The 56,537-nt window shown below is 70.8% G+C and carries 49 protein-coding genes and 5 pseudogenes (1 of these 54 only partly in view); 33 read left to right on the forward strand and 21 right to left on the reverse strand.

The window, feature by feature from the left end; translation table 11 throughout:
- The first annotated feature begins 35 nt into the window (after positions 1 to 35).
- The 3 genes from P3T39_RS00260 to P3T39_RS00270 are packed head-to-tail and all read left to right on the forward strand — an operon-like array spanning position 36 to position 1,857.
- On the forward strand, positions 36 to 1,004 hold the full coding sequence (locus P3T39_RS00260; RefSeq protein ID WP_280695149.1) for an NADP-dependent oxidoreductase: 969 nt from the start codon (positions 36 to 38) through the stop codon (positions 1,002 to 1,004).
- A gap of 38 nt (positions 1,005 to 1,042) precedes the next feature.
- The gene (locus P3T39_RS00265; RefSeq protein ID WP_280695150.1) at positions 1,043 to 1,363 is read left to right on the forward strand and encodes an NIPSNAP family protein; all 321 of its coding nucleotides are present in this window, start codon (positions 1,043 to 1,045) and stop codon (positions 1,361 to 1,363) included.
- Between the two features lie 50 nt (positions 1,364 to 1,413).
- A complete protein-coding gene (locus P3T39_RS00270; protein ID WP_280695151.1) occupies positions 1,414 to 1,857 on the forward strand; it encodes a heme-binding protein in 444 nt (147 codons plus the stop codon).
- Positions 1,858 to 2,405: 548 nt separating this feature from the next.
- On the opposite strand, the gene P3T39_RS00275 is transcribed toward P3T39_RS00270, so the two are convergent.
- Positions 2,406 to 3,434 (reverse strand): NAD-dependent epimerase/dehydratase family protein, encoded by a 1,029-nt coding sequence (locus P3T39_RS00275; RefSeq protein ID WP_280695152.1) that lies wholly within the window; start codon positions 3,432 to 3,434, stop codon positions 2,406 to 2,408.
- A 56-nt stretch (positions 3,435 to 3,490) separates the two neighbouring features.
- On the opposite strand from P3T39_RS00275, the gene P3T39_RS00280 reads away from it, so the two are divergent.
- From P3T39_RS00280 to P3T39_RS00290, 3 genes and pseudogenes are all read left to right on the forward strand, one after another.
- The gene (locus tag P3T39_RS00280) at positions 3,491 to 3,958 is read left to right on the forward strand and encodes a MarR family winged helix-turn-helix transcriptional regulator (RefSeq protein ID WP_280695153.1); all 468 of its coding nucleotides are present in this window, start codon (positions 3,491 to 3,493) and stop codon (positions 3,956 to 3,958) included.
- Positions 3,959 to 4,302: 344 nt separating this feature from the next.
- Positions 4,303 to 6,362: pseudogene (locus tag P3T39_RS00285) on the forward strand (thioredoxin domain-containing protein).
- A 6-nt stretch (positions 6,363 to 6,368) separates the two neighbouring features.
- A complete protein-coding gene (locus P3T39_RS00290) occupies positions 6,369 to 6,722 on the forward strand; it encodes a GNAT family N-acetyltransferase (protein WP_280695395.1) in 354 nt (117 codons plus the stop codon).
- Positions 6,723 to 6,732: 10 nt separating this feature from the next.
- Here the strand turns inward: P3T39_RS00290 and P3T39_RS00295 are convergent, their stop codons facing one another.
- Entirely contained in the window at positions 6,733 to 7,665 is a 933-nt protein-coding gene (locus P3T39_RS00295) for a hypothetical protein (RefSeq protein ID WP_280695155.1), read from the reverse strand.
- A 265-nt stretch (positions 7,666 to 7,930) separates the two neighbouring features.
- On the opposite strand from P3T39_RS00295, the gene P3T39_RS00300 reads away from it, so the two are divergent.
- The 3 genes from P3T39_RS00300 to P3T39_RS00310 all read left to right on the forward strand — a co-directional run bounded on the left by P3T39_RS00300 (position 7,931) and on the right by P3T39_RS00310 (position 9,911).
- Entirely contained in the window at positions 7,931 to 8,593 is a 663-nt protein-coding gene (locus P3T39_RS00300) for a papain-like cysteine protease family protein (RefSeq protein WP_280695156.1), read from the forward strand.
- 10 nt (positions 8,594 to 8,603) lie between these two features.
- A complete protein-coding gene (locus tag P3T39_RS00305; RefSeq protein ID WP_280695157.1) occupies positions 8,604 to 9,452 on the forward strand; it encodes a hypothetical protein in 849 nt (282 codons plus the stop codon).
- Between the two features lie 207 nt (positions 9,453 to 9,659).
- Positions 9,660 to 9,911, forward strand: a complete 252-nt coding sequence (locus P3T39_RS00310; protein ID WP_280695158.1) for a hypothetical protein — start codon at positions 9,660 to 9,662, stop codon at positions 9,909 to 9,911.
- 56 nt (positions 9,912 to 9,967) lie between these two features.
- On the opposite strand, the gene P3T39_RS00315 is transcribed toward P3T39_RS00310, so the two are convergent.
- Positions 9,968 to 10,648, reverse strand: a complete 681-nt coding sequence (locus P3T39_RS00315; RefSeq protein WP_280695159.1) for a hemolysin III family protein — start codon at positions 10,646 to 10,648, stop codon at positions 9,968 to 9,970.
- Positions 10,649 to 10,925: 277 nt separating this feature from the next.
- Here P3T39_RS00315 and P3T39_RS00320 point away from each other — a divergent pair, with 277 nt between their 5' ends.
- A complete protein-coding gene (locus tag P3T39_RS00320) occupies positions 10,926 to 12,755 on the forward strand; it encodes a phosphoenolpyruvate carboxykinase (GTP) (RefSeq protein ID WP_280695160.1) in 1,830 nt (609 codons plus the stop codon).
- Positions 12,756 to 12,913: 158 nt separating this feature from the next.
- Here P3T39_RS00320 and P3T39_RS00325 read toward each other — a convergent pair whose 3' ends face one another.
- Together P3T39_RS00325 and P3T39_RS00330 are read right to left on the reverse strand one after the other, a co-directional pair.
- The gene (locus P3T39_RS00325; protein WP_280695161.1) at positions 12,914 to 14,128 is read right to left on the reverse strand and encodes a pyridoxal phosphate-dependent aminotransferase; all 1,215 of its coding nucleotides are present in this window, start codon (positions 14,126 to 14,128) and stop codon (positions 12,914 to 12,916) included.
- A 68-nt stretch (positions 14,129 to 14,196) separates the two neighbouring features.
- Positions 14,197 to 16,467, reverse strand: a complete 2,271-nt coding sequence (locus P3T39_RS00330) for a serine/threonine-protein kinase (RefSeq protein ID WP_280695162.1) — start codon at positions 16,465 to 16,467, stop codon at positions 14,197 to 14,199.
- A gap of 99 nt (positions 16,468 to 16,566) precedes the next feature.
- Here P3T39_RS00330 and P3T39_RS00335 point away from each other — a divergent pair, with 99 nt between their 5' ends.
- Positions 16,567 to 17,208, forward strand: a complete 642-nt coding sequence (locus P3T39_RS00335; RefSeq protein ID WP_280695163.1) for an A24 family peptidase — start codon at positions 16,567 to 16,569, stop codon at positions 17,206 to 17,208.
- A 128-nt stretch (positions 17,209 to 17,336) separates the two neighbouring features.
- Positions 17,337 to 18,731, forward strand: coding sequence for a S41 family peptidase (locus P3T39_RS00340; RefSeq protein WP_280695164.1), 1,395 nt, complete (start codon positions 17,337 to 17,339; stop codon positions 18,729 to 18,731).
- Positions 18,732 to 18,885: 154 nt separating this feature from the next.
- Here P3T39_RS00340 and P3T39_RS00345 read toward each other — a convergent pair whose 3' ends face one another.
- The gene (locus P3T39_RS00345; protein ID WP_280695165.1) at positions 18,886 to 20,505 is read right to left on the reverse strand and encodes a glycosyl hydrolase family 18 protein; all 1,620 of its coding nucleotides are present in this window, start codon (positions 20,503 to 20,505) and stop codon (positions 18,886 to 18,888) included.
- 396 nt (positions 20,506 to 20,901) lie between these two features.
- Between P3T39_RS00345 and P3T39_RS00350 the strand changes: the two genes are divergently transcribed.
- The 5 genes from P3T39_RS00350 to P3T39_RS00370 all read left to right on the forward strand — a co-directional run bounded on the left by P3T39_RS00350 (position 20,902) and on the right by P3T39_RS00370 (position 26,813).
- Positions 20,902 to 21,696, forward strand: coding sequence for an isoprenyl transferase (locus P3T39_RS00350; protein ID WP_280695167.1), 795 nt, complete (start codon positions 20,902 to 20,904; stop codon positions 21,694 to 21,696).
- 411 nt (positions 21,697 to 22,107) lie between these two features.
- On the forward strand, positions 22,108 to 23,442 hold the full coding sequence (locus P3T39_RS00355; protein ID WP_280695168.1) for a PhoH family protein: 1,335 nt from the start codon (positions 22,108 to 22,110) through the stop codon (positions 23,440 to 23,442).
- Positions 23,443 to 23,846: 404 nt separating this feature from the next.
- Positions 23,847 to 24,566, forward strand: coding sequence for a transglycosylase SLT domain-containing protein (locus tag P3T39_RS00360; protein ID WP_280695169.1), 720 nt, complete (start codon positions 23,847 to 23,849; stop codon positions 24,564 to 24,566).
- A gap of 455 nt (positions 24,567 to 25,021) precedes the next feature.
- Positions 25,022 to 26,425, forward strand: coding sequence for an AI-2E family transporter (locus tag P3T39_RS00365; RefSeq protein ID WP_280695170.1), 1,404 nt, complete (start codon positions 25,022 to 25,024; stop codon positions 26,423 to 26,425).
- Positions 26,426 to 26,492: 67 nt separating this feature from the next.
- A complete protein-coding gene (locus P3T39_RS00370; RefSeq protein ID WP_348534296.1) occupies positions 26,493 to 26,813 on the forward strand; it encodes a hypothetical protein in 321 nt (106 codons plus the stop codon).
- Positions 26,814 to 26,874: 61 nt separating this feature from the next.
- Here the strand turns inward: P3T39_RS00370 and P3T39_RS00375 are convergent, their stop codons facing one another.
- A complete protein-coding gene (locus tag P3T39_RS00375; protein ID WP_280695171.1) occupies positions 26,875 to 27,411 on the reverse strand; it encodes an alkyl hydroperoxide reductase in 537 nt (178 codons plus the stop codon).
- 2 nt (positions 27,412 to 27,413) lie between these two features.
- Complete coding sequence (locus P3T39_RS00380) at positions 27,414 to 27,965, reverse strand: peroxiredoxin (RefSeq protein WP_280695172.1); 552 nt, start codon at positions 27,963 to 27,965, stop codon at positions 27,414 to 27,416.
- A 140-nt stretch (positions 27,966 to 28,105) separates the two neighbouring features.
- On the opposite strand from P3T39_RS00380, the gene P3T39_RS00385 reads away from it, so the two are divergent.
- From P3T39_RS00385 to P3T39_RS00395, 3 genes are all read left to right on the forward strand, one after another.
- A complete protein-coding gene (locus tag P3T39_RS00385; RefSeq protein WP_280695396.1) occupies positions 28,106 to 29,056 on the forward strand; it encodes a LysR substrate-binding domain-containing protein in 951 nt (316 codons plus the stop codon).
- Positions 29,057 to 29,117: 61 nt separating this feature from the next.
- Positions 29,118 to 30,209 (forward strand): AAA family ATPase, encoded by a 1,092-nt coding sequence (locus P3T39_RS00390; RefSeq protein WP_280695173.1) that lies wholly within the window; start codon positions 29,118 to 29,120, stop codon positions 30,207 to 30,209.
- Positions 30,206 to 30,937 (forward strand): HNH endonuclease, encoded by a 732-nt coding sequence (locus P3T39_RS00395; protein WP_280695174.1) that lies wholly within the window; start codon positions 30,206 to 30,208, stop codon positions 30,935 to 30,937. The genes P3T39_RS00390 and P3T39_RS00395 overlap by 4 nt, the downstream gene beginning before the upstream one ends.
- A 72-nt stretch (positions 30,938 to 31,009) precedes the next feature.
- Here P3T39_RS00395 and P3T39_RS00400 read toward each other — a convergent pair whose 3' ends face one another.
- The 3 genes from P3T39_RS00400 to P3T39_RS00410 form a co-directional block, all read right to left on the reverse strand.
- Positions 31,010 to 32,764 (reverse strand): serine/threonine-protein phosphatase, encoded by a 1,755-nt coding sequence (locus P3T39_RS00400; RefSeq protein ID WP_280695175.1) that lies wholly within the window; start codon positions 32,762 to 32,764, stop codon positions 31,010 to 31,012.
- Positions 32,765 to 33,029: 265 nt separating this feature from the next.
- The gene (locus P3T39_RS00405; RefSeq protein ID WP_348534289.1) at positions 33,030 to 33,779 is read right to left on the reverse strand and encodes a class I SAM-dependent methyltransferase; all 750 of its coding nucleotides are present in this window, start codon (positions 33,777 to 33,779) and stop codon (positions 33,030 to 33,032) included.
- A 560-nt stretch (positions 33,780 to 34,339) separates the two neighbouring features.
- Positions 34,340 to 37,312 (reverse strand): AfsR/SARP family transcriptional regulator, encoded by a 2,973-nt coding sequence (locus P3T39_RS00410; protein ID WP_280695176.1) that lies wholly within the window; start codon positions 37,310 to 37,312, stop codon positions 34,340 to 34,342.
- A 214-nt stretch (positions 37,313 to 37,526) separates the two neighbouring features.
- On the opposite strand from P3T39_RS00410, the gene P3T39_RS00415 reads away from it, so the two are divergent.
- Positions 37,527 to 37,751 carry a hypothetical protein gene (locus tag P3T39_RS00415; protein WP_280695177.1) on the forward strand — a complete coding sequence of 75 codons (225 nt, stop codon included), beginning with the start codon at positions 37,527 to 37,529 and terminating at the stop codon, positions 37,749 to 37,751.
- Positions 37,752 to 37,906: 155 nt separating this feature from the next.
- Here the strand turns inward: P3T39_RS00415 and P3T39_RS00420 are convergent, their stop codons facing one another.
- Positions 37,907 to 39,598, reverse strand: a complete 1,692-nt coding sequence (locus P3T39_RS00420; protein WP_280695178.1) for a fumarate hydratase — start codon at positions 39,596 to 39,598, stop codon at positions 37,907 to 37,909.
- 167 nt (positions 39,599 to 39,765) lie between these two features.
- Between P3T39_RS00420 and P3T39_RS00425 the strand changes: the two genes are divergently transcribed.
- Complete coding sequence (locus tag P3T39_RS00425; RefSeq protein WP_280695179.1) at positions 39,766 to 40,542, forward strand: DUF1707 domain-containing protein; 777 nt, start codon at positions 39,766 to 39,768, stop codon at positions 40,540 to 40,542.
- Between the two features lie 330 nt (positions 40,543 to 40,872).
- Entirely contained in the window at positions 40,873 to 41,280 is a 408-nt protein-coding gene (locus P3T39_RS00430; protein WP_280695180.1) for a WhiB family transcriptional regulator, read from the forward strand.
- Positions 41,281 to 41,355: 75 nt separating this feature from the next.
- Here the strand turns inward: P3T39_RS00430 and glpX are convergent, their stop codons facing one another.
- Positions 41,356 to 42,414 carry a class II fructose-bisphosphatase gene (gene glpX / locus P3T39_RS00435; protein ID WP_280695181.1) on the reverse strand — a complete coding sequence of 353 codons (1,059 nt, stop codon included), beginning with the start codon at positions 42,412 to 42,414 and terminating at the stop codon, positions 41,356 to 41,358.
- Between the two features lie 234 nt (positions 42,415 to 42,648).
- Here glpX and P3T39_RS00440 point away from each other — a divergent pair, with 234 nt between their 5' ends.
- Entirely contained in the window at positions 42,649 to 43,152 is a 504-nt protein-coding gene (locus P3T39_RS00440; protein ID WP_280695182.1) for a DUF4245 domain-containing protein, read from the forward strand.
- A gap of 93 nt (positions 43,153 to 43,245) precedes the next feature.
- Here P3T39_RS00440 and P3T39_RS00445 read toward each other — a convergent pair whose 3' ends face one another.
- The 4 genes and pseudogenes from P3T39_RS00445 to P3T39_RS00460 form a co-directional block, all read right to left on the reverse strand.
- The gene (locus P3T39_RS00445; RefSeq protein WP_280695183.1) at positions 43,246 to 43,857 is read right to left on the reverse strand and encodes a malonic semialdehyde reductase; all 612 of its coding nucleotides are present in this window, start codon (positions 43,855 to 43,857) and stop codon (positions 43,246 to 43,248) included.
- A gap of 142 nt (positions 43,858 to 43,999) precedes the next feature.
- The gene (locus P3T39_RS00450) at positions 44,000 to 44,254 is read right to left on the reverse strand and encodes an exodeoxyribonuclease VII small subunit (RefSeq protein WP_280695184.1); all 255 of its coding nucleotides are present in this window, start codon (positions 44,252 to 44,254) and stop codon (positions 44,000 to 44,002) included.
- 164 nt (positions 44,255 to 44,418) lie between these two features.
- Positions 44,419 to 45,630: an exodeoxyribonuclease VII large subunit gene (gene xseA, locus P3T39_RS00455; RefSeq protein ID WP_280695185.1), complete on the reverse strand. Its 1,212-nt coding sequence runs from the start codon at positions 45,628 to 45,630 to the stop codon at positions 44,419 to 44,421.
- Positions 45,631 to 45,742: 112 nt separating this feature from the next.
- Positions 45,743 to 46,371 (reverse strand): annotated as a pseudogene (locus P3T39_RS00460) (amino acid permease); the annotation flags it as partial.
- Positions 46,372 to 46,484: 113 nt separating this feature from the next.
- Between P3T39_RS00460 and P3T39_RS00465 the strand changes: the two are divergent.
- Together P3T39_RS00465 and ppgK are read left to right on the forward strand one after the other, a co-directional pair.
- A complete protein-coding gene (locus tag P3T39_RS00465) occupies positions 46,485 to 47,468 on the forward strand; it encodes a 4-hydroxy-3-methylbut-2-enyl diphosphate reductase (protein ID WP_280695186.1) in 984 nt (327 codons plus the stop codon).
- A gap of 143 nt (positions 47,469 to 47,611) precedes the next feature.
- Positions 47,612 to 48,355, forward strand: coding sequence for a polyphosphate--glucose phosphotransferase (gene ppgK, locus P3T39_RS00470; RefSeq protein WP_280695187.1), 744 nt, complete (start codon positions 47,612 to 47,614; stop codon positions 48,353 to 48,355).
- A gap of 183 nt (positions 48,356 to 48,538) precedes the next feature.
- Here the strand turns inward: ppgK and P3T39_RS00475 are convergent, their stop codons facing one another.
- Positions 48,539 to 49,141 carry a DUF6542 domain-containing protein gene (locus tag P3T39_RS00475; RefSeq protein WP_280695188.1) on the reverse strand — a complete coding sequence of 201 codons (603 nt, stop codon included), beginning with the start codon at positions 49,139 to 49,141 and terminating at the stop codon, positions 48,539 to 48,541.
- 148 nt (positions 49,142 to 49,289) lie between these two features.
- On the opposite strand from P3T39_RS00475, the gene P3T39_RS00480 reads away from it, so the two are divergent.
- Together P3T39_RS00480 and ychF are read left to right on the forward strand one after the other, a co-directional pair.
- Entirely contained in the window at positions 49,290 to 49,682 is a 393-nt protein-coding gene (locus P3T39_RS00480; RefSeq protein ID WP_280695189.1) for a glyoxalase, read from the forward strand.
- 88 nt (positions 49,683 to 49,770) lie between these two features.
- Positions 49,771 to 50,844, forward strand: a complete 1,074-nt coding sequence (ychF, locus tag P3T39_RS00485) for a redox-regulated ATPase YchF (RefSeq protein WP_280695190.1) — start codon at positions 49,771 to 49,773, stop codon at positions 50,842 to 50,844.
- A 107-nt stretch (positions 50,845 to 50,951) separates the two neighbouring features.
- Here ychF and P3T39_RS37485 read toward each other — a convergent pair whose 3' ends face one another.
- The 3 genes from P3T39_RS37485 to P3T39_RS00495 are packed head-to-tail and all read right to left on the reverse strand — an operon-like array spanning position 50,952 to position 52,592.
- The gene (locus P3T39_RS37485; RefSeq protein WP_348534290.1) at positions 50,952 to 51,248 is read right to left on the reverse strand and encodes a tyrosine-type recombinase/integrase; all 297 of its coding nucleotides are present in this window, start codon (positions 51,246 to 51,248) and stop codon (positions 50,952 to 50,954) included.
- Between the two features lie 27 nt (positions 51,249 to 51,275).
- Complete coding sequence (locus P3T39_RS37490) at positions 51,276 to 52,073, reverse strand: site-specific integrase (RefSeq protein WP_348534291.1); 798 nt, start codon at positions 52,071 to 52,073, stop codon at positions 51,276 to 51,278.
- Between the two features lie 21 nt (positions 52,074 to 52,094).
- Positions 52,095 to 52,592, reverse strand: coding sequence for a helix-turn-helix transcriptional regulator (locus tag P3T39_RS00495; RefSeq protein ID WP_280695191.1), 498 nt, complete (start codon positions 52,590 to 52,592; stop codon positions 52,095 to 52,097).
- 123 nt (positions 52,593 to 52,715) lie between these two features.
- Between P3T39_RS00495 and P3T39_RS00500 the strand changes: the two genes are divergently transcribed.
- From P3T39_RS00500 to P3T39_RS00520, 5 genes and pseudogenes are all read left to right on the forward strand, one after another.
- Positions 52,716 to 52,913, forward strand: coding sequence for a helix-turn-helix domain-containing protein (locus P3T39_RS00500; RefSeq protein WP_280695192.1), 198 nt, complete (start codon positions 52,716 to 52,718; stop codon positions 52,911 to 52,913).
- 199 nt (positions 52,914 to 53,112) lie between these two features.
- Entirely contained in the window at positions 53,113 to 54,348 is a 1,236-nt protein-coding gene (locus P3T39_RS00505) for a DUF3631 domain-containing protein (RefSeq protein WP_280695193.1), read from the forward strand.
- A gap of 429 nt (positions 54,349 to 54,777) precedes the next feature.
- Positions 54,778 to 55,119, forward strand: a pseudogene (locus tag P3T39_RS00510) (DUF2637 domain-containing protein); the annotation flags it as partial.
- Between the two features lie 636 nt (positions 55,120 to 55,755).
- Positions 55,756 to 56,106, forward strand: a pseudogene (locus P3T39_RS00515) (MobC family plasmid mobilization relaxosome protein); the annotation flags it as partial.
- Between the two features lie 11 nt (positions 56,107 to 56,117).
- Positions 56,118 to 56,537, forward strand: a pseudogene (locus tag P3T39_RS00520) (mobilization protein); it runs 1,322 nt beyond the window's last position.

Raw genomic sequence — 56,537 nt, forward strand, 5'->3', positions numbered from 1 at the left:
GGCCTTCCGCAGAGCACTGTTTCAGGAGATGACGCATGTCCGCAGACATGATGCGCGCGGTGGTCCAGGACGCCTTCGGTGGTCCGGAGGTGCTGACGGTCCAGCAGGTGTCGCGCCCGGTGCCGCTGCCGACCGAGGTGCTGGTGCGGGTGCACGCGGCTGGCATCAACCCGGTGGACTGGAAGACCCGTGGCGGCACCGGCATGGCCGGCCTGCTGGGTGAGCCGCCGTTCACCCTCGGCTGGGACGTGTCCGGGGTGGTGGAGGAGGTCGGCTTCGGGGTGACCACGCTGAAGGTCGGCGACGAGGTGTACGGGATGCCGTGGTTCCCGCGCGTCGCGAACGCCTATGCCGAGTACGTGACCGCGCCGGCCCGTCAGTGGGCGCGTAAGCCCGCCACCGTCGACCACGTGCATGCGGCCGCCGTGCCGCTGGCTGCGCTGACCGCCTGGCAGGCCGTCGTCGACACCGCCCACGTGCGGGCCGGCCAGCGGGTCCTGATCACGGCCGCTGCGGGTGGGGTGGGCCACTTCGCGGTCCAGTTCGCCCGCCACCTGGGCGCCGACGTGATCGCCACCGCCAGCGCCGGCCGCCACCCCTGGCTCAAGGAGCTCGGTGCGAACGAGACCGTCGACTACACCACCACCCGCTTCGAGGACACCATCAAGGACGTCGACGTCGTCATCGACCTGGTCGGCGACGCCCACGACATGACCAGCACTCGCTCGCTGAAGGTCCTGCGCCCGGGCGGCCTGCTGGTCGCGATCCCGGCCGGTGTCTCACCCGAGCTGGCCCGGGCCGCCGAGGCGGCCGGTGTTCGGGTCACCCCCTTCCTGGTGGAGCCGGACGGCGCCGCGCTGACCCGGATCGCCGACCTCATCGACGCCGGCGAGGTGGCGGTGGAGGTCGAGCAGGTCTTCCCGCTGGAGCAGGTCGCCCAGGCCCACGCCCAGGGCGAGAACGGCCGCACCCGCGGCAAGCTCGTCCTCCGCGTCACCGCCTGACCACACGAACTGACCCACCAGAAGATCGGAGCAGCCCCGTGTTCTACGAAATCCGCCGCTACCAGAGCCAGCCCGGACGCCGCGAGGAGTGGGTCCGCTACATGGAGGACGTGGTCGTCCCGTTCCAGGCCGCGATGGGGATCGACGTCACCGCCTCGTTCATCGACGAGCAGGATGAGGACGGCTATGTGTGGATCAGGCGCTTCCAGGACGAGGCCCAGCGCGAGGCGCAGTACGCGGCCGTCTACGAGAGCGACCGCTGGAAGAACGAGATCGGCCCGGTGGTCTACGGACTGCTGATCCCCGAGAAGTCCGTGGTCTTCCGCGTCGCCCCCACGCCCGCCTCACCGCTGCAGTAGCCCGCGCCGCAACCCGGCCGACAGCACGGCACGTTGAAGAAGGAATCCAGATGAGCACCGACACCCTACCGACCAAGTCCTCCCCCGCTTCCTCGATCACCCAGGCTGCGGCCGGCGCGCTGATCGCGGCCGTCCGCCAGGCCGCAGCCCGGCTCGGCTTCCCGGCCGCCGTCGCCGTCACCGACGCGGGAGGCCACCTGAAGGCGTTCGAGCGCAGCGACGACACGCCGTTCCTCACCGCCGAGGTGGCCGTCGACAAGGCGTGGACCGCCGCATCCTTCCGCACCGCCACGCATGTGTGGAACGAGTATCTGACCGACCGTCAGGTCGCGCCGCTGGCCCACCATCCGCGCCTGATGGCCGTCGGCGGTGGCTATCCGATCACCGAGAACGGCCGATGCGTCGGGGGCCTGGGCATCTCCGGCGGCACCTACGAGCAGGACCAGCAGGCCGCAGAGGAGGCGCTGACCTCCCTCGGTTTCGATCTGCCGTAGGCGGTTTCCGCCGACTCGGGTCTCAGCGGAACGCTCCGAACTCACGCCAGCAGCAACAGCGGCCGGCAGGCGTCGTGCCAGCACTGGTGGCGCCTGTCGGCCTTGCCCTGCTCCGTCGACCGGCCAGGGTCCTAGCCCTGTTCGGAAACGCTGGCCGTGAGCGTCCGCATGATCCGCATGGCCTCGGCGTGATCACCGGAAGGCAGTCCCATCGCCTCGCCGATAGCCGCCGGGACCGCCCGGGCCTGAGCCACAGTTCGTCGCCTCTGTGCACCGCTTCTCGATGGTCGAAGAGAAACGTCGGGATCGGCACGAGCGCTGTGGGTGTCTCGTTGCGGGGGAAGACGAGAAGGACACCCGGTCGGTCATTCGTGAACCAGCTGTCGAAGGCGAAGGGTGCGGGTCCTGCGTCTCCTTCGCCGAACACGACCAGACCGTCGAGGCCCTCTGCTTCCATGAAGCTGCGAGCCAGGTTCCAGCGCCTGTCCCGCTCGGCCAGTGAGTAGACGGGAACTGAAGTACGTTGCAGCGGTGGGAGCTTCATGCTGCTAGCCCTCTCGTGATTGGGCGATGAGCGCGGTGGCGGTGTCGATGATCGTCTGTTCGGTGGGGCGGGGATGCCAGCCGAGCTGGGTGCGTGCTTTGCCGCTCTCGACGAGCCTGGTGCGGCCGAGCTCGGAACGCACCATCGCCAGCTGCGGGTTGCGCCGCGCGAGCAGCTTGACGACGAGGTCGGGCATGGCGCGCACGGGCACCTTGGCGGCTTCGTCCGGGAGTTTCTCGCGCAGGATGCGGGCGATCTGCCGGTACCACAGGAAGGTGCCCGAACCGAGGTAGCGCTGGCCTGCGGCGGCCGGGCTCGTCATGGCGAGGATGTGGAGTTCGGCGATGTCGCGCACGTCGACGATGTTCCAGCCGATGTTCGGCACGGCGGGGATCTCGCGGGCGAGCAGGCGGCGGATGACCTCGACCGTTCCCGGCCTGCTCGCTGTGCCCAGCATCGGGCCCTGCATGAACGTCGGGAGGACGGCGGTCAGTTCGAGCCCGGTCGCGGCGGCGAGATCCCACGCGTCGCGCTCGGCGAGGATCTTGGAATCGGGGTACGCGCGAACCGGGGTGCCGGACGGCGCGGTCCAGGTCGCCTCGCTCGCGGGCGTGTCCGGGTCGCCGGTGTCGGCCGTGAGGCCGGACGAGGTGAACACGGCACGCCTCACCCCGGCGCGGGCGGCGGCACCCAGGACACGGCGGGTGCCCTCACGTGCGGTGGTGACGAGATCCACACCCGAGCCGAAGGGCATCGGCGAGGCGGTGTGCAGCACGTAGTCGGCACCCGCGGCCGCCTCGTCCCAGCCGTCGTCGCTGAGCAGATCGGCGGCCGCGAACTCGATGGTTCCGGCCGCCTGCCCTCCTGCCTGCTCACTCACGGCGTCGCGCACCTGCTCCGCCTTGTCGAGGCTGCGCACGGTGGTGCGCACCCGGTAGCCGTGCTGGAGCAGGCCCGCGATCACCCAGCCGGCCAGGTAGCCGGTTCCGCCCGTGACGAGCACTGTCTCGCCGCCGACGTTACTGCCGGTCATCTGTTGCTCCAATATCATTGAGTTTCTCATTGATATTTGAAAGGTACCATAGGTCCATGACCATGGACAGTGACGCGAAGGCACCGACGACTCACCCTGCGGACGTCGAGCGGAAGGCCGAGATCGTCCGTGTTCTCGTGGAGGTGGGAAACGCTGCGGACGGGGTCGTGGCCCAGGTGCTCGGCGAGTTCGGGGTCCCGTCCTCCGTCGCCGGCACGCTGTGGGCGCTCGCCCCGGGAACCGAGCCGCCGACGATGCGGGATGTGGCGGCCCGCCTGCGCTGCGACCCTTCCACGGTGAGTCTCGCCGCCGACAAGCTTCAGAGCATGGGACTCGTCGCCCGTCAGCCTCACCCCGCCGACGGCCGCAAGCGCACCCTGGTCCTCACGGAGCAAGGACACGAACTGTGGGAGGCGCTCAGAACACGGCTGCACTCCTCTGGGCTGTTCGCCGGTCTCGACGCGCAGGAACAGGACACCCTGCTCGCGCTGCTGACGAAAATGCGAAACCCGCAACGCCCATAGCCGACCCCTCACCGGCAAGGGAGCACATGGACCTGTTCGCCGGTCTCCGCGTTGATGATGATGCTCGCGTAGCGGTGCCGACGGCGCAGGGCGAAGCCGTCGACCCCGAGCACCCGTGGCAGCCCAGGCGCCGCCCCCTCAGCAGGACCAGCACTCGCTGGCTGTCCGCCGACACATCCGCCACCGTCCGGCGGTGATACCGTGCTGCGCCTTGCTCGTCGGCAGCCCGCACGCCGGGCAGAGCACCCGAAACATCCTTGGCACGGCGCCACCTGAGACGAGGCGACCGAGCGGAAGATCGCCCGCTCTGGGCCGGACGGTCCGGATCGTGCGACGATGCCGGTATGAACCGACTCGCGAACGCGACGTCGCCGTACCTGCTCCAGCACGCCTCCAATCCGGTGGATTGGTGGCCATGGGGAGAGGAGGCGATGAATGAAGCTAAGCGGCGGGACGTGCCCATCCTCTTGAGTGTGGGCTATGCGTCCTGCCACTTATGCTTCTAGGAATTCACTGGTGCCATGTCATGGCCCATGAGAGTTTCGAGGACGAGGCGGTGGCGGCCTACGCCAACGAGCACTTCGTCGCGGTGAAGGTGGACCGCGAGGAGCGGCCGGACGTCGACGCCGTCTACATGGAGGCGGTGCAGGCGGCCACCGGGCAGGGCGGCTGGCCGATGACGGTCTTCCTGACGCCCGAGAAGGATCCGTTCTACTTCGGGACGTACTTCCCGCCCGAGCCCCGGCACGGCATGCCCGCCTTCCGGCAGGTGCTGGAGGGGGTCATCGCCGCCTGGCGCGACCGGCGGGACGAGGTCGGCGAGGTGGCGGCGAGGATCAGGGCCGAACTGGCCGAGCGGGCCTTGGTGTACGGGGCCGGGACCGGGGCGGTCGCCCCGCCCGGTGCGGCGGATCTGCACCAGGCGCTGGTCGCGCTCAGCCGCAGCTTCGACGAGAAGCGGGGCGGCTTCGGCGGAGCGCCCAAGTTCCCGCCGTCCATGACGATCGAGTTCCTGCTGCGGCACCACGCCCGTACCGGCTCCCAGGCGGCGCTCCAGCTGGCCGAGCGGACCTGCGAGGCGATGGCCAGGGGCGGCATCTACGACCAGCTCGGCGGCGGCTTCGCACGCTACTCGGTGGACGCCGAGTGGGTGGTGCCGCACTTCGAGAAGATGCTCTACGACAACGCCCTGCTGCTGAGGGTCTACCTGCACCTCTGGCGGGCCACCGGCGGGGCGCAGGCCCGTCGCGTCGCCCTGGAGACCGCCGACTTCCTGCTGCGCGAACTCCGCACCCCGGAGGGCGGGTTCGCCTCGGCCCTGGACGCCGACAGCCTGGATGCGGCGACCGGCAAGCCGGTCGAAGGCGCCTACTACGCCTGGACGCCCGAGCAGTTGACCGAGGTGCTGGGGGAGCGGGACGGCGCACTGGCGGTGGAGCTCTTCGAGGTCACCGGCACCTTCGAGCACGGCACTTCGGTCCTCCAACTGCTCGGCGATCCGGAGGACTTGTCGGCCTACGAGCGGATCCGCGCCCGGCTGTCCGAAGCCCGTACGCGGCGACCCGCACCCGCCCGGGACGACAAGGTGGTGGCCGCCTGGAACGGACTGGCCATCGCCGCCCTGGCCGAGACCGGTGCGCTGCTGGAGCGGCCCGACCTCGTGGAGGCGGCCGAGCGGGCGGCCGATCTGCTGCTGGCCGTCCACCTCACCGCCGACGGGCGCCTGCTGCGCACCTCCAGGGACGGCAGGGCCGGGGAGAACGCCGGAGTCCTGGAGGACTACGCGGACACCGCCGAGGGCTTCCTCGCCCTCTACGCCGTGACCGGTGAGGCCGAATGGCTCGACCTGGCGGGCGGGCTGCTCGACACCGTCCTGGCACACTTCACAGACGAGGCGTCAGGTGCGCTGTACGACACGGCCGACGACGCGGAGGAGCTGATCCGCCGCCCGCAGGACCCGACCGACAACGCCACCCCGTCCGGCTGGACCGCCGCCGCCAACGCCCTGCTGACGTACGCCGCCTACACCGGCTCCGTCCGTCACCGCACGGCCGCCGAACGGGCGCTGGGCGTCGTCGGCGCGCTCGGCAGCCGGGCGCCGCGCTTCATCGGCTGGGGCCTGGCCGCCGCCGAGGCGCTCGCCGACGGTCCGCGCGAGGTCGCGGTGGTCGGCCCGGCCGACGACCCCGCCACCACTGCCCTGCACCGCATCGCGCTGCTCGCCACTGCCCCCGGCGCGGTCGTCGCCGTGGGCGAGCCGGGCGCGGCCGAGGTCCCGCTGCTGGCGGACCGTCCGCTGCTGGGCGGGCGTCCCGCCGCCTACGTCTGCCGGCACTTCACCTGCGACGCCCCGACCGCGGACCCGCAGGTGCTGGCGGAAAGCCTGGGGGTGCGGGAGCGGTAGGACCCGCTGCCGCCGCGTGGCGCACATCCCAGCGCCCGGTCCGGACCGGGCGCTGCGTCGGCGGCCGGAGCCGGGAGCCCCGGTGGCCGGAGCCATCGCGACGGCCGTCCGGTCTCCTTCGCCGGCGTGAGTCCGGTGATCGCGGGCATGTCCAGGATCGGGCCGGTCTTCACCCCGGCCGAACTGCGCGGCCGGGGCTACGCGAGCGCCCTCGTCGCGGCCGGGTCCGCCCGGGCCCGTACCGGTGGCGCAGCGGAGGTCCTGCTGTTCGCGGACCTGGCCAACCCGACGAGCAACTCGATCTACCGGAAACTGGGCTACCGTCCGGTCGAGGACTGCGTGGTGCTGGAGTTCGTGTGACAGAGCCCTGCTAGTCCCAGTCCCAGGCGACACCGACGAGGCACGGCCCCAGTCCGCTCGCCATCAGATGGACGCGGTGCTGCCCGTCGAGGGTCAACTCCTCCGTCTCGCACGGTGTCTCGCCGGGTGCGTGGCTGATGAAGCGGTGGCAGCGCACGGGCAGTGCGTCCCGGTGGAAGCTGACCTGAAGGACGTACTGCCCGGCACCGGAGTTGAAACCGCGGATGTACTCGCAGCTGGGCTCGGCCCCGGGAGCGTCGTCGAAGCCGTAGCCGAGCAGATGGGTGTCGCCGGTGCGCAGTTTGCGGTCGAACAGCAGCTCCACGGCCAGGAGTTGGTTGGCCGGGTCGCGTCTGATCCGTCCCGCTCGGCAGTTCTCCTCGGCGCGGACGGCGACCCGGGCGATGTCGCAGCCGGGGTCGCCCTGGTAGATGGCGAGGTAGCGGTCGATGCCGTCGCGGTGGGCGCGCAGGGCGTGCTGGGAGTCCCTGCCGAGGAGCCGGCGCTCGGGGCCGACCCTGATCCGTTCGATATGGGTGACGGTGTGCAGGCCGGTGTCGCGCGGTGCTGAGATGCTGGCGAGCAGGTGGTCGACGGCGGTGGCGGGGACGATCAGGTCGCGGTACGGCCGGACGGCGGGGGAGGCCGGTTCGCCCGGGGCGGTCTGCCGGGGGCCGAGCAGACGGGTGAGCGAGTGCTCCGGAACATCCAGGACGTCCTCCAACGCCCTTACAGCGCGCAGGGATTCGGCCCGCTCGGGCCGGCGGCGGCCCTGCTGCCAGTAGCTGAGGCTGGTGACGCCGACATGTACGCCGCGCTGGGCGAGGTGCTGCTGCACCCGGTGCAGGGCGAGCCCCCGGCTCGCGATGGCCGTGCGCAGGGCGAGGTGGAAGGGGCCGGTTCTGAGTGCGGCCGAGAGCTCGGGTTGGAGGAAGGGCTGCATGTCCTGCTCCCCGTCTGGCTTACTGCGGTCTGTCCGTTTGACCGTGAATATTCACACGGGAGTGGTGGATTGTCATCTGGTCTGGACAACTGACGGGCAGTGGGGTACTGCCGCGTTCACACCTTGATGTGCCCGTTCACATCGCAGCCGATCCCTCCCCGACGTCCGTTGACGGCCCTCGCCCGGTGGGCCGATGCTCATCGCCAACGCGTCCGGACGCCGGCCCCCGCCCCCACCCCTGTGCACTTGGCAAGGAGGAACTCCCATGCCGCAACCCCCACGGATACGCCTGCGCCGCGCGGTCGCCGCGCTCGCGCTCGGCGTCCTGGCACCGGTCCTCATCGTCGCCGCCACCACTCCCGCCCAGGCCGAGGCCCAGCCGCTGGTCGCCCGGGTCAGGACGGAGCAGCAACTCTCCGCGCAGCAGCGCCCGGCGCTCGCCGCCGGCACCTGGCGCAAGCTCGACATCAGCATGCAGCAACAGCAGCAGGACAACTGGTGCTGGGCGGCGAGCGGCAACACCATCGCCACCTACTTCGGCTACAACTACAGCCAGAACCAGTTCTGCAACGCGGCCTTCAACCGCTCGACCAACTCCAGCTGCCCCAACAGCCAGGCGGCGCTGGACGATGTGCAGAACGCCCTGAGCCGGGTCGGCATCAACCCGGGCTCGTACGTCAGCGGCTATCTGCGCTACACCACGGTGCAGACCGAGATCGACGCCAACCGGCCGGTCGAGACCCGGATCCAGTGGAGCTCGGGCGGTGGCCACATGCACGTGCTGTACGGCTACGACCGCAGCAACAACTGGGTGTACTGGGGCGACCCGTGGCCGTCCAACTACCGCTACAACTGGGCGGACTACTCCTACTACGTCAGCAACGACTCGTTCTCCTGGACCCACTCCCTCTACCGGATCGGCGCGTGAGGAGACGACCATGACCGAGATCTGCAGGAACCTCCACCGCGCCGCCGTCGCCACCGTCCTGGCCGCCACCCTCGGGCTGGCCGCCGCACCGCTGGCCATGGCCTCGGACGGTGCGGCCACCGTGGCCGCGGCGCCCGAGACGGTGGCCGCGTCCGATCTGGCGGCCGCCCGCAGTGCGGTCCAGACACCGTCCGTACTGGACCAGTTGGGGCACTTCTTCGCCCGTAAGGGCGTCCCGCCGAACCAGCCGCCGGGGATCACCGCGGCCGACGAGGCAAGCGCCGCCGCGCAGGCGGCCCCGCAGTTGAGCGGCGAGACCGTCCCCGTCTACACCCTGGACGCGGGCTTCGTGAAGGGCATGGCCGGAGCCCCGGTGGCCAAGGCCGACTTCGTGGCCAGCAAGGTGGTCGCCGAGGACGGCCGGAGCGCCTCGGTCTGGACGGTCAGGGCGGGCTCCGGCTGGCGGGTGGTGAACATCGCCTCCGGCAGCGACGAGACCGACTACGCGGCCCGCGCCGCGAGCGGTGGCGGCGGTACGGCCTTCCGCGAGCCGCAGGTGAACGCCTGGTACGTGCTGCGCGGCGGGCGGGTGCTGCCGCTGGACGACGAGGCACGCCGCTCGGTCGGTACGGCCGGGGTCGGCCTGGCCGAGTACCGCACGCTGGTGCATCAGCGCTACGCCGACAAGCTGCCGGGCTCCGCCTACGACAGGGCGGGCGAGGGCGGTGGCTACCGGCTCGGGGCCGCACCCGAGGGGAAGGGGTCCGCCGCCGTGCCGGTGCTGGCAGCGGGCGGTGCGCTCGGTGTCACCGTACTGGCGGGGGCGGGGCTGGCCGTCCGCCGCCGGGCGCGGGCCTGACCCCCGGTGAATGACGGGCGGCCCGGTGGTCCAAGGACTGCCGGGCCGCTCATTCGTGTGCTCAGGGCCCTGGCGTACCTGCCGTGTCCGTCGTCTCCATACGGAATTGATGCAACGTTGATCCCTCGTTCGCCCCGGTGGCGAGCCACTCATGTCACCGTGGGTCGAGATGGTGTGGCATGCGGTCATACGGCTGGAGGGGCGCCGATGGCGGTCAGGAGTGCACAGCTCTGGGGGGCTGTGGCGGGGATGTCGGCAGCGCTGGCGGTGGTCGTCGGCTATCTGATCGACGGGGAACGGATGGTCTGGGCGGTTGCTGCCGCCGAGACCCTGGTGTTCATGGCGTGGGTGGGGCGCCGCTTCCGCGGCAAGGTGGTGGGCAGGGCCGTCGCGCACGGCCCCGACGCCGCGCACTGCGAGCGCTGCCGCCGGGCGCGCGCCCGGCTGGAACACCGCTGATCGGCGCGCCGGGCGCCAGGTCGTGTCCGGCCGCGCGCCCGGCTCGCGCCCGGCGCTCAGCTCGCGACGCTGTACGCGACCAGTGAGACGCCGACGTACTGCACGATGAACGCACCCAGGGTGAAGGCGTGGAACACCTCGTGGAAGCCGAACCAGCGGGGTGAGGGGTCGGGCCGCTTCAGCCCGTACACCAGGCCGCCCACGGTGTAGAGGACTCCGCCGATGATGATCAGGGTGAGCACTGCGGCGCCGCCGGTGTGCAGGAAGTCCGGCAGGAAGAAGACCGCGGCCCACCCGAGGGCGACGTAGCAGGGCGTGTAGAGCCAGCGCGGGGCGCCGACCCAGAACACCCGGAAGGCGATCCCGGCGAGCGCGCCGCCCCAGACCAGCCAGAGCAGGATCTCCCGCCGCCCGCCGTGCAGCAGCAGGATCGTGAACGGCGTGTAGGTGCCCGCGATGATCAGGAAGATGTTCGCGTGGTCGAGCCTGCGCAGCACGGCTTCGCCGCGCGGGCCCCAGGTGAAGCGGTGGTAGACGGCGCTGACGCCGAAGAGCATCCAGGCGCTCACCGAGTACACCGCGCACGCGACCTTGGCGGCCGTCGAACCGGCCAGACAAATGAGCACGATCCCGGCGGCGAGCGCGGCCGGGAACATCCCCGCGTGCAGCCAGCCCCGCCACTTCGGTTTGACGTGGGCGGGGAGGGTCTCGGGGGCCGTGCTCTGATCCGCAGTCATGGCCAACATGCTACTTACGGAACCGTAGGTTACCAGTACGTAGGAAGTGGCTCTCCTCACTTTTGGACGTTCTGGAGTATTCGGGGTCGATGTTCGAGGCCCGTGATCGGGCCGCCGGAGCCCTATGGGTGACCTTCAGTTCGACACAATGGCGCAAAACTTCCGTCAAAAGCGCCAAGGTGCCGTGTTCGGCCTACTCCGTCGGAGCTACGCTGCAAGCACCCTCAAACCCCCGCAACGCCTTCTCCTGTCCGAGATGGCGTGAAACGGAGCGATCGTGTCGTACGAGAACTCTGCTCTCAGCGCATCCGCGCCCACCCGCCACAAGCGCCTGCTGGCCTGGGTGAGCGAGATCGCGGAGCTGACCCAGCCGGACCGCATCGAGTGGTGTGACGGCTCGGACGAGGAGTACCAGCGCCTCGCCGACCTGCTCGTCGCCCAGGGCACCTTCAAGAAGCTCGACTCCGAGAAGCGCCCCAACTCCTACTACGCGGCCTCCGACCCGTCGGACGTGGCCCGCGTCGAGGACCGGACGTACATCTGCTCCGAGCAGGAGAAGGACGCCGGTCCGACCAACAACTGGAAGGCCCCCGCCGAGATGCGGGAGGTCTTCAGCGGCGAGAACGGTCTGTTCCGGGGCGCGATGAAGGGCCGCACGATGTACGTCGTGCCCTTCTCGATGGGCCCGGTCGGCTCCCCGCTGGCCGCGTACGGCGTCGAGATCACCGACTCCGCCTACGTCGCCGTCTCGATGCGCGTGATGACCCGCATGGGTCAGGCCGTGATCGACCAGCTCGGTGAGGACGGCGAGTTCGTCAAGGCCGTCCACACCGTGGGTGCCCCGCTGGCCGAGGGTCAGGCGGACGTGCCGTGGCCGTGCAACACCACCAAGTACATCTCGCACTTCCCGGAGACCCGCGAGATCTGGTCCTTCGGCTCCGGCTACGGCGGCAACGCCCTGCTCGGCAAGAAGTGCTACGCGCTGCGCATCGCCTCGACGATGGCCCGCGACGAGGGCTGGCTGGCCGAGCACATGCTGATCCTCAAGCTGACCCCGCCGAACGGGGGCGAGGCCAAGTACGTCGCCGCCGCCTTCCCGTCCGCCTGCGGCAAGACCAACCTCGCGATGCTCCAGCCCACCATCCCGGGCTGGAAGGTCGAGACCATCGGCGACGACATAGCCTGGATGCGCTTCGGCGCCGACGGCCGCCTCTACGCGATCAACCCGGAGGCCGGCTTCTTCGGCGTCGCCCCCGGCACCGGCGTGGACACCAACGCCAACGCGATCGAGACCCTCTGGGGCAACACCGTCTTCACCAACGTCGCGCTCACCGACGACGGCGACGTCTGGTGGGAGGGCCTCACCGAGGAGCCCCCGGCCCACCTGACCGACTGGCGCGGCAACGACTGGACGCCGGAGTCCGGCACCCCGGCCGCCCACCCGAACGCGCGGTTCGCCGTCCCGGCCGCGCAGTGCCCGACCATCGCCCCCGAGTGGGAGGACCCGGCGGGTGTGCCGATCTCGGCCATCCTCTTCGGTGGCCGCCGCGCCACCGCCGTCCCGCTGGTGACCGAGTCCTTCGACTGGCAGCACGGTGTCTTCCTGGGCGCGAACATCGCCTCCGAGAAGACCGCCGCCGCCGAGGGCACCGTCGGCGAGCTGCGCCGCGACCCGTTCGCGATGCTGCCCTTCTGCGGCTACAACATGGGCGACTACTTCGCCCACTGGCTGAAGATCGGCGCGCAGGCCGACGCCGCCAAGCTGCCGAAGATCTACTACGTGAACTGGTTCCGCAAGAACAGTGCGGGCAAGTTCGTCTGGCCCGGCTACGGCGAGAACAGTCGCGTGCTCAAGTGGGTCGTCGAGCGCCTGGAGGGCACCGGCGAGGGCGTCGAGACCCCGATCGGCGTGCTGCCCACCGTCGAGGGCTTCGACCTCGACGGCCTGGAGATCCCGCAGGACGAGCTCGACCTGCTGTTCACCGTCGACAAGGAGATCTGGCGCCAGGAGGCCGACCTGGTCCCCGAGCACCTGCGGCTCTTCGGCGACCACACCCCGGCCGAGCTGTGGGACGAGTACCACGCGCTGGTGAAGCGCCTGGGCTGACGGGCCCAGGTCCGGGACACCGCCGCTCCTACCCTCACCGGGGGCGGCGGTACTCGAAAGACATGACGGACGGCCGGAGTCCCGGCCGGACGATCTCCCCGGCCGAGCGGAGATCGTCCGGATCGGGACTCCGGCCGTCGGCGTTCGGATGCCGGAAGCTACGGCTGCACGTACCCCGAGAGGAAGTCGCCGATCCGGGTGACCGCGTCCGCGATCTCCTCCGGGCGGGGGAGGGTGACCAGGCGGAAGTGGTCGGGTTCGGGCCAGTTGAAGCCGGTGCCCTGGACGATCAGGATCCGCTGTGCCCGCAGCAGGTCGAGCACCATCTGCTGGTCGTCCTTGATCTTGTACACCTGCGGATCGAGCCTCGGGAAGGCGTACAGCGCACCCTTGGGCTTCACACAGCTGACGCCGGGGATCTCGTTCAGCAGCCGGTACGCCGCGTCGCGGGACTCCAGCAGCCGGCCGCCGGGCAGCACCAGATCCTTGATCGACTGCCGTCCGCCGAGCGCCGCCGCCACCGCGTGCTGCGCGGGCATATTGGCGCACAACCGCATCGAGGCCAGCACGGACAGGCCCTCGATATAACTCCGGGCCCGCTGCCGGTCGCCGGAGAGCACCATCCAGCCCGAGCGGAAACCCGCGACCCGGTACGCCTTGGACATGCCGTTGAAGGTGACGCAGAACAGGTCGGGTGCCAGGGTGGCGAGCGGGATGTGCACCGCGTCGTCGTACAGGATCTTGTCGTAGATCTCGTCCGCGTAGACCACCAGCTTGTGACGGCGGGCGATCTCGACCAGGCCCTCCAGGATCTCGCGCGGATAGACCGACCCGGTCGGGTTGTTGGGGTTGATCACCACCAGCGCGCGCGTCCGGTCGGTGACCTTGGCCTCGATGTCCGCCAGGTCCGGGTACCACTCGGACTGCTCGTCACAGCGGTAGTGCACGGCCGTCCCGCCGGCCAGGCTGACCGAGGCCGTCCACAGCGGGTAGTCGGGCGCGGGGACGAGCACCTCGTCGCCGTCGTCCAGCAGCGCCGTCATGGCGAGCTGGATCAGCTCGGAGACGCCGTTGCCGAGGAAGACGTCCTCGACCGAGAGACCGTGCAGACCGCGTTCCTCGTACTGCATGACCACGGCGCGGCGCGCGGAGAGCAGCCCCTTGGAGTCCCCGTAGCCGTGGGCACCGGCCAGGTTCCTCAGGATGTCCTGGAGGATCTCCGGCGGCGCCTCGAAGCCGAACAGCGCCGGGTTCCCGGTGTTCAGCTTGAGGATGCGATGCCCCTGGTCCTCCAGTCGCATCGCCTCCTCGAGCACCGGGCCGCGGATGTCGTAGCAGACATTGGCGAGCTTGCTGGACTGGATGACCTGCATGCCTGATTACTTTACGGCGCCGTCCGGCCGATCACCTCATGGTCTGGAACACAGCCGACCCGGCCTCGTCACTCCGGCGGCAGCGCGTAGATGTGCGGGCCGAACTGCGCGAACAGCCGCTCGCCGTCCGTGCTCAGGTACCAGTCGTCCCCCGAGGTGCCCTCGACGGAGAAGGTCCAGCGCACGCTCGCGGCCTTGATGTCCACCGCGAAGACACCGCCCCCGAACCCGCCGGGCACGAAGAGCGTGTCCTTGACCAGCACCGGCGGCGTCATGACCGAGACGGACTTGGGCAGCGCGCAGCGCCACAGCTCCTTGCCGGTCGCGGCATCCCAGCCGCAGACCGAGGGCGTGCCGTCGCTGCCGTACACCACACCGTTCGCCGCGAGCACGGGGGTGAACATCCGCTTCTCGTCCGAGGGCACGGTGATCTTCCACTGCTGCTTGCCGTCGGTGAGCCGGACCGCCTGGAGACCGGTCCGCCCGGTCAGGCAGTACGCCTGGGTGGCGTCGGCGGCGGCCGGGTAGGCAGCGGGGACGCCGGTGTCGACGAACCAGATCTGCTTGCCGTCCTGGCCGCTGCGGGCGACCAGGTTGTTCTGGTTGTCGGTGTAGTAGACGTTGCCGGCAGCGGCCAGACCCTCCACGAAGGGGGTGGCGCTCTTCTGCCGCTCCTGGAACCAGAGTTCCTGCTGGGTGTCGAGCGACAGCGCGGTCACGCCGAAGGTCATGTCGCCGAACATGACGCCTGCGGGTGACAGGTCGGCCAGCGTGTAGACGGCGTGGTCGTCCGCGCCGAGCAGGCCGTCGGGGGTGAGCGAATCGCCCTTCATGTCCTTCCCGGCGAACGTCCAGCGCGGCACACCGGTGTCGGCGGCGAAGCCGACGAGCTGGGTGTCCGCCTGGGTGATGACCATCTGCTTGCTTGCCACCAGCACGATGGCGGGGACGTCGCGCCTGGCCCACTTCTCCTTGCCGGTCGTCGGGTCCAGAGCCACCAGGCCCTCGCCCTGCGGGCAGAGCGACCCGCCGACCACGAGCGGCGGCCGAGACGTCAGGCGCCCCTGGGCGTCGTACGTCCACAGCGGCTGCGGCGCGACACCGGCCGGGCGGGACTGCTTCGGGACGGGCTGCGGCGCCGTGCCGGTCGGGCTGGGAGCCGGGGACGGGGACGGGGAATGGCCGCGGGTCAGCGCCCAGGCCGTCCCGCCGACGGCGGCGACGGCCACCGCCCCGCCGCCGAACAGGAAGGCCCGCCGGGACGGCCGCGGCACGGTGGGCGACGCGGAAGCCTGTTCCGGCGCAGGGCCGCCTGCCGGGCCGCCTGCCTGCGGGGCCACCCGGCCCAGCTTCATGGTGCCGGGAGCGGCGGTCGCGGTGGCGGCGGCGTCCGTGCTGGTCGGTGTGTAGGGGTTCGGGGAGTGGACCGCACTGCCGCGCGCCGGGGTCTCCATGTCCATCACCTTCGCCGCGTGCTGCGCCAGCGCGGAGGTGACCGGCGCGGGCAGCCAGCCGTCGCGCAGCACCGCCGTGGCGCCGTCCGGCGCGAGCATCCCGGTGAGCTGTTCGGGGCTGGGCCGCAGCGCCGGGTCCTTCGCCAGACAGGCGGCCACGGCGGGGCGCAGCGAGGCGGGCAGGCCGTCCAGGTCGGGCTGGTCGTGCACCACCTTGTACAGCTGCGCGGCCGGGCCCGAGGCGGACTCGAACGGGCCCTGGCCGGTGGCCGCGTACACCAGCACCGAGCCGAGCGCGAAGACGTCACCGGCCGGGCCGATCGGCTGCCCCGAGGCCTGCTCGGGGCTCATGTAGCCGGGCGAGCCGACCACGATCCCGGTCCTGGTGAAGCCGTCGCCGTCCATCGCGCGGGCGATCCCGAAGTCGATCACCCGGGGTCCGTCGGCGGCCAGCAGCACATTGGACGGCTTGAGGTCGCGGTGCACCAGGCCAGCCCGGTGCACGGCGGCCAGCGCCTGGGCGAGACCTGCGCCGAGCGCCCGCACCGACTGCTCGGGCAGCGGTCCGTGCGCCATGACGGCCTCGGTCAGCGAGGGGCCGAGCACATACGCGGTCGCCAGCCAGGGCATCGGCCCGTCCCGGTCGGCGTCCACCACCGGCGCGGTGTACGTACCGTCCACCGCCTGGGCGGCGGCCACCTCACGGGCGAACCGGCTGCGGAACTCCTGATCCTCCGCCAGCTCCGAGCGGACGACCTTGACCGCGACTGTCCGGCCACCCGACGAACGGGCCAGGTAGACCCGGCCCATTCCGCCCGCGCCGAGCCGCGCCAGCAGTCGGTACGGTCCGACCGCCTCGGGGTCGGTGACGTCCAACGGCTCCATCTGCTGCTCCCGTGCCCAAGGTGATGTGCCATCACTGATCGGTGGCTCCGCAGATGGTACGGGCCGTAGGCTCGGTCCGGTCGGGCGGAGGGGGCAACTGTGGCCGGAGAGCTGGTCGGGACGTCGGCCGGTGCTGTCGCGGGAGTGCTCGCGGCACCGCTGCTGCGGGCTGCGGCGGCGCGCTACGCGGTGCCGTACGGCGAACCGTGGCGCGAGCGCTCGGCGCCCGGCGGCCCCGCTCTCCTCCCGGTCGGGCTGGTCGCGGCGGGGGTGGGTGCGGCGGTCGGTGCGGCGGCGCAGTGGCCGGTGGCGCTGCTGCTGGGCTGGGCCGGGCTGTTCGGGGTGGTCCTCGGCTTCGTGGACGCGGCCGTCCACCGGCTGCCGGACGTCCTCACCCTGCCGCTCGCCGTCGGCACGGCGACCCTGCTGCTGCTGACGGAGCACCAGGGTCCGGTACTGCTGCGCTGCCTGTACGCCGCACTCGCCTTCGGGGCCTGCTACGGGGCGCTCGCCCTGCTGGCCCCGATGGGCTTCGGCGACGCCAAGCTGGCGCCCGCGCTGGGGGCGGTGCTCGGCTGGTACGGCTGGAGGACGGTGCTGGCCGGGTTCTGGTACGGCTTTGTGCTGGCCGCCCTGTGGGGCGGTGCGCAGCTGCTGACCCGGCGGATGAAGGGCGGCGACTCGCTGCCGTTCGGCCCCTGCATGCTGCTCGGCGCCCTGCTGGCGGTACTTGCAGCCTGATACCGGGTGGTAGCACCACCTGAACCGGGCAGCCAGCACTATCGCCGGGCGAGGAGGCGGCGGGGAGCATGGTCACCGGGAAGCAGGGTGCTCAACCGGGAGGCGTGACCGTGCTGTTCAGGAATTCCATGTCGAAGGCCGCGTCGAAGGCCGCCACAGCGGTGGCGCTGCTGGCCGTCACGGGTGGCGTGGTGCTGCCCGCCGGGCCTGCGGCCGCCGCGTCGCGGTCGGTGGACGGCGTGTGGCGGACGGACGGCTACGGCACCGTGCTCTCGATCGCCGACGGCCACCTGCAGACGTACCAGACCAACTCGGTCAGCTGCCTGAAGGCGGACTCCGCCGAGCGTGCGAGCGCCGACGCCGGTTCGGCCACCTTCACCACCGGGGACGGGACGGTCCTCACCGTGCGCCCCCAGGGCAGCCGGGCGGCCTCCCTGCACGTGGACGGCTCCCCCGGGGACCGTACGCTGCACCGCGTCCCGGCCCTGCCCGACGACTGCACCCGTCCGGCGCCCACCGGCCCGGTGGCGACGTTCGACGTCTTCTGGCAGACCTTCGAGGACAACTACCCCTTCTTCGCCGCCAAGGGCATCGACTGGCATGCCGTCAGGGACACGTACCGGCCGCGGATCGGAGCGCAGACGAGCGACGCGGAGCTCTTCGCCGTCCTGAGCGAGATGGTCCAGCCGCTGTACGACGCGCATGTCCACATCGACGCCGGCGCCACGGGCTGCTTCGCCCGGATCCGCCCCGGCACCGTGATGCCGGGGCCCGACCTGGACAAGCGGGTCCGGGCGTACATCGAGAAGCGTGACCTCGGCGGCCGGAGCCTGCGGTACTACGCCAAGGACCGGATCGGCTACGCCGACCTGCCCGGCGGCCAGGGCTACCTGCGCATCTCCGGCTTCGGCGGCTACACGGACGACAAGAACGACAGCTACGCCGCCAACAGCGCCGAGCTCCGGCGCGCGCTCGACGACATCCTCACCCCCGAGCGCACCGCCCGGCTGCGCGGCCTGATCATCGACCTGCGGATCAACGGCGGTGGGTCCGACAGCCTGGGCCTTGAGATCGCCTCTCGCCTCACCGACCGCAGCTACCTCGCCTACAGCAAGGTGGTCCGCAACGACCCGGCCGATCCGAGCGGCTTCACCCGCCCGCAGCCCGTTGCCGTGCAGCCTGCCCAGGGCGCCCGCTACACCGGCCCGGTCGCGGTCCTGACCAGCGGATCGACGGTGAGTGCGGGGGAGACGTTCACCCAGGCCCTGATCGACCGCCCCGGTGGCACGGCCCGGGTCGGGGAGTCCACCCAGGGCGTCTTCTCGGACGTGCTGGGACGCAGCCTCCCCAACGGCTGGGAGTTCGGAATGCCGAACGAGGAGTTCCGTACCCGATCCGGCCGCACCTTCGACGGCCCGGGCATACCGCCCCAGTACCCCGAACCGGTCTTCACCGAGGACGAGTTCGGCCATCACCGCGACTCGGCCTTCGATCGCGCGCTCGCTCTGCTGACGCGCCGATGACTTCCTGCTGACCTCCTGACGATCTCCTGCCGACGTGCCGACGTGCCGACGTGTCGAGCCTGCCGGAACGGGCGAGGCCCGCCGCAACCCGGACGGTACGGCGGGCCTCGCCCGGTGCACCCGCCCCCCCGAAGGGCGGGTGCTCCCGACGGAGTTACGGCATTGCGTGGACGTGGGCGCCCACATTGGCGGAGAAGTCATTGCCGTTGGCGGCGTCCCAGTTGGTCGACCAGGTCATCGCGCCCCGGATGGTCGGCCACTTGGCCGGCGGGACGAAGCTGCCGCAGTTGGTGCCCGTGGCCAGGCAGTCCAGCGCGTTGTTCACGACGGTCGAGTTGACGTAACCGCCGCCTGCCGCCTTGCTGGAGGCGGGGACACCGATGCCGACCTGGTCCGGGCGCAGACCGCCCTGGATGTGGGTGCAGATCTGGCCGGTGATGAAGTCCACGGTGCCCTGGTTGTAGACCTTGCCGTCGCAGCCGTTCATCCCACCGGAGTTGTAGAACTGGGTGTTGACGACGGTCAGGATGTCCTTGGTGTTCAGCGCCAGCTGGAAGTACGCACCCGAGGTGCTGTACATCCCGATGGTCTCGGGCGCCACGGTCAGTACGAAGCCGGAGCCGACCTTGCTCTGCAGGGTGTGCAGCGCCTGTGCCATGTAGACGGGGTCGACGCCGTTCTCCAGGTCGATGTCCACACCGTCGAAGCCGTAGCTCTGGATCAGGGCGTAGGCACTGTTGGCGAAGTTGTTGGCGGAGGCGGTGCTGTTGACCACGATGGTGCCGTTCTGGCCACCGACCGAGACGACGACCCGCTTGCCCGCCGCGTGCTTGGCGGCGATGTCGGCCTTGAAGTCGGCGTCGGTGTAGCCGCCCAGCTTGGTGGCCAGCGCCGGGTCCAGGGTGAAGCCGATCGCACCCGGCGTGCTCGTCGCGTCGGCGAAGGAGACCGCGATGATGTCGTACGCGCTCTGTACATCACGCAGGCGCTGGACGGTGGCGCCGTTGTCGAAGTTCTGCCAGTAACCGGTCAGGGCGTGGGCCGGCAGACCCCCGCTCGGCGGCGTGGTGGGGCCGGTCGGCGAGGGGCTGCTGCTCGGGCTGCCCGAGGGCGGGCTGCTCGGGGAGGACGAGGGCGAGCTGCTCGGGGAGGACGACGACGGCGACGAGGACGGCGAGCTGCTCGGTGTCGGGGAGGAGGAGCCGGCGGAGGTGGAGGGGGACGGCGATGCGGTGCCCGCCGGGCCGGTCAGCGTGATGTCGTCGGCGCTGTAGGCGCCCTGGCCGTACCAGCCGTGCACATACACGGTGATACTGCCGACGCCTGCGCCCGTGGTGAAGGTGGTGCCGAGCTGGTTCCAGCCGCTCTGGCCGGACCACACGGACGGATCGGTACCGCCGGTACCGCTCGCACCCAGGTACACGTACGGGCCCTGGACCCAACCGCTCAGCGTGTAGGTGGTGTTGGGCAGCACGCTGACGGTCTGCTGACAGGTGGCGGTGTCCGAGCTGCCGGGGGTCGCCTGGAGGGCGTTCGAGCCGGAGTGGGTCGGGGAGGAGACCGTGCTCGCGGTGCCGGTGCAGCTCCAGCCGGAGAGGCTTCCGGTCTCGAAACCGCCGTTGGCGACGAGGTTGCCGACCGCCGCGCTGGCCCCGCCCTCGAAGAGGGCCAGGCCGGACCCGGCCAGGGCCAGTGCGGCGGTGCCGGCCGCGAGGACCGTGGGGACGTTGCTTCGGCGGCGCCGGTGGGACGGCTGCTGCAGCGTACGGGCCATGGAGAGACGCTCCGGTGGGGTAAGGAGGGGGAGCCGCCGCGGTGGGGGCGCGGCGGCTCCGTGTGGGGGAGGGAGGTCCGCAGGAGAGCTGTCGGGTTCGACGGGCCGACCAGTGCGCTCCGGTTCCGTCGCCTCGCTCAAAAGCTGGACTAGACCAATGGGGGGCGTCAAGCATCCGGAACCCGGCTTACGGGTTGCTTAAGGAAGCGGTGACCGTTCCGTGTCATGGCAGGTGTGACTGCGGCCACACCGGACCCACATGGGATCGAACCCTTCTGTACATGCTTGTGACACCTTCGGTACCTGCGGCTTTACCTCCGCGTACCGCGCGGGAGTAGGCTGCGCCGGGGGTATTCAGTCGCACCCGGGGGACCGAGTACGGAGGGGCCGAACGTCATGGGTCTGCGCGATGTGGTCGAGAGCACGCCGGGTCTGCGCACCCTGCTGGACAACGCGTACCGGCTCTACGGCCGCCGGGTCGAGGTGCACCTCGACAACACCCCGCGCCACATCGGGGTGATCCTCGACGGCAACCGTCGCTGGGCCAAGGCGACCGGCGGTACCACCGTGTACGGACACCAGCGCGGTGCGGACAAGATCAGCGAGTTCCTGGGCTGGTGCGACGAGACGCACGTCAAGGTCGTCACCCTCTGGATGCTCTCGACCGACAACCTCTCCCGGCCCGCCGACGAACTGGTCCCGCTGCTCGGGATCATCGAGGATGCGGTGCGCGGACTGGCCGAGTCCCGCCGCTGGAAGGTCAACCCGGTCGGCGCGCTCGACCTGCTGCCGGAGCACACGGCGGACGTGCTCAAGCAGGCCGCCCAGGCCACCGCACACGTCAAGGGGATCACGGTCAACGTCGCCGTCGGCTACGGCGGCCGGCACGAGATCGCCGACGCCGTCCGCTCCCTCCTCCAGGAGCACGCGGGCCGGGGCACCTCGATCGAGGAACTGGCCGAAATCCTCACCGTCGAGCACATCGCCGAACACCTCTACACCACCGGCCAGCCCGACCCCGACCTGATCATCCGTACCTCCGGGGAACAGCGCCTCTCCGGCTTTCTGCTCTGGCAGAGCGCCCACAGCGAGTTCTACTTCTGCGAGGCGTACTGGCCGGCCTTCCGCAAGGTCGACTTCCTGCGGGCCCTGCGCGACTACCAGCTGCGCCACCGCCGCCTCGGCCTCTGAGGGTTCGGCCGCAGACGGTTCGGTTCCGGCGGTGGCTCGCGGTGTTGGGGTCGGCCGGGGACGCGGGGGGCGCCCCCCGCAGTGGTCAGGCCTGCTTCTGCGAGGCGTACTGGCCGGCCTTGTGCATGGTCGCCCTCCTGAGGGCAGAGCAGTCTGCGGGCCCTGCGCGACTATCGGCTGCGCCACCGCCTCGGCCTCCGAAGGCTGGTCGGTGCGCCTGACAGCGGTTCAGGTCGTGTGCCCGGGAGGCGGGCGGGTAAACGTTCGTCGACAATGATCCGTCACTTGCGTGCGACGGGTATGCACCGCGGCTCGCCTGGGAATACCCCCCTCAGACCGGTACTCCGGCCACCGGGGTCGCGGGGACCGGCTTGCCGCGGGTGACGCTGGGTCATCCGCTCTGGAGGCCTAGTGGTCAGTACCAAGAGCCGCCGGACACCAGACCGGCGCACGTACGTTCTCGACACCAGCGTGCTCCTGGCCGACCCGTTCGCCATGACGCGCTTCGAGGAGCACGAGGTCGTCCTTCCGGTGGTGGTGGTCACCGAGTTGGAGGCCAAGCGGCACCACCCGGAGCTGGGCTACTTCGCCCGCCAGGCGCTCCGTCTGCTGGACGACTACCGAATTCACCACGGTCGGCTCGACGAGCCGATCCCGGTGGGCGAGTTCGGCGGCACCATCCGGGTCGAGCTCAACCACTCCGACCCCTCCGTGCTGCCGGCCGGGTACCGCTCGGGCGGAGGCGAGGCGGACACCCGGATCCTGGCGGTCGCCCGCAATCTGCAGGCCGAGGGCTACGACGTCACCGTCGTCTCGAAGGATCTGCCGCTGCGGATCAAGGCCAGCTCGGTCGGTCTGCTGGCGGAGGAGTACCGGGCGGAGCTGGCGATCACCTCGGGCTGGACGGGGATGTCCGAGCTGCATGTCTCCGGTGACCAGGTGGACGCCCTGTTCGGGGCCGGCCACGACGTCGCCGTGGACATCGACGGCGCCGACGAACTGCCCGTGCACACCGGCCTGGTCCTCACCTCGGAGCGCGGCCGCGCGCTCGGCCGGGTGACGCACGACGGCCGGGTCCGGCTGGTCCGGGGGGACCGCGAGGCGTTCGGGCTGCGGGGCCGCAGTGCCGAGCAGCGGGTCGCGCTGGAACTGCTGCTGGACCCCGAGGTCGGCATCATCTCGATGGGCGGCCGTGCGGGCACCGGTAAGTCCGCGCTGGCGCTCTGCGCGGGACTGGAGGCCGTGCTGGAGCGACAGCAGCACCGCAAGGTGATGGTGTTCCGTCCGCTGTACGCGGTCGGGGGGCAGGAGTTGGGCTACCTGCCGGGTACCGAGGCCGAGAAGATGGGCCCCTGGGCGCAGGCGGTCTTCGACACCCTCTCCGCCGTGACCACTCCGGACGTGATCGAGGAGGTGATCGCCCGGGGGATGCTGGAGGTGCTGCCGTTGACCCACATCAGGGGCCGGTCGCTGCACGACGCGTTCGTGATCGTGGACGAGGCGCAGTCCCTGGAGCGGAACGTCCTGCTGACCGTGCTGTCCCGGATCGGTCAGGGCTCCCGGGTGGTGCTCACCCACGACGTGGCGCAGCGCGACAACCTGCGGGTGGGCCGGTACGACGGCGTGGTCGCGGTGGTGGAGAAGCTCAAGGGGCATCCGTTGTTCGCACACGTCACGCTGACGCGCTCGGAGCGCTCGCCGATCGCCGCTCTGGTCACGGAGATGCTGGAGGACATCCAGCCCTGAACTCCCGCTCCACAGTGGGTCAAATCGCCCTAAAAGGACATCAAGGGACCTGTCGCATAGCGGCAGGTCCCTTGGCTGTCATCACATCTGACTGTTTCTTCTCCCGTGGCGCGACAAACCCCCTGCTCGCGGTGATTGTGAGATCCGCCACGCAACCGGGAATTGCGTAGACACGTCCCGGTGCGGCATGGTGAGGGTTCTGTCAGGCCCCGCGTACGGCACAACTCGCCCGGCAACTCCGGTCGGCGGGCGAACAACTGAACACAGATGAGCCGTGCGCCGCCCGATCCACTCGCTTGTCCGACTCAGTCTCGGCCTGGCGCCGGGCCCGAGTCTCCCGTGACCAGCACCTGTGGAGACCAGCGCCAAGGGGCATGTTGCGTCCGAACGGTCACGCGCGGGCGATGCTGGAAGGAAACCATGTGACTCGGATCTCGGTCCGGGGAGTTGCTGTGGCCTCCGCCACCGCGGTCACCGCTGTCGGTGCCGTCGTCGGCGTGGCCTCCGGTAGCGAGGGCAAGAGCACCCAGACGGTCGACGTCGCAGGTGCCACCCTGCTCGCCGACGTCCCCACGGGTGCCCACGCGGAGACCGTCAGCAACAACTTCAGCCGTCAGGCCGCCGCTCAGCAGGTGTCCGCCGACGAAGCCGCCAAGGAAGCCGCCGTCAAGAAGGCCGCCGACGAGGCCGCGCGCCAGAAGGCCGCTGCCGACGCTCAGGCCAAGGCCGATGCCGAGAAGGCGGCCAAGGCCGCCGAGGAGAAGCGGCAGGCCGACGAGGAGGCTGCGAACCGTGCCAAGGCGCGGACCGAGATGGCGGCCGTCAGTGCCAGCCCCGGTTCGGTCCAGGCCCTGGCCGCCTCGATCGTCGGTGACTCCAGCCAGTTCCAGTGCTTCAGCCACATCGTGAACAACGAGAGCGGCTGGGACTACACCGCGACCAACGCGGGCTCCGGGGCGTACGGCCTGGTCCAGGCGCTGCCGGGTTCCAAGATGGCCTCGGCCGGCTCGGACTGGCGGACCAACCCCGCGACGCAGATCAAGTGGGGCCTGAACTACATGAACGACCGCTACGGTTCGCCGTGCGGTGCGTGGTCCTTCTGGCAGGCGCACCAGTGGTACTGAGCATTCGCTGCCACTGAGCGCCGCCCAGCGCATACGAGAGGCCCCCGACCTGCGTCGGGGGTCTCTCGCGTCTGTGCACACAAATCTGTACGAGTCGTCGGTACGGGAGTTCAGCCGCGGCGGGCCGCGCCGCCCGGCGCTGCGCTGACCATGCGCGGACGGGCGGTGCGGTCCTGATTGCGAACGCGGGGCGCCGGGGAGGGTCCTGGAAGCCCCGGCACCGGCCGGTCCGCCGGCAGTTGGCTCCGTGCATCAGGGCCCCTCCCCGGCGATCCACTGTCCGAAACCAGAGAATTGTCCGATATTTTGGCGTTTTCTGCCTCCGGGACATCGGAGATTCCTTGCCCTCACCCCTCTGCCGCGGCGAATCGGGGTCCGGCGGGCGGGTAGCGTCGTCCCCGACAGCCGTGACGGGGACGACCCACGGCGCAGCATGGGCCGATCGGGGAGCGGTGGTGTCGAAGGTGGCGCGGGGCGCGAAAGTGCTGGCGGTGTCAGGGGCGGGAGCTCTGGCGTCCCGGGTGGTGGCGGTGCTGGCGGAACGGCGCCGGGCTGCCCGTGCGGTGGACGATCCACTGCCGGATGGCGGCGGTGTGCTCGCACGGATAGCGGTACAGACGGAAGAACCGGCGATCGAGGTGCCGACGCCGCGCGCTCCGCAGCCGGACGTGTCCGTCCGGAACCCCGAGGCGGAGCGGACGGTCCCGGCGCCGTACGGGCGGGAGCCGAACCTGCGCCGTCCGGCGAGCCCGGTCGAGGCGGTGCCGTGGACGCTGCGGGTGGCCGCCGAGTCCACCTGGCGGCTGCTGCTGCTCGCGGCGGCGCTCTACCTGGTGTTCCGGGTGGTGGACATGCTGCGGCTGGTCGCCTTCGCGGTGCTGGCCGCGCTGCTGATCTCCGCGCTGCTGGAGCCCACCGTGTCCTGGCTGCGCCGGCACGGTGTGCCGCGCTCGCTGGCGGCGGCGGGCACCTTCCTCAGCGGGCTGGCGGGGATCGGGTTGGTCGGCTGGTTCGTGATCTGGCAGGTGAGCACCAACCTCAACTCGGTCACCGGCAAGGTGCAGGCGGGTGTCAACCAGCTCCGCGAGTGGCTGGTCACCGGGCCGCTCCATCTGACCCAGCAGCAGATCAACGACTTCGCCAAGCAGATCTCGACCGCGATCGGCACCAACTCCGAGCAGATCACCTCGGCCGGGTTCACCGGCGTGACGATAGCCGTCGAGGTGCTCACCGGTGTCGTGCTGGCCGCCTTCACCACGTTCTTCCTGCTCTACGACGGTGCCAGGATCTGGAGCTGGCTGCTGCGAGGTCTGCCGCGCCACTCGCGCTATGCGATGGCGGGCGCGGGCCCGAAGGCGTGGGCCACCCTGACCGCGTATGTGCGCGGCACCGTGTGCGTGGCCTTCATCGACGCGCTCTGCATCGGTATCGGTATCCAGCTGCTCGGAGTTCCGCTGGCGCTGCCGCTGGCGGTGATCATCTTCCTCGGTGCCTTCGTGCCGCTGGTCGGCGCACTGGTCACCGGCACCATCGCGGTCCTGATCGCCCTGGTGACGCAGGGGCCGTTCACCGCGCTGATGGTGCTGGTGGTGCTGGTCGCGGTGCAGCAGATCGAAGGGCATCTGCTCCAGCCGCTGATCCTCGGCCGCGCGGTGCGGGTGCATCCGCTGGGCGTGGTCCTGGGCGTCGCGGCGGGTTCGATCGTCGGCGGGATCGGCGGCGCCATCGTGGCCGTCCCACTGATCGCCGTGACCAACACGGTCGTCACCCACCTGCGCCAGCGCAACGCGGCCGGCCAGCAGGTCTTCGACGCCCTCGAAGCCGCCCGCGTCGCAGCCCCGGCCGACCCCTCCGCCTGACCCGGCCCGCCCCGTCGACAACCTGTCGGACCGCGGTCGTAGCATCGAGCTGGTCCGTGCGGCTCACCTGCTCCGCAGAAGACTTCGTCCTGCCCCCGAACGTCTTCATCATCGGCACCATGAACGCGGCCGACCGCTGGCCGTCGCGGACGCCAAGTACAAGGCCGACAGGAAGCCGGTGGACGACCTCTACCAGATGCTGGCCTACGCCACCGCGCTCGGTCTGCCGTCCGGTCACCTCGTCTACGCCAGGGGCGGCGCACCGGCTGCCCTGCACCGGATCCGCAACGCGGGCACCAGGATCCAGCAGCACGACCTCGATCTCGACCAGCCGCCGGAGAGGCTCCTGGCAGACCTGGCGGGAATAACCGGGGCGATGGCGGGGTGAACGGCGAAAGGGGCCCCGCCGGACGGTTGTCCGACAGGGCCCCTTCGTGCTGCCTGGTGCGTCAGAGCGCGGCCAGCGCGGCCTCGGAGTCGAGGGTCGCGGCGACGGCCTGGACGACGGCGGCGATCTTCATCGAGGCCTGGACGGTCGCGGCGTCGACGCCCGCCTTGCGCAGGACGTTCTCGTGCGAGTCGAGGCACTGGCCGCAGCCGTTGATCGCGGAGACCGCGAAGCACCACAGCTCGAAGTCGACCTTCTCGACGCCCGGGGTGCCGATGATGTTCATCCGCAGACCGGCGCGCATGGTGGCGTACTCGTCGTTGGAGAGCAGGTGCAGCGTCCGGTAGTAGACGTTGTTCATGCCCATGATGGCGGCGGCGCCCTTGGCGGCGTTGTACGCCTCCGGGGTCAGGTTCGCCTTGGCCTCGGGCTCCAGCTCACGCAGGACGGAGGGGCTGCGGGTGGCCATGGCGCAGGCCAGCACGGTGCCCCAGAGCTGCTGGGCGGGGAGCTCGGAGTTGCCGATGACCGCGCTCAGGTTGAGCTTGAGGTCCTTGGCGTACTCGGGCAGCGCCGCCTTGAGGTCGTCGAGAGCCATGGTCAGCCGGCCAGCAGGGCCTGGGCGTCGAGGGTGTCCTCGCCCTTGGTCCAGTTGCAGGGGCACAGCTCGTCGGTCTGCAGGGCGTCCAGCACCCGCAGGACCTCCTTGGGGTTACGGCCGACGGAGCCGGCGGTCACCATGACGAACTGGATCTCGTTGTTCGGGTCCACGATGAAGACGGCGCGCTGGGCCAGGCCGTCGGCACCCTCGACACCGCAGGCGCGCATCAGGTCGTGCTTGACGTCGGCCAGCATCGGGAAGGGCAGGTCGCGCAGGTCCTTGTGGTCCTTGCGCCAGGCGTGGTGGACGTACTCGGAGTCGCCGGAGACGCCGAGGATCTGGGCGTCGCGGTCGGCGAACTCCTCGTTCAGCTTCCCGAACGCGGCGATCTCGGTCGGGCAGACGAAGGTGAAGTCCATCGGCCAGAAGAAAACGATCTTCCACTTGCCCTCGTAGGACTTGTGGTTGATCTCGGCGAAGGCGTTCGCGGCGTCCAGGTCGACGCAGGCGTTGAGTTCGAACTCGGGGAACTTGTCACCGATCGTGAGCACGTTCGCTTCTCCTGTGTTGCGATTGAGGGGAGGTATATCCGGATTGCCTATGGTTCGGCCGTTCCGGACTGATCCACAGTGACACACGGTCCACTGATCGGGGAAATAGCTAGACTCGATCCGTCTGATCGGAGAGAGCTATCAGTAACTCGCACCACCCCAAGCCACGTACCCCCACGATCGTCCAGCTCAGGGCATTCCTCGCGGTCGTGGAGCACCGCCACTTCCGCGATGCGGCCGCCACCGTCGGCCTCAGCCAGCCCGCGCTGTCCGGGGCGGTCGCCGCTCTGGAGGAGACGCTCGGGGCGCAGCTGGTCGAGCGTACGACGCGGAAGGTCATCATCACGCCGCTGGGGGAGCGTGTGGCCAATCATGCACGCCGGGTGCTCGCCGCGCTGCACGACCTGACCGAGGAGGTCGAGGCGGCCCGCCGCCCGTTCACCGGCCCGCTGCACCTCGGCGTCATCCCGACCGTCGCCCCGTACCTGCTGCCCGCCGTGCTCCGGCTGGTCCGCCGCAGCTACCCCGAGCTCGATCTGCACGTCCACGAGGAGCGCACCCCCTCACTGCTGGAGGGGCTCGCCACCGGCCGGCTGGACCTCCTGCTGCTCGCTCTGCCCGCCGGGGGCTCGGCGCCCACCCGCGACATCCCGCTCTTCGACGAGGACTTCGTCCTGATCACGCCGCCCGACCACGAGCTGGCCGGGCGGAGCGATGTGCCCCGCGACGTCCTGCTCGACCTCGACGTGCTGCTGCTGGAGGAGGGCCACTGCCTGCGCGACCAGGCTCTCGACATCTGCCGCGAGGTCGGTGCGGACCCGTCCGGCGGCTCGACCAGGGCCGCCGGGCTCTCCACCCTGGTCCAGCTGGTCGCCGGGGGCATCGGCGTCACCCTGCTGCCCGCCACCGCCCTCGACGTCGAGGCCGGACGCACCGACCGGCTTGCCGCCGTCCACTTCGCCGCACCGGCACCCGGCCGCCGGATCGGCCTGGCGACCCGCCCGGGATCGGCCCGCAGTGCCGAGTACGAGCGCTTCGCCGCCTCCCTGCGCGAGGTGCTGACCGAGCTGCCCGTTCGAATCGTGGAGTGATTCACCGGCCGGTGACGGGTACTCAATCCATGCATCGCCGATCGGCACAGGGGTGGCTGCCATGTATGTCGCCAGGCTCAGGATCGAGAACCTCGGGGGGTTCCGGGGCGAGCGCACCGTCGACCTGGACCTGACCAGGCCCGACGGTTCGCACGCCGGCTGGACGGTACTCGCCGGGCCCAACGGCTCCGGCAAGACCGCCCTGCTGCACGCCCTCGCCCACGCGCTCGGGCGCGGCCCTGCAGATCCCGCTTGGCTGCACGGGGGCGGGGGCGCCGGCGAGGTCAGGGTCATCGGCGCGGCGGCGGAGGAGGTGCGCTGGCAGCTCGCCCGCACCGACGGCGGCCTCGCCGAACACCGCTCCGGCACCCATGCCGCCGCCGTCGCGCCCGTCGCCACCCGCTTTCACGGCTCCGCAACCCTCGCCGAAAGCATCCGATGGCTGATGAGGCATCAAAGTGATTCGGTGTTCGCCATGTTGGACGACGGCCTGCTGCCCGAGGGGCACCGGATCGCCCGTGTCGACTCCGGTGGCCTCTGGATCGCCCAGGGCGGCAGCGTCCTTCCGGCGGACGCGCTCGGTGGGGGTGTCAGGGCTGCCATCGCCCTGGTTCTCGACCTGCTGCGACACGCCCAACCGGAGGAGCCGGGCGAGGAGTTGGTGGTGGACGGTGAACTGCCGACCGCCCCTGCACCCGGCCTCGCCCTGGTCGACGAGGCGGAGGCCCACCTCCACCTCGCCCGGCAGCAGCAGCTCGGCGAATGGCTGGTCGCGCACTTCCCCAAGGTCCAGTTCCTGGTCTCCACGCACAGCCCGTACATCTGCCAGGCCGCCGACCCGGGCGGACTGATCCGCCTGCCGGGCCCCACCGAGCAGGTGCCGCCCCGCATCCTCGACGAGGACCTGCACCAGCGCATCGTCTACGGCAGCGGCGACGACGCCGCACTCACCGAACTCTTCGGCCTGCCCAGCGTCCACTCCCCGCAGGCCGAGGCCGAACGGCAGCTGCTGATCGCCCTGGAGCGCAAGCTGTACGCGGGCAGGGCGTCCACCGCCGAGGCCGCCGAGTACCGCGCGCTCGGTGCCAGGCTCAACAGCTCGCTCACCGCCCGGGTGGACGAGGTCCGCTCCCGCCGGGGCGGCAGGCCGTGATCCCGCTCCAGCGCCCGCCGCTGCACGACCGGTTGGCCGCCGACCTGGCCCGGCGCACCGAGGCGATCCGCGCCGCCGGCCCCAGCACCGCCACCGGACGGTCCGCCTGGCGCACCGCCCGCGAATCCAAGGCCAAGCTGCGCACCCTGCTGCACCGGATGGCCCCCGGCCTGCTCCGCTGTATGTACTGCGGCGACAACCTCGGCACCGACATCGACCACTTCGAGCCCATCGCCCGAGCCCCACTGCGCACCTTCGACTGGCACAACCACCTGCTGGCCTGCGCCTACTGCAACAGCAACCGCAAGCGCGACCTCTTCCCCTGCGACCCCGTCACCGGCGCCCACCTGCTGATCGACCCCGCCCGCGAGGATCCGGCCGACCATCTGCTGCTCTACCTGGAGTCCGGCTCGTACCAGGGGCTGACGCCCAAGGGGCATGCCACCATCGACGTCTTCGGCCTCAACTCCCGTGGGGAGCTGGTCCGGGGGCGGCGGCTGGCCTTCACCGTGGTCAAGTCCCTGCTGCGGGAGTGGCATGCCCAGCGGAAGGTGTCGCCCGACGCCGCAGGGGAGTTGGCCGATGCCCTGGTGGTGCTCTGGCAGGCGGACGTGCTGCGCGCGGTCGTCCGCCTCGCCCGCACCCCGCCCCTCGCGGAGGCCGTCCTCGGCCCGGACGCGCACGCGGCGCTTCGCCAACTCGCTTACCAGGACCGGCGGTTCACGTAACCCCTGACGACCGGCCGATTGCCCTCGCTCCGCAGAGCCCGGGGTGGTCCGCACGCGCAGTTGATCAAGCCCCTACTGCCGGGGGATCCGCTGCTCGAACCAGACCACCTTTCCGGCGCCGAGCCTGGTCGCGCCCCACCGCTCCGCACACCTGGCCACTATCTGCAGTCCCCGCCCCCGCTCGTCCTCGGGCCCGACCCGCTGGGCGCGGGGCAGGACCGGGCTGTCGTCGCCGACCTCGCAGCGCAGGACCGAGGTCCGCACCAGTCGCAGCGTGACCGGGCGGGTGGCGTGCTGGATGGCGTTGGTCACCAGCTCGCTGACCATCAACTCGGTGTTCTCGGCGAGGGGTTCGAGCCCCCATCGGCGCAGCGCGTGCCCGGCCAGGCGGCGTGCGCGGCCCGGGGTCTCGTGCCGGGGCTGGAGGTACCAGTACGCGACGTCCTCGGCCGGGATGCCGTCGAAGGCGGCGGCCAGCAGGGCGATGTCGTCGGCCCGGTCGCCGGGCGGGAGGATTCGCAGCGCCTCGTGGCACAGCTGCTCGGGCGAGCGCCGGTCCGCGCTGCCGAGACGGCTGCGCAGCAGCTCAAGGCCGGTGCCGATCGGCCGGCGCCGGGACTCCACCAGGCCGTCGGTGAAGAGCAGCAGCGCGGAGCCCGGCGGTGCGGGCAGCTCGGCGGAGCTGAAGTCCACCCCGCCGACCCCGATCGGGGCGCCCGGCTCCAGGTCGAGCAGTTCGCTGCGGCCGTCCGGCTGGATCAGGATCGGCGGCACGTGTCCGGCGTTGGCCAGCACCACCCGATTGGCGATCGGGTCGTAGACCGCGTACACGCAGGTCGCCAAGTGCTGTTCGTGGCCCAGTCGTTGGGCCTGCTCGTCGAGGTGGTAGAGCACCTCGTGCGGCGGCAGGTCGAGGGCGGCCAGGGTCTGTGCGCTGGTGCGCAGTTGGCCCATGATCGCGGCGGAGGTGAGCGAGTGGCCCATCACATCGCCGACGATCAGGGCCATCCGGTTGCCGGGCAGCGGGACCGAGTCGTACCAGTCACCGCCGACCTGGGCGCCACTCTCACCGGGCAGATAGCGGTGGGCCAGCCGGACCCCGTGCCGCTGCGGCAGATGGGTCGGCAGCATGCTGCGCTGGAGCTCGTCCGCGATCTCCCACTCGCGGGAGTAGCGCAGTGCGGTGTCCACGGCCAGCCCCGCCTGGGTGGCCAGATGGGTGGCGGTGGCGGTGTCGGCGAGATCGAAGGCGGTGGCGGCGTCGAAGGCCGCCGTCACCGGGTCGGCCACGGCGGGCTGCGGCGCCGGGGTCTTGCCCGGGCGGCGGATCAGCATCAGTAGTCCGAGTGCCGCCTTCCGCCCGCGCAGCGGCAGTGCCAGCAGCGCCGTCCCCGCCGCCAGCCGGGCGATCGTCGGTGCCCCGTACAGCTCCTCCAGCAGCGGACGCAGCCGGTCGGCCGACGGGGTGCCCAGCACCACCGGACCGGTGCACAGCTGCTGGTCGAGCGTCCGGGCGAGTGCGCCGCCGGACTGGACCTGCCTGGTCGGCGAGCGGCGGCCGAGCCGGGTGCCCTGGGAATGGTGGATGCGCAGCGCGCTCGGGCAGCCCGGGTCGCGTTCGAGGTTCGGCAGCGGGTCGCGCAGATGGAGCACGGCGGCGTCGGCCAGCACGGGGACCAGCACCCGGCCGAGGTTGCGCAGCGTCGCGGTGAGGTCCAGCGAGCTGTTGATCCGCCGGGCGGCGCTGTCCAGGTACGACAGCCGCTCGGCGATCAGGGGGCGCCCGTCAGGGCTCTGCGGGAGGGGCGTGGACGGCACAGTGGTCATGGGCATCGAGGCGGACGGCATCGTGGCCGCCATCGCGGGTGGTGAGCGGCGTTGGGTGGGCACGGTGGGCGGCTGCCCGGTCTGGGGCTGGTAGTGGTCGCGCACGGGCTGCCCGTTCCAATAGGTCGAAGAGGTCTGAGGGGGAGTCGGCGGTTCTGTGCCGGAGCGGCCCGCGTTCGCTCGGCCCTGAGGCCTCGCGGTCGGTCTGTGGCCGGTCGGTCCGAGGACGGGCCGTCAGCGGCCGGCCGTCCGTCGGCCCGCGTCGCTAGCCCGTCCGGCGACAGCGCAGGAACAGTTGCTCCTCCGGGGGCAGTGCGGTGTTCGCCGGGGCGTACGGATGGCCGGAGTGCGACTCGACCGCGAAACCGGCCCCGGCGAGCGTCTGCTCCAGCTCCTCGCGCAGGTAGCCGCTGATCCTTATCTCGTGGCCCAGGAAGGGCAGTGGCGCGTAGTCGAGATCGGCCTCCACCATGCCGAGCGCCAGCAGGCCGCCGGGCCGCAGCAGTTCGCGGATCCGGCGCAGGGTCACCGGTATCTCGTCCTGCGGCAGCAGGATCAGCGAGAAGAAGGCCGTGGCGGCGGCGAAGGTGCCGGCCGCCTGCCATCCCAACTCCGGTACGCCCCAGGCGTCCACGGCGCGCTCGGTGCCCAGGTCGTACATGTCCATCCGGTGGTACGCGGCCGCCGGGGCCGTCCGCCGGGCCAGGGTGAGCATGCCGTCGGAGAGGTCGACTCCGGTGACGCTCAGACCGCCGCCGGTCAGCTGGCGGATCGTCGGATCGCCGGTGCCGCAGCCGATGTCGAGGACGGGCGCGCCGGGCTCCAGCTCGGCCAGCAGCCACTCCCCGCACTCCAGTTGACCGGACTTGGCGGGGAATGCCTCGCCGTAGCGGGCGCCGATGGTGTCGAAGGCGACCGCTTGCAGGGCACGTTCGGTGCGGCGTCGGCAGGCATGCTGGTCGGCGGAGGCGGGCCCCTGGCCCCGGGCGGGATCGGATATCTGTCCGGTCGTCACGATTTCGAGGCACCTTTCCACCCTGGCCGCCGTTCGGACGTGCCACCGACGGCCCTCCTCGGCCCCCGGTCCCGCCGTCCGCTGCGGTCCGCCACGCTCCCGCGTCACTGTGCTGCCTGCTGCCTTGCTGGTTCCCGTGTCCCGTTGCCCGCTCTCGCGCTTCCCGCCGTGCCGAGCTCCCCGCTCGGCCCCCTGCCCCGTCCGCGCCGATCCCCACAGTGCTTCGGACACACTGCACTGGCCTCCGAGGATAGGCGTGATCACTCGGCCATGGGATCCCTTTCCGGCCAACTCGTGGTCGCCCAGACGAATTTGGCCGGGATCGTGGGAGCACATCGGGGCAGGAGGGGGTGGTGCGGCCAGCTGTCCCGCGCCGCGTGGCCTCCCCCTGCCATGGCCTCTGACCTGCACAAACGCGCTGTCATGGGGCGTTTATTGAACGTCAATCGGCATCTGACAGAGTTCTATCAGCGCCGGGGAAGCGTCAAGGCGTTCCCGCAGCCGGGGGGCTGCGGGAACGCCGACGCACGGGGGGACGACCTTCTGTCGGGGGACGGGGGTCACGGCGCCACGGGGGGTGCGGAGGGCTCGGTGTGCTGCTGCTCGATGAGGTCCTGCAGGGGGAGGGCCTCAGGCACACCGAGCCGCGTGAAGATCGAGTGCGCCTCCTGGAGGCAAGCCAGTCCACGCGCAGGCTGGCCCAACTCCAGGAGCGCCTCGCCGAGTGCCGCGTTCGCCAGCCCCTGGCAGTAGGCCGCATCCAGCTCCTGCGCGATGGCCAGCGCCTCCTCGGCTGCCTCGGCGGCCTCGGGGAACTGGCTCTCCGCCAGCAGGCAGGGTGCCAGCCGGGCGAGCGAGTAGCCCTCCCAGATCCGGCGCTGCACCGCCTGGTACAGCTGGTGCGCCTCCCGCAGCCGTGCCGCCGCCTCGCCGGCCGAACCGGTGGAGCGCAGCACGACACCGAGTTGGTAGAGCGTGTCCGCCAGACAGGGTGCATTGCCCGAAACGCGGGCCGCCTCCACGGCAGCCTGCGCCGAGACCGCAGCCTCTTCCTGCTGCCCGAGGTCGGCATGGGCGCGGGCCATATTGCCCAACAGCCGGGCCTCACTGATCGTCGCCCCGAGACTGCGACTGATCACCCGAGCCTCTTCGAAGAACGGCAGCGCCTCGGCGGGGCGATCGGCCAGACTCAGCACCACGCCCAGCAGGTTGGCTGCGTTGACTCGCAGTTGGGTCTGATCGTCCTTGCCCTGGCACTCCAGGCTGCGGCGGAACGAGACCTCCGCATCGTGGTACTCGCCGGCGACATGCTGAAGAAAGCCACGGGCAAGCTGGATCCGAGCGAGAGCCGCGTCGTCCGCGTTCGATCTGGCATGGGTGTCGGCAACGTCCAGGGCCACCCGTATCCGCTGCCCGTGGGTCGGATCCTCGACCAGGCCGTTCAGCACGATCAGCAGATCCACGGCGGGCCGCAGCAGCTCCAGGTGCTCCTGGACCGCGGCTTCGACACTGCTGAGCACCAGGGCCAGTTCCGACCGCAGCCAGTCCCTGGCGGCGTCGCTGTCCGCGAAGGACAGGCCCGACGAGACCGGCTTGTGGAGCGGCTCCGTCAGCATGTCGTCGGGCTCGATCGCCTGCGCGGCGTTTCGCATGGTCGCAAGCAGTGCGTCCAGCAGCCGGAGCAGCGCGGCATGCTGGGCGGCGGTGTCCTTGAGCCGCTCGTTCTGGCGCTGGGCGAACAGCCGGAGCAGGTCGTGGTACCGGTAGCGGCCGGGTGTGAAGCACTCCAGCATGTTGGCCTCGACCAGCGCCTCCGCCAGCGCCTCCGCCTCGTCCTCGCCGGTTCCCAGCAGGTCCGCGACGGCGGTCAGCGGAAGGTCGGGCGAATCGACCAGCGAGAGCAGCCGGAAGGCACGGGCCTCCTCCGTCTTCAGCTGTCCGTAGCCGAGGCCGATCGTGGTCTCCACGGCCAGGTTTCCGAGCTGCAGCTCACTCAGCCGCCGTCGCTGGTCCGCTAACCGACGGGCCAGATCGGAGACGCTCCAGCGCGGGCGGCTGGCCAGCCGCGCGGCAGCGATACGAACGGCCAGCGGCAGGAATCCGCAGGCCGTGACGACGGCGAGGGCCGCTTCGGGTTCGGCCGCCACGCGCTGCTCACCGACGATGGCGGAGAACAGTGCCAGGGCTTCCTCCGGTGTCAGCTCCTCGACGTCCACCAGGTGGGCTCCGGGCAGTTCGGCCAGCCTGGAACGGCTGGTCACCAGGACGGCGCTGCTGGAGATGCCGGGGATCAGCGGCCTGAGCTGCTGGGCGTCCCTGGCGTTGTCGAGCAGGATGAGCATCCGCCGGTCGGCGAGCAGCGACCGGTACAGCGCGGCACGCTGCTCAAGAGTGTCGGGGGTCTCGGAGGCCCCCAGCGCATAGAGGAAGTCGCCCAGCACCACGGCGGGGTCGGCCGGCGAAGCGCCGGCGCCGCGCAGGTCGGTGTACAACTGCCCGTCAGGGAACTCCGATCGCAGACGGTGGGCGACATGGACGGCGAGGGTGGTCTTCCCGACCCCGCCGATCCCGGCCAGCGAGGTGACGACGACGGCCTGCCCGGAGCCGCTTCCCAGGACGTTCTTGAGTTCGTCGACGAGATCGGAACGGCCGCTGAAGTCGGACACGTCGGCCGGAAGTTGTGCGGGTGGGACGAATGCCGCCGCCTCGTCGGCGACGCTCGCCCGGACGAACAAGGCGGGCGCCGGCATCAGGGTGGGGTCGCCGGCCAGGATCCGGGTGTGCACCGACCCCAGGCCGGACCCCGGCTCGACCCCGAGTTCCTCGATCAGCAGCTTGCGGGTGTCGGTGTAGACGCCCAGCGCCTCCGCCTGACGGCCGCAGCGGTACAGGGCGAGCATCAGCAGCTCACGGAGCCGTTCCCGCAGCGGATGCTCGGCGGCGAGCGAGCTCAGCTCGGCCACGGTCTCCGCGTGGAGCCCGATCTCCAGGGCTGCCGCACAGCGCTCCTCGGCCGTGGTGATCTGACGCTCGGCCAGGCGCATCCGCTGCGCCTCCGCGTACGGTCCGGGGATTCCGGCCAAGGCGCGCCCGCTCCACAGGGAGAGGGCGGAGACGAGGAGACGGTGAGACTCGCGGAAGTCACCGCTGGACTTGGCGGTGACCGCAGCGGCATATTCACCTTCAAACGCCGCCAGGTCGAGCGCCTCGGGGGGGATCCGCAGCGCATAACCGTCGCTCACCGATACCAGCACCTCAGCGGGGGTGCGCACCTCACGATGGGGTTCGATTACCGTTCGGAGCCGCGACACATAGGTGCGAAGTGCGGCCACCGCCTGTGGCGGAGGCCGGTCCCCCCAGAGTCCGTCGACCAGATCCTGGGTGCTCACCGGTCGGCCGTGGTTGAGCAGCAGGGCGACCAGAACGGCCTGCTGCTGGGGCGAGCCGAGTGAGAGGGGCTGTTCCTCGCGCCATGCCTGGACGGGGCCGAGCACCTGGAAGCGCAGCGCGTGCGGCTTCTCCTGAAGCTCCATATGATCCCCCGATGGCATTGGTGGTGCTTCCCGAGCGTCACGCTCCACGGTCTCGCGTGAGGCGCCAGCTTATGAGGAAGCGGGCAAACGTTGGAGAAGAAGACGAGCCTCGGGGTGTTTATAAGACATTTACCGAACACTACGATACTGGGCTCGCGCCTTGACTCTCCGGTCGGGCCGAAGTGACCTGATGACCCGAAAGGCGGCTCGATCCATGGCCGACACCAACACCACCGCTGCACCGGCCGAGACGCCGGTGGTGCCCCAGCAGCCCGCGCCCACCGAGCACGCGCTCCCGGCCGTCGACGCCCAGCCCATTCTCGACGTCCTCAACGGGCTGAACGACAGCGCCCCCGAGACCGAGCCTGCCCCTGACGCTCAGCAGCCCAAGAAGGACGGCGGCTTCGAGCCGCTCGGGACGGTTATCAACCGCCCGTAACGTACGACGTCTGTGCCCTGCCCGCCAAGGTGGCGATGCAGGGCACTTCGCGTTTCCGGCAGAGGTGCCGGGTCGCGCTTCCCGCGACCCGGCAACCTTGCAGCCGAGCCGTCCCGCCCGGCTCCCGGGGGAACCGGGCGGGACGGCTCGAAGCGTCACTCGGCCGAGCGCACCCGGAGGTTGGTGATCAGCGGGCCGTCGGTGACCTCGGCGAAGAAGTCGTTGCCCTTGTCGTCGACGACGATGAAGGCCGGAAAGTCCTCGACCTCGATGCGCCAGACGGCCTCCATGCCGAGCTCGGCGTACTCCAGGACCTCGACCTTCTTGATGCAGTCCTGGGCGAGCCGGGCCGCCGGGCCGCCGATGGAGCCGAGGTAGAAACCGCCGTGCTTGGCACAGGCGTTGGTGACCTGCTTGGAGCGGTTGCCCTTGGCGAGCATGACCATCGAACCGCCCGCCGCCTGGAACTGGTCGACGTAGGAGTCCATGCGTCCGGCCGTGGTCGGGCCGAAGGAGCCGGAGGCGTAGCCCTCGGGGGTCTTGGCGGGGCCGGCGTAGTAGACCGGGTGGTCCTGCATGTACTGGGGCATGCCCTCGCCCGCGTCCAGCCGTTCCTTGATCTTGGCGTGCGCGATGTCGCGGGCCACGACCAGGGTGCCGCTGAGCGAAAGGCGGGTCTTGACGGGGTACTTGGACAGTTGCGTCCGGATCTCGGACATCGGCTGGTTCAGGTCCACCCGGACGACCGAGTCGTCCCCCGCGGCGGAGCCGCTGACCAGAAGGGCTTCGTCGGTGGTGTCCGGCAGGTACTTGGCCGGGTCGGTCTCCAGCTGCTCCAGGAAGATGCCCTCGGCTGTGATCTTGCCGAGCGCCTGGCGGTCGGCCGAGCAGGAGACGGCCATCGCGACGGGAAGCGAGGCGCCGTGCCGGGGCAGGCGGATCACGCGGACGTCGTGGCAGAAGTACTTGCCGCCGAACTGGGCGCCGATGCCGATCTTCTGGGTCAGCTCGGTGACCTTCTGCTCCAGCTCCAGGTCACGGAAGCCGTGGCCGGTCTTGGCGTCACCCGAGGTAGGCAGGTTGTCCAGGTAGTGCGCCGAGGCGTACTTGGCGGTCTTGAGCGCGAACTCCGCGCTGGTGCCGCCGACGACGATCGCCAGGTGGTACGGCGGGCAGGCGGCCGTGCCCAGCGAACGGATCTTCTGCTCCAGGAAGGTCAGCATCGACGACTCGTTGAGAATCGCCTTGGTCTCCTGGTACAGGTACGACTTGTTGGCGCTGCCGCCGCCCTTGGCCATGAACAGGAACTTGTACGCGTCGCCGTCGGTCGCGTAGAGCTCGATCTGGGCGGGCAGGTTGTTGCCGGTGTTCTTCTCGTCCCACATGGTGACCGGAGCCATCTGGGAGTACCGCAGGTTGAGCTTGGTGTACGCGTCGTAGACGCCGCGTGCGACGGCGGCCTCGTCGGACCCCGCCGTCAGCACGTTCTGGCCGCGCTTGCCCATGACGATCGCGGTACCGGTGTCCTGGCACATCGGCAGGATGCCGCCGGCCGAGATGTTGACGTTCTTCAGCAGGTCCAGCGCCACGAAGCGGTCGTTGGGGCTGGCCTCGGGGTCGTCCAGGATGCGGCGCAGCTGGGCGAGGTGCGCGGGCCGGAGGTAGTGCGAGATGTCGTGCATCGCCTCGGCGGTGAGCAGCCGCAGGGCCTCCGGCTCGACCTGAAGGAAGGTACGGCCCCCGGCCTCGAAGGTGCTGACACCCTCGGAGGTCAGCTTGCGGTACGGAGTCGGGTCCGTACCGAGCGGGAGGAGGTCGGAGTAGGCGAACTCTGGCGTGGGAGCCATGGGGAGGTCCTTAACTGATCCGGCTGCGACGACGAAGCACCCTCAAGGGTAGGTGGCGGCCGGGGGCTCGGTGCGGGCAGGTGAGCCTGCGTGACGGGGGTCACGCCGATCCGTCGGCTCGTGGTGAACTGCCGTTCGGCCGGGGAGTGGATGGCTAGTCTTGGGCTGTGGACAACTCGCCGTCATCGCAGGACGACCAGGGCCAGCAGCCCGTACCCATGACCAAGTCCGAGCAGTCACCGGTGTCGCAGGCCGCGCAGGCACCGGTGCCCGCTCCGAAGCCGGCTGCGCCCGACACCGCTCCCGTCGCCGAGGCCGATCTGCGGGCCTCGGACGCCGACCGCGAGCGGATCGCCGAGATCCTGCGCGACGCGTACGCGGAGGGGCGGCTCACGATGGAGGAGCACTCCGAGCGGATCGAGGCCGCGTACGCTGCCAGGACTTTCGGTGAACTCGTCCCGCTGACCCGGGATCTGCCCGCGCACCGCCCGATCTCGATGGAGAAGCCCCCGCTGCACCAGCCGGCCCCCGCGCCCGCCCAGGCGCCCAGGCCGCCGGCCCGGCAGGAGGCGCCGACGATGGTGGCGGTCTTCGGCGGCGCCGAGCGCAAGGGCCGTTGGCGGGTGGGGGCCCACCTGCGCGCGGTGGCCGTGTTCGGCGGGGTGGACATCGACCTCACCGACGCGGTGTTCGAGTCGCCCGAGGTGGTCATCGAGGTGACCGCGATCTTCGGCGGGGTGGACATCAAGGTGCCGGAGAACGTGAGCCTGCACGGTGGCGGTGTCGGCATCTTCGGCGGCTTCTCGGTACAGGAGCAGACGGCGGCCGACCCGTACGCGCCGGTGGTCAGGGTGAAGGGCGCGGCGATCTTCGGCGGCTGCGACGCCAAGCCGCGCCGGGGCAAGAAGCTCCGCGAGTGGGTCCGCAGGCAGCTGGAGCTCTGAGCCCTCGCCGCCCGAACACCCGCACTGGCCCGGGCAGTTGCACACGTCCGGACCGGTGTCGCTGTTTCCGGGCCCCGGCGCGGGGCTCACGCACCGTCAACCAGCCGCCCGGCACTTGCCCCTGGGGTGAGTGCAGTCCGTAGTCGGTCGGGTGCGGTGTGCATGAACCGGGATACCGCGGGGTAGTTCCTCCCGCACATCGTTTCTTGTACGGCTGTGACCCCGGGGGCGACAGACGCCGAACTGGCCGAGGCCCGACGGGGTGAGGACGGGGCAGCCGGCAGTGATGCGAGCCTTCCCCCGAGTCTCGAAACCTCGTAGGAGTAAGCCGTGCTGCATCCGATCGAGTCCAGCGCCCGTACCGCTGTCGTGGTGGTGGGGCGACACAGTCCCGCCGGCCCGGTCGGCGCCGGGACGCAGCAGCTCGACCGCCCCGAGGACAGTCCCTGGCACACCGGCGCGGCCTGCCGCCGCGACGAGGCCGGACTGTTCTTCGCACCCTCGAAGGAGCCCACCGCGGCCCGGCTGTCCCGGGAGGAGCAGGCCAAGCAGGTCTGTGCCCGCTGCCCGGTGCTGCTGGAGTGCCGGGAGCACGCACTCGCCCAGCCGGAGCCCTACGGGGTGTGGGGCGGGCTGACGGCGGCCGAACGGCGTGTGGTGCTGGCCCGGCGGCGCCGCCGCGAGGGCGAGCTGCGCGACGCCCGCAGGGTGGGCGAACCCAGGCGGATAGCGGGGTGAACGGCCTGCGGCCTCGGGGATCCTTCCCCGAGGCCGCAGAGCGTTCGGCCGACGGCTGCCGGCCGGACTTCGCCGTCAGTTGGCCCGGTCGAAGTCGATCGCGCTGTAGGCCCGCAGCTTCGAGAGCTTGTGGACCGAGTCGATCTGGCGGATCGTGCCGCTCTTGGAGCGCATCACCAGCGAGCTGGTGGTGGCGGTCTCCTGGCGGTAGTGGACACCGCGCAGCAGCTCGCCGTCGGTGATACCGGTGGCGACGAAGAAGACGTTCTCGCCGCTGACCAGGTCGTCGGTGGTGAGTACGCGGTCGAGGTCGTGCCCGGCGTCCAGGGCCTTCTGGCGCTCGGCCTCGTCCTTGGGCCACAGTCGGCCCTGGATGACACCGCCCATGCACTTCATCGCGCAGGCCGCGATGATGCCCTCGGGGGTGCCGCCGACGCCCATCAGCAGGTCGATGCCGGTGCCCTCGCGGGCGGCCATGATGGCGCCGGCCACGTCGCCGTCCGAGATGAACTTGATCCGGGCGCCCGCCTCGCGGATCTCCTGGGCCAGCTTCTCGTGGCGCGGGCGGTCCAGCAGGACCACCGTGACGTCCTCGACCGCGCTGCCCTTGGCCTTGGCGACCCGGCGGATGTTCACGGCGGCCGGGGCGGTGATGTCGACGAAGTCGGCGGCCTCGGGGCCGGCCACCAGCTTGTCCATGTAGAAGACGGCGCTCGGGTCGAACATGGTGCCGCGGTCGGCCACGGCCAGCACCGCGACGGCGTTGTTCATCCCCTTGGCGGTGAGCGTCGTGCCGTCCACCGGGTCCACGGCGACGTCGCACTCGGCGCCGGTGCCGTCGCCGACCCGCTCGCCGTTGTAGAGCATCGGGGCCTCGTCCTTCTCGCCCTCGCCGATGACGACAACGCCGTTCATCGAGACGGTGGAGACGAGGGCGCGCATGGCCTTCACGGCGGCGCCGTCGGCGCCGTTCTTGTCGCCTCGGCCGACCCAGCGGCCGGCCGCCATGGCGGCGGCCTCGGTGACACGGACGAGTTCAAGGGCGAGGTTCCGGTCCGGAGCCTCGGGGGCGACCTCAAGTGATCGGGGAAGAGTGTGCGGCCTGTGTTCGTTTGCAAAGGCATGCGTGGTCATCGTCGTTACCTCTCTGTACGCGACGGCCAGTAAGCGCCCGACTACTTGCCTGGTCGAACGCCGTGATGAGGGTGTTGCGATCGTATCTGGCCATGAGATGACTGTCTGTGGCGCGTCCCGCCGCTACCTGCGACTCCGGGTGGTTTTGAGCCGTTTCAGCCCTCCGTGCGGACCCCGGGTGCAGGCGTCGGGACACCGATGGGTCACCATGAGGGGGTGGCAGGGAACAGCAGCATGAGAGGCCGCCAGACGGTACGGGACATGATCCTGTCGATGGCGGGCGTCGGTGTCGTGGTCGCGGTGGGATACGCCTTCCTCCCGCACGATGCCGGTGACGGCGTGCACGTGGTGGACTACCGGTCCTCGCTGGCCTCGGCGAAGCGGGCCGCGCCGTACCCGCTGCTGGGTCCCGAGGGCCTCTCCGACAAGTGGCGGGCCACATCGGTGGAGTACCGCAAGGACACCAAGGGCAACGCCGTCTGGCACCTGGGCTTTGTGACCCCGTCCGGCCAGTACGCCGCCGTGGAGCAGAGCAACGGCGGCCGGGACGAGGTCATCGCGTCCGCGGTCCTGGACGGGAAGCCGGACGGTTCCGCCACGGTCGCCGGTCAGGAGTGGGAACGCTACCAGGGCAGCCGGTACCGCGGGCTGACCGTGCAGACCGGCAGTGCGACCACGGTCGTCACCGGCAGTGCCTCCTACCAGGAGCTCTCGCAGCTCGCACAGTCGCTGAAGTAGCGCCCGGGGCAATGTCCCCCGTACTGCGCAGAAGGCCCCCGGCTGTCACAGCCGGGGGCCTTCTGCGCAGTACGGGGACGCCGGAGCCCCGTGTCAGACGGTGGTGACGACCTGGTCGTACTCCAGGCGCGGGCTGCGCGGGAACCAGGCGTTCTCGCCCGGCTTGCCGATGTTGACCACGGCCAGCACCGAGTGGTCGCCGTCGGGGAAGAACTCCTTGTTCAGGGCCGCGGCGTCGTAACCGGTCATCGGGCCGGCGGCCAGGCCGGCGGCGCGGACGCCGATGATGAAGTACGCGGCCTGGAGGGCGCCGTTGAGCGTGGCGGAGGACTCACGGACCGGACGCTCCGAGAAGAACATGTCCTTGGCCTGCGGGAAGTGCGGCAGCTGGGACGGCAGCTCCTCGTGGAACTCGTTGTCCTGGGCCAGGATCGCCACCAGCGGGGCGGCGGCGGTCTTGGCCTGGTTGCCCTCGGCCAGGTGCTGCACCAGGCGCTCGCGGCTCTCGGCGGTGCGGACCAGGACGATGCGCAGCGGCTGCTGGTTGAAGGCGGTCGGGCCGAACTTGACCAGCTCGTAGATGGCCTTGACCAGCTCGTCGCTGACCGGCTCGTCGGAGAACGTGTTGGCGGTGCGGGCCTCGCGGAAGAGGAGGTCCTGCGCGGCGGCGTCGAGCACCAGGGCGTCGTTGGCTGCGGTCGTCATGCTTCTACACCTTTAGCTGGAAACGAAAGCGTCGGGGCGGCAGTACTGCCGCTCGCCTGGTCCAACGGTATGTGAATATTCAACTATTCCGCAAGCTGCCAGTGATGCGGGTCACGTTCCTCCGATCGTGCTCAGGCCCGGCTCACGCCTCCTCGCCGTCGGCACCCTCCTCGGCCGCCAGCGCCGCGTCCAGCCGGGCCCGGGCGCCGTCCAGCCAGCGCTGGCAGACCTTCGCCAGCTGCTCGCCGCGCTCCCACAGCGCCAGTGACTCCTCCAGCGGAACACCGCCGGTCTCCAGCTGCCGCACCACCTCCAGCAGCGCGTCCCTGGCCTGCTCGTACCCCAGGCTGTCGTCGGTGCCGCTGTTCCCCCGGCCTGCCGTCTGCTGATCTGCCATGGCGCCAGCGTAGGGGCTGCCGCCGACAATCCGGCCAAGCCGAACGGGGCGAGCCGGCCCGGACGCGCGGACGTACAACCGAGTGCCCGGCCACGCACTGCCTCAGGGGCGCATGGCTGGGCGGTCGGGTCTCCCACGGTGAGGATGCGCCGTGGGGCAGGGCCTCAGTTCTCCTCGACCCTGACCGCGAAGGTGCCCTCGGCGACCCGGGCGTGCAGCTGCTCCCCCGCCGTGACCTGCGCCGAGTCGGTGACCACGTGCCCGTCGGCCCGTTGCAGCACGGCGTAGCCGCGCTCCAGCGTGGCCAGCGGCGAGAGTGCCACGACCCGGGCGAGGGTGTGGCCGAGGTCGGACTCCGCCGCGTCCAGCCGGTGGCCGAGGCAGCGCCGGGTCCGGCCGAGCAGCGCGGCCACCTCGTCGGCGGGGCCGTCCACCAGCCGGTGCGGCGCGGCCAGCACGGGACGGCTGCGGACGCTCGCCAGGCCGGCCAGCTCGCGCTCGACCCGCCCGAAGACCTGCCGCCTGGCGCGGTCCCGCAGCTGGTGCACCTTGGCCAGCTCCTCGCCGACGTCAGGAACGATCCGCTTGGCGGCGTCCGTCGGAGTGGAGGCCCGCAGATCGGCGACGAAGTCGAGCAGCGGCTGGTCCGGCTCGTGCCCGATCGCGCTCACCACGGGCGTACGGGCGGCGGCGACCGTGCGCACCAACTCCTCGTCGGAGAAGGGCAGTAGGTCCTCGACGCTGCCGCCGCCCCGGGCGACGACGATCACGTCCACCTCGGGGTGCGCGTCCAACTCCCTTACCGCGGCCGACACCTGGGCCACCGCGTTCACGCCCTGAACCGGTACGTTCCGAACCTCGAAGCGGACCGCGGGCCAGCGCCGCCGCGCGTTCTCCAGGACGTCCCGCTCGGCGGCCGAACCGCGCCCGGTCACCAGGCCGATGCAGTGCGGCAGGAACGGCAGACGCTGCTTGCGCTCGGGCGCGAACAGTCCCTCGGCCGCGAGTTTCCGCTTGAGGTGCTCAAGGCGGGCGAGCAGCTCGCCCAGCCCCATCAGCCGGATCTCGGAGGCCCGCAGCGAGAGGGTGCCGCGCGCCGCGTACCACTCGGGCTTGGCGTGCACGACGACCCGTGAGCCCTCCTGGACGTCCTCGGCGACCCGGTCGAAGACGGAGCGGAAGCAGGTGACGGTCAGTGAGATGTCCCGCTCGGGATCACGCAGTGTCAGGAACACCACCCCCGCGCCGGGACGCCGGCTGAGCTGGGTGATCTGTCCCTCCACCCACACCTCGCCGAGCCGGTCGATCCAGCCCCCGATCAGCGCGGAGACCTTGCCGACCGGGATGGGCGCCTCGGGAGAACTGGTGTTGGCCATGCGTACGAGGCTATCCCCGGCGGCCGACAGCGGTGCCCTGGGCGGCGAGCACCGGCAGGCCCGCCACCAGCCAGGCCCCGCCGACCACCTGGGCGGTACGGGAGGCCTCGACCAGCACCGCGACGATCACCGCGATGCCGAGCAGCGCCGTCAGTGAGAAGGAGCCCACGCCGGTCAGCGGTGACCACCAGTCCCGGTGCGCCCCGTCGCGGACCAGCACCACCACCGCCGAGACCGCGAACACCAGCAGCACCGCGACCTCCATCGCAAGCACCGCGAAGCCGAGCGCCGCCGTCCGCACGCCGGCCAGGTTCAGCCCGGTGGTCACCAGCACCGCCAGCAGCGTCCACACCCATCGGGACACCCCGGGCACCAGCGAGTTCATCGCGATCCCGGAGAAGAGGTACGCCACGGCCGGAATCAGCAGGTAGTCCAGCATCGTCATCCACCCGGCGACGAAGCCCGGCCCCTCGCCCAGGCCGGCCCGCGCATAGGCGAACACCGAACCGGCCTGCGGTACGGCGCGGACCGTCTGCGCGTACGAGAAGGCGGTGAACCCCATCGCGACCGTGGCCGCGAGATACACCGACGCCACCGCGCCGTGGCTCTTGGCGTCCAGCACCCCGAACACCCCGACCGGAGCATCGGGGCAATGAACAGCAGGCCGTAGACCATCAGATCGCGCACACCCAGGCTGCGGCGCAGATCGCCCGACTCGACTCGCCCGCTCATTCTGCTCATCGGAGCACCGTCCTCCCCACCGGCGGCGGAGGCCACGCGGGCAGCGCGGCACGGCCCGTTCCGCCGCCGTTGCGTATATGTTCCGTCCGGACGGGCGAGGGTCGGCCCGTACCATGGGTGCCATGTCCAACACTGCTCAGCGCCGCGTCCTGCTCGCCGCCCCCCGGGGTTACTGCGCGGGTGTCGACCGCGCCGTGATCGCCGTGGAGAAGGCCCTGGAGCAGTACGGGGCGCCGATCTACGTCCGCAAGCAGATCGTGCACAACAAGTACGTCGTGCAGACCCTGGAGAAGCAGGGCGCGATCTTCGTCGACGAGACGGAGGAGGTGCCCGAGGGCTCGATCGTGGTCTTCTCGGCGCACGGTGTGGCCCCCGCGGTGCACGACGAGGCGAGGGCGGGCAAGCTCGCCACCATCGACGCCACCTGCCCCCTGGTGACCAAGGTCCACAAGGAGGCCGTCCGGTTCGCGGACGAGGACTACGACATCCTGCTGGTGGGCCACGAGGGCCACGAGGAGGTCATCGGCACGATGGGCGAGGCCCCGGACCGGATCCACCTGGTGGACGGCGCCGAGGACGTGGCCAACGTGCAGGTCCGCGACGAGTCCAAGGTCGTCTGGCTCTCCCAGACCACCCTCTCGGTGGACGAGACCATGGCCACCGTCGGCGAGCTGAAGAAGCGCTTCCCGCTGCTGGTCAGCCCGCCCAGCGACGACATCTGCTACGCCACCCAGAACCGTCAGGTCGCCGTCAAGCAGATGGCCCCCGAGACGGATCTGCTGATCGTGGTCGGCTCCAAGAACTCCTCCAACTCCGTCCGCCTGGTCGAGGTCGGCCTGGAGTACGGCGCCAAGGCGGCCCACCTGGTCGACTTCGCCGAGGAGATCGACGAGACCTGGCTGGAGGGCGTCACCACGGTCGGTCTGACCAGCGGCGCCTCGGTGCCGGAGATCCTGGTCGAGGGTGTCCTGACCTTCCTCGCCGAGCGCGGCTACGCCGACGTGGAGACCGTCAAGACCGCCGAGGAGCACCTGATCTTCTCGCTGCCCAAGGAGCTGCGCCGCGACCTGCGCGCCGAGGCGGCCGGCAAGCTCTGAGCACTGCCACCGATGCCCGGGAACTCGACGGTTCCCGGGCATCGTGGCGTCCGGGCCCGGGTATCAGCAGGCGGGCACGGCCTGACGCCCGTACGTTTGTGCACAGGCTGTGGACAAGTCGACCAGCTGACGGAGGCGCGGGGATGACGACGGTATTCGGTGTGGACATCGGCGGCTCGGGCATCAAGGGCGCGCCCGTCGATCTGGCGCGCGGCGAGCTCGCCGAGGAGCGCTACAAGGTCCTGACACCGCACCCGGCCTCGCCGGAGGCCGTGGCGAGCGCCGTCTGCGAGGTGGTCCGCCACTTCGGCCACCAGGGCCCGGTCGGGCTCACCTTCCCCGCCGTGGTGGTCGGCGGGCACACCCGCACCGCCGCCAACGTCGACCAGGGCTGGGTCGGCCTGGACGCCCAGGAGCTCTTCCGTCAGGCTCTCGATCTCCCCACCGTCGTGCTCAACGACGCCGACGCGGCCGGTCTCGCCGAGATCACCTACGGCGCCGGACGCGACCAGGGCGGGGTGGTGCTCGTCCTCACCTTCGGGACGGGTATCGGCAGCGGCCTCTTCGTGGACGGCGTCCTGGTGCCCAACACCGAGCTCGGCCACCTGGAGCTGCGCGGCAAGGACGCCGAACGCCGGGCCTCCGCGGCGGCCCGCGAGCGGCACGATCTCAGCTGGGCCGAGTGGGCGGTCCGGGTGGACGAGTACCTCGATCTGGTGGAGCGGCTCTTCTCCCCGCAGCTGATCGTCATCGGCGGCGGCGTCAGCCGCAAGCACGAGAAGTTCCTGCCACTGCTGAAGCAGCGCGAGGCAGCGGTCGTACCGGCGCGGCTGCGCAACGACGCGGGCATCGTCGGCGCGGCCATGGCCGCCGCCAAGGCAGGCTGAATCCTCAGCCCCGCACCACAGGGCGGCCAATGGAGCAGCTTCTGGGGGCGCGAGGAACTGCGCGAGAAACCATGCACCTTCGTAGAGGGCTGGTCGCGCAGTTCCTCGCGCCCCTGGTGGTGCATGGCTGATCGGGTACCCGCGCACCCGCGCGGTGCACGGCCGGCGGTGTGCCCAAGATCCTCAGCCGTTGACCCGGCCGCGGCGGAGGCGGCGCTGCGCCACGAACCGGGCGGCCACGATCACCCCGGCGAGACCCGTGCCGGAGAACAGCCAGGTGGCTCGCAGCGCCAGCCCGCTCGCCAGCGCCACCACCTGTCCCGTCACCCCGGGTGCGGCGACCGGTCCGAAGAGCAGCAGCGCCACGGCGAAGGCGATCGGCCCGCTGATCGGTGCGGCGGCCAGGTCGGCGAACCGCACCCGTACGGCCAGCTGGAAGCAGACCACCAGGTAGCCGATGCCGAACAGCACGCCGAGCCCGTCGAACAGGGCCCGGTCCACTGCGGCGAGCAGGACCGTCCCGGCCAGTGCCACCACCCCGGTGCCGATGGCCGTCAGCCGGGCGGGCCGCCCGCTTCGCGGCCGTTCCCGGGCGCCGAAGTGGAGCGGCAGTCGCAGCCGCGCCTTCGGCGGGACCGGACGGACACCGGCGGCCGTGCGCGGCCGGGACGGCCGCAACCGGGAGTCGGGGGGTCCGGCGGGCCCCGGTACGGCGGCCTCGGCGGCGGTACCGGCTGGCGGTCGCCGTCTGGGCCCTGGCGGCTGGGTACGGATGCTCTGCTCCACCCACCCAACGTACGGTCCGATCATCGCCACACTGTGTAATGCCCGCGTTTGGCCCTTGCCCGTGTCCCGGGCCGGAGTAGTCTCGGGCCCGGTCCGTACGGAAATGACAACAGGTCACGGGGCCACAGGGGTCGGAGGGGGAGACACCATGTCCGCTGCCGGGGAGAGCTTTTCGTTCGAGCGCCTGCACCACGTCCAGTTGGACATCCCGGCGGGTGCGGAAGACCTGTGCCGGGAGTTCTGGGCGGGGGTGCTGGGGATGACCGAGGTGGAGAAGCCCCCGGTGCTCGCGGCACGTGGCGGCTGCTGGTTCCGCGGCGGCGGACTCGAGGTGCACCTGGGGGTGGTGCCGGAGTTCGCCCCGGCGCGCAAGTCCCACCCGGGCATCCTGGTCCGTTCGCTGGACGAGCTGGCCGCCCGGCTCAGGACGCACGGTCACCCGGTGGTCTGGGACGACAACTTCCCCGGCTACCGGCGTTTCCACTCCGCGGACAAGCTGGGCAACCGGCTGGAGTTCCTGGAGCCCTCGGCCGAGGTCTGAGCCCGACCCGCTCACGCCTGGCCTTTAGACTGGGGGATCGGCCCCTCTGGTGCCGCTCCACTCCTCCAAGCCCACGGGACTGCGCTTCATGTCGCTCACGATCGGAATCGTCGGCCTGCCCAACGTCGGCAAGTCGACTCTTTTCAACGCCCTGACCAAGAACGACGTGCTGGCGGCCAACTACCCGTTCGCCACCATCGAGCCCAACGTCGGCGTCGTCGGTGTCCCGGATGCCCGGCTGGCCAAGCTGGCCGAGATCTTCGGCTCGCAGCGGATCCTCCCGGCGACCGTGGACTTCGTGGACATCGCGGGCATCGTGCGCGGCGCGAGCGAGGGTGAGGGCCTGGGCAACAAGTTCCTCGCCAACATCCGCGAGTCGGACGCGATCTGCCAGGTCGTCCGGGCCTTCACCGACCCGGACGTGGTCCACGTGGACGGGAAGGTCTCGCCCAAGGACGACATCGAGACCATCCACACCGAGCTGATCCTGGCGGACCTCCAGACCATCGAGAAGGTGCTGCCGCGCCTCCAGAAGGAGGCCCGCCTCAAGAAGGACACGGCGCCCGTGCTGGCCGCGACCGAAGCGGCGCAGGCGATCCTGGAGACCGGCAAGACCCTCTTCGAGGCGGGCTTCGACACCACCCTGGTCCGCGAGCTGCACCTGCTCACCGCGAAGCCGTTCCTCTATGTCTTCAACGTGGACGAGGCCGAGCTGGCCGACGAGGAGTTCAAGGACGCCCAGCGCGCCCTGGTCGCCCCCGCCGAGGCGATCTTCCTCAACGCCAAGATCGAGTCCGAGCTGATCGAGCTGGAGGACGACGAGGCCCTCGAACTCCTCCAGTCCATGGGCCAGGACGAGCCCGGTCTCGCGACCCTCGGCCGGGTCGGCTTCGACACCCTCGGCCTGCAGACCTACCTGACCGCCGGTCCCAAGGAAACCCGCGCCTGGACCATCAAGAAGGGCGCCACGGCCCCCGAGGCGGCCGGTGTGATCCACACCGACTTCCAGAAGGGCTTCATCAAGGCCGAGGTCATCTCCTTCGCCGACCTGGTCGAGACCGGCTCCATCGCCGAGGCCCGCGCCAAGGGCAAGGCCCGCATCGAGGGCAAGGAGTACGTCATGCAGGACGGCGACGTGGTGGAGTTCCGCTTCAACGTCTAATCGACTGGCGGAAAGGCCGTCTGACCTGCGGCGGAGCGGGTTGGGCGGCCTTGCGGTCCGCATGGGGTCCGCAAGCGTGCCAACCTCAGCCAACGCACCGGGCTCGGTTACGCCGCTTCAGTGGTCGGTAGATCGCCCTGGTGCGGACCGCCGTCGGCGTAAGCCTTGTCGACGGCGGCCCGGGTCCGCTCCTCGGAGTCGGGCCAGAGGTGCGTGTAGATGTTCAGCGTCATGGCCGCGTTGGTGTGGCCAAGTCGCTCGGAGACGGTCTTCACCGACTCGCCGTGCTTGATCAGCAGGCTGGCGTAGTGATGCCGCAGGGCATGTGGGCCGGTGCCCTTCGATATGCCGGCCTTCTCGCAGGCGGTCCGCCATGAGCCGTCCATGAAGTGGGTGTAGACCACCGGACCGCCTTGGGGAGCGGTGAAGAGCTAGCCCTCCGGGGCGTTGACGGGGAAGTCCCGCAGGTGCGCCTTGAGAGCGTCGACCGCGATCCTCGGCAAAGGCACGGTGCGATACGAGCGCGCGGTCTTCGGCGGCCCGACGTACACCCCGTGCTTCGCTGCCTGCTGGATCTGTTGCTCCACCGAGACCGTCGCATGCAGCAGATCGACGTGCCGGAGCTGGAGCCCGAAGAGTTCACCCGGACGAAGTCCGGTGGCAGCGCCCAGCAGGACCAGACCCCTGTAGCGGGCAGGGATCTCCGCTGCCAGACGGCGGACCTGATTCACCGGCAGCGGCACGATCCGCTTGCGGGGCACCGACGGCAACTTCGCGTCCTCGCAAGGGTTGTGAGGGATCATGCGGTCGCGGACAGCCGCCCGGAAGACCGCGTTGACCGTGTTGAAGACGGTCCGCGTTGTGCTTGCCGCGAGGTTGTGGGTGGTCGAGAGGCCGGTCACCCAGCTCTGAACATCGCCCGGCTTTATGGCCCCCAGCGCTCGCTTCTCCCAGGCTGGGTACACGTAGCACCGGAGATGCTGGGCGACAGCCTTGGCCGTCGAGGGCCGGTGGGGCTGACGGGTGCGCCACTCCTCGGCGTAGTCCTTGAACGGCTTCTTGGTCGACCGGGGGTCCACGTACTGGCCGGTGACCAGGCTGGCCGTGACTTCGTCGAGCCACCGCTGGGCGTCGATCTTGCGGTCGAAGTGACGGGCGTGTTCCTTGCCGTCGAGGTCGCGGTACCGGGCGCGCCACTTGTTGTTGGGGCGCTTCTGGATATTCGCCAAGTTGGTTTCCTCCTCTGGTAGTTAGTAGTAGCCGCCGCTCTCGATGTACTCGGTGAGGGCGCGGGCATCGCGTTCCTCGCCCATGAGGCGGAGGCATTGCTCGTGGATGCCCGTCGAGCTGTCGGGATGGGCTGCGATGTAGTCGGCGATGGCGACGACGGCGTGGTGCAGGCGGTCCTGCGCATCGCGGGCCTCGTAGAACGCTTCGACGGCCTCCTGGACGACGCGTCTCCCCTCGATGTCGACGCCCTCTAGTGGCGGCGACATGAGCTCCTCCAACGGCAGCTCGAAGACGCGAGCGAAGCCGAGGGCCTCGTCCAAGGTGATCTTGCGGCGGGGATTTCCGTTCTCGATACGCCAGACCGCCGTCTGGTTCATCGGGACGCCGGCCTTGGTCATCCGCGCGGCCAGCTCGGTGGTGCTCCACCCTCTGACCTCACGTTCCAACGCGACGCGCGCCGCCGCGTTGCCTTCGCTGTACAACAGTGGCGCTTCGCCCCTGCCCGGCTCTCCGGACATGCAGCCCTCCATCGTGTCTCGTGGCTATCCCGATTGAAGCACATCCTTTCCCGTTTGACTAGCAGCTCTCCGCGCGGTACAACCTGTGCAGAAGGGAACGCGAGCTAGTCGAAAGGGAAAATCATGGATCGCTACCTCACCACGTCGGAGGTCGCCGAGCGATACCGCACCGCCGAGAGCACGGTGCGCTACTGGCGGCACATCGGCTACGGCCCGCGAGGTGTGAAGGTCGGCCGCCGTGTCCTGTACCCGGAGGCCGAGCTCACCCGCTTCGACCAGGAACTGCTCGACGAGCGCGCCAACTGGGCGCTAGGGGCCTGATGGGCCCGACTCCTGTACGAAAAACGGCCCTCGGCGCGACAACGCCGAGGGCCATGAACACCCCGTCCACGCCAAACCGATTCGAGCCGGTGGAGCAGGGCCTGCCAGCCCTGTGCTCCGCCAGGAGGAGTGCACCTTGAACGCTACGTCCCCGCGCACCACTGACGCATCCCGCATCGCGTCGTGGCCACCAGTCGCGATGCCCGGCCTGCCTGGCCAGCACCACCCCACCGAGCCGCAGCCTGCGGCCACAGCCTGTGGAGAGTCGGAGCCCACCGCACCGGCCGAGCCCGCCGGGCCAACCGGCCTCGACGCGATGCCGGACGCCCCGGCGACCGGGGGAGCCGACCTGCTCGCGCAGCTCAAGGCCCTGATCGCCAGGTTCGTGATCCTGCCCTCCGAGGAGGCGCTGGACGCCGCCACGCTGTGGGTCGCGGCGACCCACCTGCAGACCGCGTGGCAACACGCCCCGCGCCTGGCGGTGGTCGGACCCGCCAAGCGGTGCGGCAAGTCCCGCCTGCTCGACGTCCTGACCGAGACCGTCCACAAGCCGGTGATCACGGTCAACTCCACACCGGCGGCGGTCTTCCGCTCGATCACGGCCGAGCCGCCGACGCTCCTGGTCGACGAGGCCGACACCATCTTCGGCACTCCGAAGATGGCCGAGAAGAACGAGGAGATGCGCGGCCTGCTTAACGCCGGGCACCAGAAGGACCGCCCGGTGCTGCGCGTGGTCGGCAACGACCACACGCCTCACGCGTTCCCCACCTTCGCGATGGCGGCCATCGCGGGCATCGGCGACCTGCCCGACACGATCATGGACCGCTCGATCGTCATCCGGATGCGCCGCCGCGCCGAGGGCGAGCGCGTCTCGCCGTACCGCACCAAGCGCGACAGCCCCGCCCTGCACGAGATCCGCGCGAAGCTCGCCCTGTGGACCAAACCCCTGGCCGAGAAGGCCGAACTCCTGGAGCCGGATCTGCCGGTGGAGGACCGCGCCGCCGACACCTGGGAGCCCCTGGTGATCATCGCGGACCTCGCGGGCGGCCCCTGGCCGCGCCTGGCCCGGCAGGCGTGCGCCCGCATGGTTGCCTCCGAGGCCCAGGCCGAGGAGGAGAACCCCAGCGGCGCGAGGATCCTCGCCGACATCCGGCGGATCTTCGTCGGCAGCGGCGACCCGGACAGCCTCTCCACTGACCACCTTCTGATCGCACTGAACAACGACCACGAGGCGCCCTGGGCCGAGCACGGACGGGGCGGCCTGACACCGCGTGGGCTCGGAGCGATGCTCCGTGACTACGGCATCTCCTCGGGCAACGTGCGCGTCGGCGATACCCAGCGCAAGGGCTACACGCGCAACAAGTTCGCCGACGCCTGGCGGCGCTACTGCCCGACCGTCCACCCGCTCGACGCCGGGGAGGCGAGCGAGAGCTGACCACCTCTACCGGGTTGCCGCACTTGCCGTCCCCGCCGTAACACCGCAGGTCACAGCACCCGCCGCCGAGACGGCAACCGGGCTCAAGACGGCACGTCAGGCGACACCGTCCTGTCCTGCCGCCGACCGCACCGACCGCGTCGGCGGCAGGGCCCAGCCGGGGACGGCACCCGCACCCGTCTTGTGCCGTACCTACTGTCCCCTGCCGTAACACCGCAGGTCACAGCACCCGCCGCCGAGACGGCAAGCAGGCCCAAGACGGAAGCAGCCGCCTCGCCAAGACGGCAGCACCTTCGCCCAAGACGCCACAGGCCGCCCGAGCCTGCCCCTGCCGTACCCGCCCTGACCTGCGGTGGCAACGGCCAAGACGGCAGAGACGGATCCCAGCAGCACCCCCACCAGCCCGCACACCGCAAGGACCCCATCACCATGCCTGCCACCGCACCGCCGACCGGGTCGGCCTCCAGCCGCGTGACCGTCTGTGACCACGCCATCATCGGTCTCCTCGCCCTGGCTGGCTTCGCGCTCTCCTACGACGCTCTGCGCCAGACCGCCGAGGCGATCCAGGTCCGCGGCCCGCTGACCTACGTCTTCCCGCTGATCATCGACGGGTTCATCACATACGGCGTCCGAGCACTGCTCGTCCTGCGGACAGCGCCGTTCACCGCCCGCGCCTACGTGTGGGGCCTCTTCCTGGCCTCCACCGCCGCCAGCGTGTGGGCCAACATCCTCCACGCCGTCCGCCTGAACGACCAGAGCCCGATCGGCCTCGGACTGCACCTCGGCGACACGCCAGTCGGCGCGCTCTCCATGATCGCCCCGCTCGCCCTCGCCGGGTCCGTCCACCTCGGCATCATCGTCTCCCGTCACACCGCGAGCCGAACCGAGTGGGAGCCCGCCACTCGAACGGCCACGGCCGACCGCAGCCCTTCCGTCGAGACCACCGAGGCTGCAGCCCAGCCGGACGACCACGACGCCGACCGCATTCTTCCGGCCGATCGCGAGGCCGAGCCGGGACCGGAGCCAGAGCCGGTCGGCGGCGACGACCAGGCTGAACCGTCGGCCTTCGCCGACGCCCCACGCGCGGACCGCGAGCTCATCGCACCGCGCAAGCGCACCGGTCGTCCGCCGGCCGCGAGCATGGACGAGCTTCTGAGGGTCGCGCGTCCAGCCGTAGCCCAGCACGGCGTCACCGTCGCCGTGGTCCAGAAGGCCACCCGCGAGGCCTGCCTCCCGATCAGCAGCGCGCGCTTCACCGAGCTGATGAATCGCCTGCGCGCCGAGCAGACCGGTCCGCAGAACGAGAAGGCGGATCGCGAGCAGGCGGCTTCGTGTGAGAGCTCGCGGTCAGTCGACGGCCGGATGTGCGCGGGCAGCACCGACACCACCGACGCCGCCGACAGCGTGCCTGCCGTGCAGAGCGTCCAGCCGGCGATCCGCCGCTTCACCGGTGACAAGCGCACCGAGCGCGTCGGTCCGCTGCGGTTCACACCCGAGGAGCGCATCCGGCTGCAGGTGGCCACGGCCGCCAACGACTACTGGGGTGAGTCCGGGTTCGCCGCGGATGTAGTCCTGGCCTTCGTCGACGGCCAGTTCTTCATCGACCTGCCGCTGGCGGAGGAACGCCGTCACACCCACGTCTTCCGCGCCCAGGTCCTGCGCGCCCTCAACGGCATCGGCCACAACATCAACCAGATCGCCCGTGCCCTCAACGGCGGCTACCAGCCGCCCGCCGACAGCCGCCAGAAGATCGAGGAGGCCTGACCACCGTGATCGCGCCGATCAAGGACCCCGGATCGAACACCCGCGGACTGCTTGCCTACCTCTACGGGCGCGGCCGGCACGACGAACACCACGACCCGCACATCGTCTCCGGCTTCGCCATGCTGGGTATGCCCGACCCCGGTCGCGACCCGCGCACTACGCTCACCCAACTCGCCCGCCACCTCGACGAGCCCGTGCGCCTGCGCAACAGCGAGGCCGGCCAGAAGATCACCGGCCACGTCTGGCACTGCCCCGTACGCGCCGCACCCGAAGACCGCGAGCTCTCCGACGCCGAGTGGGCCGACATCGCCCGCCGCATCGTCCACGCCACCGGCATCGCCCCCGAAGGCGACGAACTGGCCTGCCGCTGGCCGTACGCCAGGCGGACGACCACATCCACATCCTCGCCACCACCGTCCGCGAGG

It is taken from the genome of Kitasatospora sp. GP82, assembly GCF_029892105.1.
Classification (GTDB): Bacteria; Actinomycetota; Actinomycetes; order Streptomycetales; family Streptomycetaceae; genus Kitasatospora.

Coding starts and splice junctions, on each gene's coding strand:
- P3T39_RS00345 (WP_280695165.1), bottom strand. CDS start 20,505: ATGGCCCGTACGCTGCAGCAGCCGTCCCACCGGCGCCGCCGAAGCAAC.
- P3T39_RS00450 (WP_280695184.1), bottom strand. CDS start 44,254: ATGGCAGATCAGCAGACGGCAGGCCGGGGGAACAGCGGCACCGACGAC.
- ychF (WP_280695190.1), top strand. CDS start 49,771: ATGTCGCTCACGATCGGAATCGTCGGCCTGCCCAACGTCGGCAAGTCG.
- ppgK (WP_280695187.1), top strand. CDS start 47,612: ATGACGACGGTATTCGGTGTGGACATCGGCGGCTCGGGCATCAAGGGC.
- P3T39_RS00505 (WP_280695193.1), top strand. CDS start 53,113: ATGCCCGGCCTGCCTGGCCAGCACCACCCCACCGAGCCGCAGCCTGCG.
- P3T39_RS00325 (WP_280695161.1), bottom strand. CDS start 14,128: ATGCAGGTCATCCAGTCCAGCAAGCTCGCCAATGTCTGCTACGACATC.
- P3T39_RS00300 (WP_280695156.1), top strand. CDS start 7,931: ATGCCGCAACCCCCACGGATACGCCTGCGCCGCGCGGTCGCCGCGCTC.
- P3T39_RS00310 (WP_280695158.1), top strand. CDS start 9,660: ATGGCGGTCAGGAGTGCACAGCTCTGGGGGGCTGTGGCGGGGATGTCG.
- P3T39_RS00275 (WP_280695152.1), bottom strand. CDS start 3,434: ATGACCGGCAGTAACGTCGGCGGCGAGACAGTGCTCGTCACGGGCGGA.
- glpX (WP_280695181.1), bottom strand. CDS start 42,414: ATGACCACGCATGCCTTTGCAAACGAACACAGGCCGCACACTCTTCCC.
- P3T39_RS00330 (WP_280695162.1), bottom strand. CDS start 16,467: ATGGAGCCGTTGGACGTCACCGACCCCGAGGCGGTCGGACCGTACCGA.
- P3T39_RS00280 (WP_280695153.1), top strand. CDS start 3,491: ATGACCATGGACAGTGACGCGAAGGCACCGACGACTCACCCTGCGGAC.
- P3T39_RS00315 (WP_280695159.1), bottom strand. CDS start 10,648: ATGACTGCGGATCAGAGCACGGCCCCCGAGACCCTCCCCGCCCACGTC.
- P3T39_RS00305 (WP_280695157.1), top strand. CDS start 8,604: ATGACCGAGATCTGCAGGAACCTCCACCGCGCCGCCGTCGCCACCGTC.
- P3T39_RS00500 (WP_280695192.1), top strand. CDS start 52,716: ATGGATCGCTACCTCACCACGTCGGAGGTCGCCGAGCGATACCGCACC.
- P3T39_RS00400 (WP_280695175.1), bottom strand. CDS start 32,764: ATGACCACTGTGCCGTCCACGCCCCTCCCGCAGAGCCCTGACGGGCGC.
- P3T39_RS00465 (WP_280695186.1), top strand. CDS start 46,485: ATGGGTGCCATGTCCAACACTGCTCAGCGCCGCGTCCTGCTCGCCGCC.
- P3T39_RS00410 (WP_280695176.1), bottom strand. CDS start 37,312: ATGGAGCTTCAGGAGAAGCCGCACGCGCTGCGCTTCCAGGTGCTCGGC.
- P3T39_RS00340 (WP_280695164.1), top strand. CDS start 17,337: ATGTCGAAGGCCGCGTCGAAGGCCGCCACAGCGGTGGCGCTGCTGGCC.
- P3T39_RS00375 (WP_280695171.1), bottom strand. CDS start 27,411: ATGGCTCTCGACGACCTCAAGGCGGCGCTGCCCGAGTACGCCAAGGAC.
- P3T39_RS00270 (WP_280695151.1), top strand. CDS start 1,414: ATGAGCACCGACACCCTACCGACCAAGTCCTCCCCCGCTTCCTCGATC.
- P3T39_RS00260 (WP_280695149.1), top strand. CDS start 36: ATGTCCGCAGACATGATGCGCGCGGTGGTCCAGGACGCCTTCGGTGGT.
- P3T39_RS00480 (WP_280695189.1), top strand. CDS start 49,290: ATGTCCGCTGCCGGGGAGAGCTTTTCGTTCGAGCGCCTGCACCACGTC.
- P3T39_RS00415 (WP_280695177.1), top strand. CDS start 37,527: ATGGCCGACACCAACACCACCGCTGCACCGGCCGAGACGCCGGTGGTG.
- P3T39_RS00440 (WP_280695182.1), top strand. CDS start 42,649: ATGAGAGGCCGCCAGACGGTACGGGACATGATCCTGTCGATGGCGGGC.
- P3T39_RS00295 (WP_280695155.1), bottom strand. CDS start 7,665: ATGCAGCCCTTCCTCCAACCCGAGCTCTCGGCCGCACTCAGAACCGGC.
- P3T39_RS00445 (WP_280695183.1), bottom strand. CDS start 43,857: ATGACGACCGCAGCCAACGACGCCCTGGTGCTCGACGCCGCCGCGCAG.
- P3T39_RS00350 (WP_280695167.1), top strand. CDS start 20,902: ATGGGTCTGCGCGATGTGGTCGAGAGCACGCCGGGTCTGCGCACCCTG.
- P3T39_RS00390 (WP_280695173.1), top strand. CDS start 29,118: ATGTATGTCGCCAGGCTCAGGATCGAGAACCTCGGGGGGTTCCGGGGC.
- P3T39_RS00420 (WP_280695178.1), bottom strand. CDS start 39,598: ATGGCTCCCACGCCAGAGTTCGCCTACTCCGACCTCCTCCCGCTCGGT.
- P3T39_RS00495 (WP_280695191.1), bottom strand. CDS start 52,592: ATGTCCGGAGAGCCGGGCAGGGGCGAAGCGCCACTGTTGTACAGCGAA.
- xseA (WP_280695185.1), bottom strand. CDS start 45,630: ATGGCCAACACCAGTTCTCCCGAGGCGCCCATCCCGGTCGGCAAGGTC.
- P3T39_RS00360 (WP_280695169.1), top strand. CDS start 23,847: ATGCTGGAAGGAAACCATGTGACTCGGATCTCGGTCCGGGGAGTTGCT.